Annotated in this window: 55 protein-coding genes (3 of these 55 only partly in view); 45 read left to right on the top strand and 10 right to left on the bottom strand. The window is 66.8% G+C overall.

Annotated elements, in window-relative coordinates; translation table 11 throughout:
- The 5 genes from mfd to yhbY form a co-directional block, all read right to left on the bottom strand.
- On the bottom strand, positions 1-1,495 hold the beginning of the coding sequence (gene mfd / locus LV476_RS06005) for a transcription-repair coupling factor (protein ID WP_250074403.1). Its footprint begins 1,970 nt before the window's first position; only the first 1,495 of its 3,465 coding nucleotides appear in the window; its start codon is at positions 1,493-1,495; its stop codon lies beyond the left edge, outside the window.
- A gap of 179 nt (positions 1,496-1,674) precedes the next feature.
- Positions 1,675-1,908, bottom strand: a complete 234-nt coding sequence (locus LV476_RS06000) for a hypothetical protein (RefSeq protein ID WP_250074400.1) — start codon at positions 1,906-1,908, stop codon at positions 1,675-1,677.
- A gap of 88 nt (positions 1,909-1,996) precedes the next feature.
- Positions 1,997-3,991: a cation:proton antiporter gene (locus LV476_RS05995; protein WP_250074399.1), complete on the bottom strand. Its 1,995-nt coding sequence runs from the start codon at positions 3,989-3,991 to the stop codon at positions 1,997-1,999.
- 42 nt (positions 3,992-4,033) lie between these two features.
- Positions 4,034-4,711 (bottom strand): leucyl/phenylalanyl-tRNA--protein transferase, encoded by a 678-nt coding sequence (gene aat, locus LV476_RS05990; protein WP_250074397.1) that lies wholly within the window; start codon positions 4,709-4,711, stop codon positions 4,034-4,036.
- Positions 4,708-5,025, bottom strand: coding sequence for a ribosome assembly RNA-binding protein YhbY (gene yhbY / locus LV476_RS05985; protein ID WP_250076269.1), 318 nt, complete (start codon positions 5,023-5,025; stop codon positions 4,708-4,710). Before yhbY ends, aat begins: the two co-directional genes overlap by 4 nt.
- 121 nt (positions 5,026-5,146) lie before the next feature.
- On the opposite strand from yhbY, the gene LV476_RS05980 reads away from it, so the two are divergent.
- The 21 genes from LV476_RS05980 (at position 5,147) to LV476_RS05880 (ending at position 26,794) form a co-directional block, all read left to right on the top strand.
- Positions 5,147-5,785 (top strand): SCO family protein, encoded by a 639-nt coding sequence (locus LV476_RS05980; RefSeq protein ID WP_250074395.1) that lies wholly within the window; start codon positions 5,147-5,149, stop codon positions 5,783-5,785.
- Positions 5,782-6,288: a copper chaperone PCu(A)C gene (locus LV476_RS05975; protein WP_250074393.1), complete on the top strand. Its 507-nt coding sequence runs from the start codon at positions 5,782-5,784 to the stop codon at positions 6,286-6,288. The genes LV476_RS05980 and LV476_RS05975 overlap by 4 nt, the downstream gene beginning before the upstream one ends.
- A 92-nt stretch (positions 6,289-6,380) precedes the next feature.
- On the top strand, positions 6,381-7,004 hold the full coding sequence (gene rlmE, locus LV476_RS05970; RefSeq protein WP_250074391.1) for a 23S rRNA (uridine(2552)-2'-O)-methyltransferase RlmE: 624 nt from the start codon (positions 6,381-6,383) through the stop codon (positions 7,002-7,004).
- Between the two features lie 93 nt (positions 7,005-7,097).
- Positions 7,098-9,095, top strand: a complete 1,998-nt coding sequence (gene ftsH / locus LV476_RS05965; RefSeq protein ID WP_284047416.1) for an ATP-dependent zinc metalloprotease FtsH — start codon at positions 7,098-7,100, stop codon at positions 9,093-9,095.
- Positions 9,092-9,919 carry a dihydropteroate synthase gene (gene folP / locus LV476_RS05960; RefSeq protein ID WP_250074389.1) on the top strand — a complete coding sequence of 276 codons (828 nt, stop codon included), beginning with the start codon at positions 9,092-9,094 and terminating at the stop codon, positions 9,917-9,919. The genes ftsH and folP overlap by 4 nt, the downstream gene beginning before the upstream one ends.
- 213 nt (positions 9,920-10,132) lie before the next feature.
- Entirely contained in the window at positions 10,133-10,852 is a 720-nt protein-coding gene (locus LV476_RS05955; protein WP_250074386.1) for a c-type cytochrome, read from the top strand.
- Positions 10,853-10,991: 139 nt separating this feature from the next.
- On the top strand, positions 10,992-12,326 hold the full coding sequence (gene glmM / locus LV476_RS05950) for a phosphoglucosamine mutase (protein ID WP_284047415.1): 1,335 nt from the start codon (positions 10,992-10,994) through the stop codon (positions 12,324-12,326).
- Between the two features lie 200 nt (positions 12,327-12,526).
- On the top strand, positions 12,527-13,267 hold the full coding sequence (gene rpsB, locus LV476_RS05945; RefSeq protein ID WP_250074385.1) for a 30S ribosomal protein S2: 741 nt from the start codon (positions 12,527-12,529) through the stop codon (positions 13,265-13,267).
- 105 nt (positions 13,268-13,372) lie between these two features.
- Positions 13,373-14,248, top strand: coding sequence for a translation elongation factor Ts (tsf, locus tag LV476_RS05940; RefSeq protein ID WP_250074383.1), 876 nt, complete (start codon positions 13,373-13,375; stop codon positions 14,246-14,248).
- Positions 14,249-14,426: 178 nt separating this feature from the next.
- Positions 14,427-15,167 carry a UMP kinase gene (pyrH, locus tag LV476_RS05935; RefSeq protein WP_250074381.1) on the top strand — a complete coding sequence of 247 codons (741 nt, stop codon included), beginning with the start codon at positions 14,427-14,429 and terminating at the stop codon, positions 15,165-15,167.
- The gene (gene frr, locus LV476_RS05930; RefSeq protein ID WP_250074379.1) at positions 15,164-15,721 is read left to right on the top strand and encodes a ribosome recycling factor; all 558 of its coding nucleotides are present in this window, start codon (positions 15,164-15,166) and stop codon (positions 15,719-15,721) included. The genes pyrH and frr overlap by 4 nt, the downstream gene beginning before the upstream one ends.
- Before the next feature lie 6 nt (positions 15,722-15,727).
- Entirely contained in the window at positions 15,728-16,501 is a 774-nt protein-coding gene (gene uppS / locus LV476_RS05925; RefSeq protein WP_250074377.1) for a polyprenyl diphosphate synthase, read from the top strand.
- Positions 16,498-17,325, top strand: coding sequence for a phosphatidate cytidylyltransferase (locus LV476_RS05920; protein ID WP_250074375.1), 828 nt, complete (start codon positions 16,498-16,500; stop codon positions 17,323-17,325). Before uppS ends, LV476_RS05920 begins: the two co-directional genes overlap by 4 nt.
- 2 nt (positions 17,326-17,327) lie before the next feature.
- A complete protein-coding gene (gene dxr, locus LV476_RS05915) occupies positions 17,328-18,566 on the top strand; it encodes a 1-deoxy-D-xylulose-5-phosphate reductoisomerase (protein ID WP_250074373.1) in 1,239 nt (412 codons plus the stop codon).
- A gap of 3 nt (positions 18,567-18,569) precedes the next feature.
- Complete coding sequence (gene rseP / locus LV476_RS05910) at positions 18,570-19,952, top strand: RIP metalloprotease RseP (RefSeq protein WP_250074371.1); 1,383 nt, start codon at positions 18,570-18,572, stop codon at positions 19,950-19,952.
- A gap of 113 nt (positions 19,953-20,065) precedes the next feature.
- The gene (gene bamA / locus LV476_RS05905) at positions 20,066-22,396 is read left to right on the top strand and encodes an outer membrane protein assembly factor BamA (RefSeq protein ID WP_250074369.1); all 2,331 of its coding nucleotides are present in this window, start codon (positions 20,066-20,068) and stop codon (positions 22,394-22,396) included.
- A 116-nt stretch (positions 22,397-22,512) separates the two neighbouring features.
- The gene (locus LV476_RS05900; protein WP_250074367.1) at positions 22,513-23,028 is read left to right on the top strand and encodes an OmpH family outer membrane protein; all 516 of its coding nucleotides are present in this window, start codon (positions 22,513-22,515) and stop codon (positions 23,026-23,028) included.
- Positions 23,029-23,051: 23 nt separating this feature from the next.
- A complete protein-coding gene (gene lpxD / locus LV476_RS05895; protein WP_250074364.1) occupies positions 23,052-24,116 on the top strand; it encodes a UDP-3-O-(3-hydroxymyristoyl)glucosamine N-acyltransferase in 1,065 nt (354 codons plus the stop codon).
- Between the two features lie 14 nt (positions 24,117-24,130).
- Complete coding sequence (gene fabZ, locus LV476_RS05890) at positions 24,131-24,571, top strand: 3-hydroxyacyl-ACP dehydratase FabZ (protein WP_250076265.1); 441 nt, start codon at positions 24,131-24,133, stop codon at positions 24,569-24,571.
- Positions 24,568-25,335 (top strand): acyl-ACP--UDP-N-acetylglucosamine O-acyltransferase, encoded by a 768-nt coding sequence (gene lpxA / locus LV476_RS05885; RefSeq protein WP_250074362.1) that lies wholly within the window; start codon positions 24,568-24,570, stop codon positions 25,333-25,335. The genes fabZ and lpxA overlap by 4 nt, the downstream gene beginning before the upstream one ends.
- Positions 25,336-25,399: 64 nt before the next feature.
- Positions 25,400-26,794 (top strand): class II fumarate hydratase, encoded by a 1,395-nt coding sequence (locus LV476_RS05880; RefSeq protein ID WP_250074359.1) that lies wholly within the window; start codon positions 25,400-25,402, stop codon positions 26,792-26,794.
- On the opposite strand, the gene lpxB is transcribed toward LV476_RS05880, so the two are convergent.
- Positions 26,791-27,960, bottom strand: a complete 1,170-nt coding sequence (lpxB, locus tag LV476_RS05875; protein ID WP_250074357.1) for a lipid-A-disaccharide synthase — start codon at positions 27,958-27,960, stop codon at positions 26,791-26,793. The two genes, LV476_RS05880 and lpxB, sit on opposite strands and share 4 nt — an antisense overlap.
- 45 nt (positions 27,961-28,005) lie before the next feature.
- On the opposite strand from lpxB, the gene rnhB reads away from it, so the two are divergent.
- Positions 28,006-28,614: a ribonuclease HII gene (gene rnhB / locus LV476_RS05870; protein WP_250074355.1), complete on the top strand. Its 609-nt coding sequence runs from the start codon at positions 28,006-28,008 to the stop codon at positions 28,612-28,614.
- A gap of 31 nt (positions 28,615-28,645) precedes the next feature.
- Here rnhB and LV476_RS05865 read toward each other — a convergent pair whose 3' ends face one another.
- Positions 28,646-29,932 (bottom strand): pyridoxal-dependent decarboxylase, exosortase A system-associated, encoded by a 1,287-nt coding sequence (locus tag LV476_RS05865; protein WP_250074353.1) that lies wholly within the window; start codon positions 29,930-29,932, stop codon positions 28,646-28,648.
- Between the two features lie 3 nt (positions 29,933-29,935).
- Positions 29,936-31,468: an AMP-binding protein gene (locus LV476_RS05860; protein ID WP_250074351.1), complete on the bottom strand. Its 1,533-nt coding sequence runs from the start codon at positions 31,466-31,468 to the stop codon at positions 29,936-29,938.
- 205 nt (positions 31,469-31,673) lie between these two features.
- Between LV476_RS05860 and aroC the strand changes: the two genes are divergently transcribed.
- The 6 genes from aroC to LV476_RS05830 all read left to right on the top strand — a co-directional run bounded on the left by aroC (position 31,674) and on the right by LV476_RS05830 (position 39,595).
- A complete protein-coding gene (gene aroC / locus LV476_RS05855) occupies positions 31,674-32,795 on the top strand; it encodes a chorismate synthase (protein WP_250074349.1) in 1,122 nt (373 codons plus the stop codon).
- The gene (locus LV476_RS05850) at positions 32,792-34,015 is read left to right on the top strand and encodes an MFS transporter (RefSeq protein ID WP_250074346.1); all 1,224 of its coding nucleotides are present in this window, start codon (positions 32,792-32,794) and stop codon (positions 34,013-34,015) included. Before aroC ends, LV476_RS05850 begins: the two co-directional genes overlap by 4 nt.
- A 22-nt stretch (positions 34,016-34,037) precedes the next feature.
- Positions 34,038-34,832: a class I SAM-dependent methyltransferase gene (locus tag LV476_RS05845; protein WP_250074343.1), complete on the top strand. Its 795-nt coding sequence runs from the start codon at positions 34,038-34,040 to the stop codon at positions 34,830-34,832.
- Positions 34,833-34,843: 11 nt separating this feature from the next.
- Positions 34,844-35,320 carry a ribonuclease HI gene (gene rnhA / locus LV476_RS05840; RefSeq protein ID WP_250074342.1) on the top strand — a complete coding sequence of 159 codons (477 nt, stop codon included), beginning with the start codon at positions 34,844-34,846 and terminating at the stop codon, positions 35,318-35,320.
- 76 nt (positions 35,321-35,396) lie between these two features.
- Positions 35,397-36,473: an efflux RND transporter periplasmic adaptor subunit gene (locus LV476_RS05835; RefSeq protein WP_250074340.1), complete on the top strand. Its 1,077-nt coding sequence runs from the start codon at positions 35,397-35,399 to the stop codon at positions 36,471-36,473.
- Complete coding sequence (locus LV476_RS05830; RefSeq protein ID WP_250074338.1) at positions 36,470-39,595, top strand: efflux RND transporter permease subunit; 3,126 nt, start codon at positions 36,470-36,472, stop codon at positions 39,593-39,595. The genes LV476_RS05835 and LV476_RS05830 overlap by 4 nt, the downstream gene beginning before the upstream one ends.
- Here LV476_RS05830 and LV476_RS05825 read toward each other — a convergent pair.
- Both LV476_RS05825 and LV476_RS05820 read right to left on the bottom strand, forming a co-directional pair.
- Complete coding sequence (locus LV476_RS05825; RefSeq protein ID WP_250074336.1) at positions 39,592-40,875, bottom strand: MgtC/SapB family protein; 1,284 nt, start codon at positions 40,873-40,875, stop codon at positions 39,592-39,594. The two genes, LV476_RS05830 and LV476_RS05825, sit on opposite strands and share 4 nt — an antisense overlap.
- A gap of 26 nt (positions 40,876-40,901) precedes the next feature.
- Positions 40,902-42,077, bottom strand: a complete 1,176-nt coding sequence (locus tag LV476_RS05820) for an NAD(P)/FAD-dependent oxidoreductase (RefSeq protein ID WP_250074335.1) — start codon at positions 42,075-42,077, stop codon at positions 40,902-40,904.
- A gap of 113 nt (positions 42,078-42,190) precedes the next feature.
- Between LV476_RS05820 and LV476_RS05815 the strand changes: the two genes are divergently transcribed.
- Entirely contained in the window at positions 42,191-42,664 is a 474-nt protein-coding gene (locus LV476_RS05815; RefSeq protein ID WP_250074333.1) for a YaiI/YqxD family protein, read from the top strand.
- A 2-nt stretch (positions 42,665-42,666) separates the two neighbouring features.
- Positions 42,667-43,374, top strand: coding sequence for a DNA polymerase III subunit epsilon (gene dnaQ / locus LV476_RS05810; RefSeq protein ID WP_434062832.1), 708 nt, complete (start codon positions 42,667-42,669; stop codon positions 43,372-43,374).
- Positions 43,375-43,543: 169 nt separating this feature from the next.
- Positions 43,544-44,125: an electron transport complex subunit RsxA gene (gene rsxA / locus LV476_RS05805; protein WP_250074330.1), complete on the top strand. Its 582-nt coding sequence runs from the start codon at positions 43,544-43,546 to the stop codon at positions 44,123-44,125.
- Complete coding sequence (gene rsxB / locus LV476_RS05800; RefSeq protein WP_250074328.1) at positions 44,125-44,715, top strand: electron transport complex subunit RsxB; 591 nt, start codon at positions 44,125-44,127, stop codon at positions 44,713-44,715. Before rsxA ends, rsxB begins: the two co-directional genes overlap by 1 nt.
- Positions 44,708-46,453 carry an electron transport complex subunit RsxC gene (gene rsxC, locus LV476_RS05795; protein WP_250074326.1) on the top strand — a complete coding sequence of 582 codons (1,746 nt, stop codon included), beginning with the start codon at positions 44,708-44,710 and terminating at the stop codon, positions 46,451-46,453. The genes rsxB and rsxC overlap by 8 nt, the downstream gene beginning before the upstream one ends.
- Positions 46,450-47,502, top strand: coding sequence for an RnfABCDGE type electron transport complex subunit D (locus tag LV476_RS05790; RefSeq protein ID WP_250074324.1), 1,053 nt, complete (start codon positions 46,450-46,452; stop codon positions 47,500-47,502). Before rsxC ends, LV476_RS05790 begins: the two co-directional genes overlap by 4 nt.
- Complete coding sequence (locus LV476_RS05785; RefSeq protein ID WP_250074322.1) at positions 47,499-48,236, top strand: RnfABCDGE type electron transport complex subunit G; 738 nt, start codon at positions 47,499-47,501, stop codon at positions 48,234-48,236. The genes LV476_RS05790 and LV476_RS05785 overlap by 4 nt, the downstream gene beginning before the upstream one ends.
- Entirely contained in the window at positions 48,229-48,930 is a 702-nt protein-coding gene (locus LV476_RS05780; RefSeq protein ID WP_250074320.1) for an electron transport complex subunit E, read from the top strand. Before LV476_RS05785 ends, LV476_RS05780 begins: the two co-directional genes overlap by 8 nt.
- A 102-nt stretch (positions 48,931-49,032) precedes the next feature.
- A complete protein-coding gene (locus LV476_RS05775; RefSeq protein WP_250074317.1) occupies positions 49,033-49,767 on the top strand; it encodes a dienelactone hydrolase family protein in 735 nt (244 codons plus the stop codon).
- Positions 49,768-50,123: 356 nt separating this feature from the next.
- Positions 50,124-51,116, top strand: coding sequence for a general glycosylation pathway protein (locus tag LV476_RS05770; RefSeq protein ID WP_250074315.1), 993 nt, complete (start codon positions 50,124-50,126; stop codon positions 51,114-51,116).
- A gap of 30 nt (positions 51,117-51,146) precedes the next feature.
- Positions 51,147-52,208 (top strand): beta-N-acetylhexosaminidase, encoded by a 1,062-nt coding sequence (gene nagZ / locus LV476_RS05765; protein ID WP_250074313.1) that lies wholly within the window; start codon positions 51,147-51,149, stop codon positions 52,206-52,208.
- Between the two features lie 37 nt (positions 52,209-52,245).
- Positions 52,246-52,821, top strand: coding sequence for a hypoxanthine-guanine phosphoribosyltransferase (locus tag LV476_RS05760; RefSeq protein ID WP_250074311.1), 576 nt, complete (start codon positions 52,246-52,248; stop codon positions 52,819-52,821).
- 32 nt (positions 52,822-52,853) lie between these two features.
- On the top strand, positions 52,854-53,624 hold the full coding sequence (locus tag LV476_RS05755) for an S-methyl-5'-thioinosine phosphorylase (RefSeq protein ID WP_250074309.1): 771 nt from the start codon (positions 52,854-52,856) through the stop codon (positions 53,622-53,624).
- Positions 53,625-53,758: 134 nt separating this feature from the next.
- Positions 53,759-54,925 (top strand): threonine synthase, encoded by a 1,167-nt coding sequence (gene thrC, locus LV476_RS05750; protein ID WP_250074307.1) that lies wholly within the window; start codon positions 53,759-53,761, stop codon positions 54,923-54,925.
- A gap of 142 nt (positions 54,926-55,067) precedes the next feature.
- Positions 55,068-56,501 (top strand): F0F1 ATP synthase subunit beta, encoded by a 1,434-nt coding sequence (gene atpD, locus LV476_RS05745; protein WP_250074304.1) that lies wholly within the window; start codon positions 55,068-55,070, stop codon positions 56,499-56,501.
- 19 nt (positions 56,502-56,520) lie between these two features.
- A protein-coding gene (locus LV476_RS05740) for a F0F1 ATP synthase subunit epsilon (protein WP_250074302.1) crosses the window boundary here: on the top strand, positions 56,521-56,904 show its 5' portion. The gene runs 6 nt beyond the window's last position; only the first 384 of its 390 coding nucleotides appear in the window; its start codon is at positions 56,521-56,523; the stop codon falls past the right edge of the window.
- A protein-coding gene (locus LV476_RS05735; protein WP_250074300.1) for an AtpZ/AtpI family protein crosses the window boundary here: on the top strand, positions 56,903-56,904 show a 2-nt sliver of it. The gene runs 343 nt beyond the window's last position; only 2 of the gene's 345 nt are visible here; only part of the start codon is in view: it crosses the right edge, with 2 bases visible at positions 56,903-56,904; its stop codon lies beyond the right edge, outside the window. The genes LV476_RS05740 and LV476_RS05735 overlap by 8 nt, the downstream gene beginning before the upstream one ends.

The following is a 56,904-nucleotide window of genomic DNA, read 5'->3' as shown; positions in this document are numbered from 1 at the left end:
CCAGCCCCTGGAAACGGCCCACGCCGTGGTCCTCGTGGACCACGGGCGCGCCGATGGCCAGGTCGTCGAGGTTCTGGATGATCGCGTCGGCATCGCGGCCGCGACGCGAGCGGGCGCGGCGCTGGGCGACCCGTTCGGCGAACAGGTTGGTCTCGCTGATGACCGCCACCGGTTGGCGGGCGCCGGGGAGGATCGCGCCGTGTTCCAGTTCGGCCACCGCTACGCCCAGCGGCGCCTTATCGGCGGTATCCCAGCCGTCGACCGCCTTGGGTTTGAGACCGGCGGCGGTGGTCTGTTCGATCAGCGCCTGGCGTCGGCCGCTGCTCTCGGCGACCAGCAGGGTGTGGCCCTCGAAGCCGTGCACGAACTCGGCCAGCCGTTCGATCACTGCCGTCTGGGCGGCGCTGCCCTGCGACAGTTCCGGCAGGGGGCGGTCGCCGATGTCGGCGGCCTGCGGGAAGCGCTCGTCGCCGCCGGCCACCAGCTGCCAGCGCGGCAGCGCTTTTACCCGCTCGCCGAACTCCTCGGGTGCCTGGTAGAGCGCATCGGGGGCGAGGATGGGGTGGTCGATGTCACCGGCGCGCTGTTCGAAGCGTTCGCCGGTTTCGGTGACGAAGCGATCGATCGCCTCGTCGACCCCGTCGAACAGCAGTAGCCGCGCCGTCTTCGGCAGGTAGTCGAACAGGGTGGCGGTCGAGTCGAAGAACAGCGGCAGGTAGCTCTCGATGCCGGCCGGCACCAGCCCCTCGGAGACCTGGCGGTAGATCGGCGCGCTGGTCGGGTCGCCGGAGAAGGTGTTGCGCCAGTTCTGACGGAAGGTGGCGATGCCCTTGTCGGTCAGCGGGTATTCGCGCGCCGGGAGCAGGGTGATTGCCTCGACCGTTTCGGTAGAGCGCTGTGATTCGGGGTCAAAGTGGCGCAGGGTCTCGATCTCGTCGTCGAACAGATCGATGCGCACCGGCTGTTCGGCCCCCATGGGGAAGACATCGATCAGCCCGCCGCGCAGGGCATACTCGCCGTGCTGCTCGACGGTCGAGACGCGGCTGTAGCCGGCCTCCTCAAGCTGATTGCGGTAGGCCTCGCGATCAAGCCGTTGCCCAACCTCGAGAACCATGCCCTGGCCGGCGACGAAGGCTGGCGGCGGCAGGCGCTGCAATAAGGTGGGGGCGGCGATCAGCGTCAGGCCGGCCGTCTCGCGTGGCAGGCGCCACAGCCGCGAGAGCCGGTCGGAGATCAGGTCCTGGTGCGGCGAGAAGCGGTCATAGGGCAGCACCTCCCAGTCGGGGAAGACGCTCGCCGAGACGCCGAGGAACGCCAGGGCGGCCCGGGCGTCGTTGACCGCGCGGCTGTCCGGCAGCACGGCCAGCAGCGGCTGCTCGGCCGATTCGGCGGCCAGGCGTGTGGCCAAGGTCCGTCCGAGGTCGGTATGCGTGCGCAGGTAGATGGGGTCGTGGCGGTCGGCCGGCTGGGCGATGGACTGCTTGGCGTCGCTCATCTTGAGATCGGTCGGTTGGCAAGGGGGCGAGATTGTCGCCTATTTGACTGTCGGCTGCACGGTACGCCGGCGCTGTGTCGCGGCAGGCGCGGAGGACTGGCGCGGCAAGAAAAATGCGGACACCGAGCCGAGCCCGGGTCCGCATCCGGCCGCCGTGGCGGCGAGGCGACGGGGCGTGATCAGACGCGCACGTCGATGTTTCCGCCCGGCCCACCGGCTTGCTGGTCTTCCCCGGCGCGGTTCTGTCCGGCCGCCACCGCCTCGCTGCCATTGACCCGGTTCTCCGGCGGATTTTCCACCGGCGTGTTACGCGTCTGGGCGCTGGGGTTCGTCGTCTGCTGGTTGGTGGGCTGTGACAGGAGCCCGTCGGCCGCGGCGACGTTGCTGTAGCCGCTCTCCACGTTGGCGATCATGTCGTCTGCCTCCCGCTGGCGCCATCGGCGCTGGTGTTGATCTGACCGCTATCGTAGTGAAGGCACCGTGGGAATGCCAGACCGTCGCTCAGTCGGGTCGCCCGGTCAGCAGCAGTTGCTCGGCGGAGTCGAGCGCTTCCGGCGAGCCGTACAGGGTCAGGACGTCCCCCTCCTGCAGCTCGACGTCGTCGCTGGGGCTCTCGCCACGAATGCCGTGGCGGTTGATCGCATCGACCACGACCGAGTCGTCGTCCGAGAGCATCCCGCCCAGTTCCTTGCCGATGGCCGCCGAGCCCGGCACCAGCGAGACGTTCTTGAGGGTGCGAGGGGCCAGCAGGGTGAAGTCACTCTCGTCGCGGGCCCGGTCGCCATGGAAGGTATGTCGCAGCGGCGCGTAGTCCTTCTGGCGGATTTCCTGGATCTGGCGCAGGATCTTGGCCAGCGGCACGTTGAGCGTGCGCAGGACGTGGCCGCCCAGTGCAAGGCTCATCTCGTAGACCGAGGCAACCACCTCGGTCGCCCCGGCACCGTGGATGCGGTCGAGGTGTTCGTCGGTGCGTGTGCGCACGATGATCGGGATGTCGCGGTTCACCCCGCGGATCACCTCGATCGTTTTGATGGTGGAGGCCTCCTCGAGGTGGCTGATCACTACCGCGCGCGCCCGTTCGAGTCCGGCGGACTGCAGGATGTCCAGATGGGTCGAGTTGCCGAAGTAGACCCGCAGGCCCGCCTCGTTGGCCTGCTGAACGATGTCCGGATCGACCTCGATCGCGGTGTAGTCGATGCCCTCGCTCTTCAAGAGCCGGGCGACGTTCTGACCGACCCGGCCGAAGCCGCAGATCAGCACATGCCCGGAGACGTCGCTGGCATCCTCGCGTACCTCGACGTTGTGTTCGCGGCGGCTCTTGGCGTAGCCCGGGACCAGGCGCTTGGCGATCTCGCCGTTGTATTTCACCAGGATCGGCGTGAGCACCATCGAGAAGATGACCGTCCCGAGAACGACCTGTTGCTGGGTGTCGGTCATCAGGTCGCCGGCGGTGATCGACAGCATGGCGAAGCCGAACTCGCCGCCTTGCGCCAGTACCAGGCCCGAGCGCAGGGCGACGCCCGGCGCCTCGCCCATCACCCGGCCGATCAGGAAGATGATCAGCGCCTTGCCCAGGATCAGCAGGGTCAGGAATAGCAGCACCCAGTGGCCGATATCGGCCAGCCCGTCGATGTTGAGCATCATGCCGATGGTGATGAAGAACAGACCGAGCAGCACGTCGCGGAACGGGCGGATATCCGCCTCGATCTGGTGCTTGTACTGGGTCTCAGACAGGGCGATGCCGGCCAGGAAGGCGCCCAGCTCCCAGGAGAGGCCCGCGGTATTGGTCAGCCAGCCGGCGCCGAGCACGGTCAGCAGGACGGCCAGGGTGAACAGCTCGGCCGAGCGGGACTTGGCGATTTCGCGGAACAGCGGGCGCAGTACCCAGCGCCCGCCGAAGAACAGCAGCACCGCGGCCAGCACGCCCGCCCCCAGTGTCAGCGCGATCTCGAGGCTTACGGTCTCGGCATCGGCGACCGCCTGAGAGCCCAGCACCGGGATGATGATCAGGAACGGGATGACCGCCAGGTCCTGGAACAGGAGGATGCCCACGGCGTTGTTGCCGTGACGCGAATTGACTTCGAGCTGCTCGCCGAGCTGGCGGATGACGATGGCCGTCGACGAGACGCTCATCACGCCGGCGATGACGAAGGCGGCCGCCGGTGTGAACCCCATCAGCAGCGCCACTCCGCCGGTGATCAGGGCGGTCAGGACCACCTGCGCGCCGCCCATGCCCACGACCGACCGACGCATCGCGATCAGCCGCGAGAGCGAGAACTCCAGCCCGAGCATGAACAGCAGGAACACCACGCCGAATTCGGCGATCAGGTGAATGTCATGGATGTCCTTGACCAGGCCCAGGGCGTGGGGGCCGGCCAGCATGCCGACGGCGAGGTAGCCCAGAATGGCCGGCAGATTGAGACGGCGCAGCGCCACCACGGCGACGACCGAGATCAGCAGCAGGGATAGCAGGGTGGCCGTGGTGTCGACGGGCATGGGTCGGGTCTCGTTCCTTCCTGGGGCGAATCCGCGGGTGGCTTACGTTTTACCACAGCCGGGCGACTCGGTCGCCGCCTCGGCCAGCCAGCGGACGAAGACCGAGCGGGGATATTCCTCGGCTCCCAGGCTGAGAAGGTGTTCGGTGCTGAACTGCGCATCGAGGAAAGCGATGTCGCCCCAGGCGCGGTCGACCAGGATCGCGGCAAGGGCGAACTTGGATGCGTTGGGCGCGTGGCTGAACATCGACTCGCCGAAGGCGGCGCGGCCGATGCGGCTGCCGAAGACGCCGCCGACCAGTTCATCGCCATCCCAGACCTCGACCGAGTGGGCGATGCCGGCGGCATGCAGATCGAGAAAGGCCCGGCGCATTGCCGGGACGATCCAGGTCCCCGGTTCACGGTCCCGCGGGGCGGCGCAACCGTCGACCACGTCCGCAAACGCGGTATCGACGGTGACTCGGTAGCGCCCCTGTCGTCGCCACTTGGCGAGACTGCGCGAAACGTGAAAGCGCTCGGGAGTAAACAGGATGCGTGGGTCGGGGCTCCACCACAGGATGGGGTCGCCCTCGGAATACCAGGGGAAGATGCCGTGGTGGTAGGCGGCCTCGAGACGCGCGACCGAGAGGTCCCCGCCGGCGGCCAGCAGTCCGTTCGGTTCGGACAGGGCGCTGGTGACGGGCGGGAAAGCCTTGGGGTCGGGCCCGAGCAGGGGGATCATTGCTGAGGCGATTTCCCCGGCTTGGGCAGGTTGAAGTCCGAATAGCTGGCGCGCGGGCGGAACAGCACCGCGACATGGCCGACCGTCTGCACCAGGGTCGCGTGGGTCTGCGATGTGATCGCGTCGATGATCTCGCGCTTCTCGTCGCGCTCGACGCCGGGGACGCGGACCTTGATCAGCTCGTGGGTCTCGAGCGCCTGCTCGATCTCGGCGAGCACTGCCTCGGTCAGGCCGTGCTGGCCGAGGAGCACCACGGGCTTGAGGTGGTGAGCCTCGGCGCGGAGGTACTGTCGCTGACGAGCGGTAAGGTTCATGTCGTGATGATCTCCGGAAAGTGGCTCGGCCTGTGTGAAATCACACATTGCGCCATCGTGGATGACCCGGCAGTTTAACGGCTCGAATCCCGACGACCAATCTACGGACCTGGTACGACCCATGCGAGCGAATCGAGTTCTGCTGCCGCTGATGCTGGTGATGCTCGGGCTGGCTGGTTGCCGGCCCGACGCGGGGGACAATCCGCTCGCCGGCTACCAGGCGCCGGACCCGCTGGTGCTGCGCACCCCCGAAGCGCCCATGCCGTTGCCCGACGTGCCGTTGGCCGGCGTTGACGGCGAGCTCCGCTCGGCGGACCTGTTCCACGATCGCTGGACACTGCTGTACGTCGGATACAGCTTCTGCCCCGATATCTGCCCGACGGAACTCGGCCAGCTGTCCCGGATCCTCCCGGTATTGCGGCAGCGGTTGCCGAACATCCCGTGGCAAGTCGTGTTTCTCTCGGTCGATCCGGAGCGCGACACGCCCGCACACCTGGAGAAGTACACGGCGTTCTTCTCCGAGGAATTCATCCCGGTGACCGGATCGCGCAAGTCGATCGACGCGATCACCGCGGCGGTCAAGGCCGGCTACCGCATCGAGCCGCACGAGGCCGGCCAGACCACGTACAGTGTCGATCACGACACCGGCTTCCGGCTGATCGATCCGGATGGCCGGATGCTGGCTCTGTTGCCGGGGCCGCACGATCCGCCGGCGATCGTCTCGGCCCTGGAGAACTTCATGTCCGAGGTAACGAAATGAACAAGACGACAACGGCCGTGCGCGGTCCGATCAACTTCCTGCTGCTTGCCGCGACCCTGCTGGCCGGCTCCGTTGCTCACGCGGCCGAGTTGGAGGTGATCGACCCCTGGGTGGCGCTCTCGCCGCCGGGAGCGCATGCCACGGCGGCGTTCATGGAGCTGCGCAACGCGGGCGAGCAGCCGGTTGATCTGGTGGCCGCGTCGGTAGACGGCTTTCAGGTCGTCGAACTGCACCGTTCGATCGAGGAGAACGGCATGCATCGCATGGTCCAGCAGGAGCGCATCACCGTCCCGGCCGGCGGCTCGGTTGAGCTGGCCCCGGGCGGCTATCACGTGATGCTGATCGGTGCCGAGAGCGAGCTGGAGGAGGGTGAGGTGCTCACCCTCGAGCTGACGCTGGGCGATGGCAGCCGTGTGTCGGTCGAGGCGCCCGTCAAGCGGCGGGAACAGGCAATGGGCGGTCATGGTCACAGCCACGACAACGGTGGCGGCCACGAGCACTGATCGGCTGGGCACCCGCCTATCGATCGATTTGGGCAACCGGGGGCAATCGGGGATAATCCCCGGCCCCCGGTTTTCCGTATCTGGAGTCCCACATGGCGCGTTCGGTCAGCAGCAAGCGATGGCTCGCCGAGCATTTCAGCGACGAGTTCGTGCAGAAAGCGCAGCGCGAGGGTTGGCGTTCGCGTGCCGTCTACAAGCTGATCGAGCTCAACGAGCGGGACCGGTTTCTGCGGCCCGGTATGCGGGTGGTCGACCTGGGCGCTGCGCCCGGCGGCTGGACGCAGTACGCCGCCCAAGTGGTCGGTTCCAAGGGGCATGTCTATGCCCTGGACCTGCTGCCGATGGACCATTTTGCCGACACGACGGTGCTGCAGGGCGATTTCACCGAGGACGAGGTGCTTGAGCAACTCGAGGCCGCGCTCGGCGATCAGGAAGTCGACCTTGTGCTTTCCGATATGGCCCCCAACATGAGTGGTCTGGATTCGGTCGACATTCCGCGTTCGATGTATCTCGCGGAGCTCGCGCTGGACTTCTGCGACCGCATGCTCAAGCCGAAGGGCGCCTTTGTCACCAAGCTGTTCCAGGGCGAGGGCTTCGACGAGTACGTCAAGGAGGTGCGCCTGCGCTTTGATCGCGTGGTGGTGCGCAAGCCCAAGGCATCCCGCCCGCGTTCGCGCGAGGTCTATCTGGTGGCAACCGGCAAGCGCGTGAGATAAGGTTGACCGAACAGTAATCGACTCATTGATTCGCCAGGGCAGGCGGGCATCGGCGATGTCCGCCTGCTTGCGGCTGCACGCAGAGGTGTTGCGTTGAACGACTTGACCAAGAATATCCTGATCTGGGTGGTGATCGCCGTCGTGCTGATGACGGTGTTCAACAGCTTCGATCAGCGCGCGACCACGACGAGCGCGAAGCCGTATTCCCAGTTCATCCAGGACGTGAAGAGCGGCCGGATCGACTCGGTCACCATCGAGGGCAAGAACATCAGCGGCATCACCGGGTCGGGTACCCGTTTCGACACGTACAGCCCCGAGACCGACAACCGCGCCCTGGTTGGTGATCTGCTGAACAACAACGTCAAGATCAACGCCAAGCCGCCGGAGAAGCCGTCGCTGTTGATGACGATCTTCATCCAGTGGTTCCCCTTCATCCTCCTGATCGCCATCTGGATCTTCTTCATGCGCCAGATGCAGGGCGGTGGTGGCCGCGGCGCCATGAGCTTCGGCAAGTCCAAGGCCAAGCTGATGAGCGAGGACCAGGTCAAGGTCACGTTCAACGATGTCGCCGGCGCCGACGAGGCCAAGGAAGAGGTGGTCGAACTGGTCGACTTCCTCAAGGATCCGGGCAAGTTCCAGCGCCTGGGCGGCAATATCCCGCGCGGCGTGCTGATGGTTGGCCCGCCGGGCACCGGTAAGACCCTGCTCGCCAAGGCCGTCGCCGGCGAGGCCAAGGTGCCGTTCTTCTCCATCTCCGGCTCGGACTTCGTCGAGATGTTCGTTGGCGTGGGCGCATCGCGGGTGCGCGACATGTTCGAGCAGGCCAAGAAGCATGCGCCCTGCATCATCTTCATCGACGAGATCGACGCGGTCGGTCGCCACCGCGGCTCGGGCATGGGCGGCGGTCACGATGAACGCGAGCAGACCCTCAACCAGCTGCTGGTCGAGATGGACGGCTTCGAGGGCAACGAGGGCGTGATCGTGGTCGCGGCCACCAACCGCGCCGACGTGCTCGACAAGGCGCTGCTGCGCCCGGGCCGCTTCGACCGCCAGGTCGTCGTCGGCCTGCCGGACGTGCGCGGCCGCGAGCAGATCCTCAACGTCCATCTGCGCAAGGTGCCGGCGGCCAAGGACGTCGAGGCATCGCTGATCGCCCGTGGCACGCCGGGTTTCTCCGGCGCGGACCTGGCCAACCTGGTCAACGAGGCGGCGCTGTTCGCTGCGCGGGCCAACAAGCCCGAGGTCACCATGGCCGACCTCGAGCGCGCCAAGGACAAGATCATCATGGGCGCCGAGCGCAAGTCCATGGTGATGAGCGAGGACGAGAAGAAGCTCACCGCCTATCACGAGGCGGGGCACGCGATCGTCGGCCGGCTGGTGCCGGAGCACGACCCAGTCTACAAGGTCTCGATCATCCCGCGTGGCCGCGCACTCGGCATCACCATGTTCCTGCCGGACCAGGATCGCTACAGCTATTCGCGCCGCAAGCTCGAATCCAACATCTCGAGCCTGTTCGGCGGCCGGCTTGCCGAGGAGTTGATCTTCGGCGACGAGGCGGTGACAACCGGGGCGTCGAACGACATCGAGCGGGCCACCGAACTGGCGCGCAACATGGTCACCAAGTGGGGCATGTCCGAGAAGCTCGGCACGCTTTACTACTCCGAGGACGACGGCGACCCGTTCATGGGCCGCCAGGCCTCCGGCGGTCACTTCTCCGACGAGACCAAGGAGATCATCGATGTCGAAATCAAGGACGTCATCGACCGCAACTACCAGCGCTGCCGCCAGATCCTGGTCGAGAACATGGACATCCTGCATGCCATGGCCGAGGCGCTGATGAAGTACGAGACCATCGATTCGGGGCAGATCGACGACCTGATGGAGCGCCGGCCGGTGCGTGAGCCGGAGGACTGGAACGAGCGCCAGTCCGGATCGGACAGCGAGCCGCCCAGCTCCGGCGCACACGTCGACACCACGGACGACGAGGCCGAGGGTGACGATCAGGCGCCTGAGGGGCGCGACGACGCTCCGCGGGGCGACGATGACCGGCACCCGGATCACGATCCGTTGGGCGGCCCGAGGGGCGGATGACGGCAGGCCGTTGCCCCGAATGGCGGCGAGCGGGGCGCCCGTGGGTCATGGGCATCCTGAACGCGACGCCGGACTCCTTCTCCGACGGCGGTCGATTCAACAGTGTCGAACGGGCGGTGGATGCCGCCGCGGCCATGCTCGACGCCGGGGCCGACCTGATCGATGTCGGTGGCGAGTCCACCCGCCCGGGGGCCACGCCCGTTTCGCAGCAGGAAGAGCTTGATCGGGTCGTTCCGGTCATCGAAGCGCTTGCCGAACGTTTCGATTGCCCGCTGTCGGTGGATACCAGTGCGCCTGCCGTCATGAGTCAGGCCGTCGACGCCGGCGCCTGCCTGATCAACGACGTTCGCGCCCTGACTCGGCCGGGTGCGGTCGAGGCAGCGGTCGCCAGTGGTGCATCGGTCTGCGTGATGCACATGCGTGGCGAACCCGGCGACATGGCTGAACGCACCGGGTATCAGGACGTCGTTGCCGAGGTGATCGACTTCCTTGCCGAGCGCCTGCGATCCCTGGAGGCTGCCGGCTTGCCCCTTGACCGGACACTGGTGGACCCGGGATTCGGCTTTGCCAAGACCTTCGAGCAGAATTTCGCGCTCCTGCGACGGCTGGAGGAGTTCTCGTGTCTCGACGCGCCGGTATTGGTGGGCATGTCGCGCAAGCGCATGATCGGCGAGGCGACCGGGCAGCCGGTCGACCGGCGGGCGACGGGTAGTGCCGCTGCCGCATTGCTGGCCGCGGAACGCGGTGCCGCGGTGCTGCGCGTTCACGACGTCGAGGCGACGCGCGATGCGCTCGCGGTCTGGTCGGCAACATGCCCAGCTTGAAGCGTGCAGTACGCACAAAAACCGCTTTTCGGCCATAAAAGCGTTTGCCTTGGCTCGAATTAGGGTTTTCTGATATTTTGCCGCCGGGGTTAATTTGGTTGACTTGAAAATTACCGTCCATTCGCTCGTCCACCGGTTCGGGTGCCTTGTTGCGCTCGGGTGACATCGTCAAGAATGCGGGTGTGGCGGGAAGCAACAGTTGAGAGAAAAATCATGAAACAGATGCGTCGTTCACTCATCGCCCTTGCTGCCAGCGGCATCCTTGCCGCTCCGCTGATGGCCCAGGCCGCCGGCGATCCGGCTGCGGGCAAGGAAAAGTACGCTAGCTGTGCCGCTTGCCACGGTGCCGACGGTATGGGGCAGGGCGGGGCCTTCCCGAAGCTGACCGGCCTGAGCGAGGACGAAGCGGCCAAGAAGCTGACCGCTTACCGCGACGGTGATCAGGAGTACCTGAAGAGCGTCGGTCTGGGCAGCCGCTACGGCACCATGGCCCCGAACGCCTCCGGCCTGTCCGACGAGGACATCGCCAATCTCGCCGCCTACATCGCCGACGAGTTCGGTGGTGCCGGCGGCGGTGATGCGGCTGCGGCAGATCAGGGTGGTGACAAGGGCGGCGAGAAGGCCGCTTCGGCTGGCATCGCCCAGGCGGACATCGCCCGTGGCTCCGCGCTGTACTCCTCCTGCGCCATCTGCCACGGCGAACAGGGTGAGGGTGGTCATCTGTTCAGCGCGCCGGCGCTGAAGGGCATGGCGGCATCGCAGGTCGCCTCGCTGCTGAAGGTCTACCGCAAGGGCACCGAAATGGGCCCGAAGTCCTACGCGATGATCCCGCAGGCGACCCATCTGTCTGACGCCGACATCAACAACCTGGCGGCCTATGTGGCCACCATCGGCACGGACGAGGAAGTGCCCCCGAACGTCGAGGGGAACTGATCCCTGACCACCCGCCGCCCGAATATTTCGGTCGGGTAGGGGTGAACGTATCTTGGACGCCGGCTATCATGCCGGCGTCTTTGCGTTTTGGGATGCGGGTTGGCGATGGTGTCGCCCGCTTGGTGATAAAGAGGGAAAGATGGTGACGAGGGTGTTTGGAACCGACGGCGTGCGAGGGGCGGTGGGGCAGTACCCCATGACCCCCGAGTTCGTGCTCAAGCTGGGCTGGGCGGCCGGCAAGGTGCTGGGCGATCACGGCCGCCGGCGGGTGCTGATCGGCAAGGATACGCGCGTGTCCGGCTACATGTTCGAGTCGGCGCTCGAGGCCGGGTTCGCGGCGGCGGGCGTGGACGTGCGCCTGCTCGGTCCCATGCCCACTCCGGCCATCGCCTACCTGACGCGTACGCTGAGCGCCTCGGCCGGGGTCGTGATCAGTGCCTCGCACAATCCCTTTGACGATAACGGCGTGAAGTTCTTCTCCGCGCATGGGGAAAAGCTCCCGGACGCGATCGAGGACGACATTCAGGGGTTGCTCGACCACGAACTGGCCGTGATCGATAACCGCCGTCTGGGCAAGGCTGACCGCATCGAGGATGCGCCCGGGCGCTACATCGAGTTCTGCAAGAGCACCGTCCCCAACGGGATGAGCCTTGCCGGCCTGCGCATCGTGGTCGATTGTGCCCACGGCGCCACTTACCACGTCGCCCCGCGGGTTTTCGCCGAGCTGGGCGCCGAGGTCGAGGTGATCGGCGCCGCGCCCGACGGCTTCAATATCAACGAGGGCGTCGGCTCGACCCACCCGGAGACGTTGCAGGCGGCCGTGCAGTCGTCGAAGGCCGATCTCGGTATCGCGTTCGATGGCGATGGCGATCGGGTGATCATGGTGGATGCGGATGGCGGAATTCGTGACGGCGACGAGTTGCTGTACGTCATTGCCGCCGGTCGTATCGAGCAGGGTTATCAGGGTGGCGTCGTCGGCACCCTGATGAGCAACCTCGGGCTGGAGCAGGCAATCGAGGCACTCGGTCGGCCGTTCCAGCGCGCCAAGGTTGGCGATCGCTACGTCCACGAGGCGCTCAAGCGCGAGCAGTGGTTGCTGGGCGGTGAGTCCTCCGGCCACCTGCTGTGCCTCGACCGACACACCACCGGAGACGGCATCATCGCCGCCCTGCAGGTGCTCGCCGAGATGGCGCGCCGTGACCGCTCGTTGACCGAGCTGCTCGAGCCGATGAGCATTCTGCCGCAGACACTGATCAACGTGCGGATCGAACAGCCCGTGTCGCTCGAGGACCCGGTGATCGTCGAGGCAGTCGCGGCTGCCGAACGCGAACTGGCCGAGCGTGGCCGGGTGTTGCTGCGCCCGTCCGGTACCGAGCCGCTGATCCGCGTGATGGTCGAGGGTGAGTCCGAAACGCAGGTGTGCAGCGTGGCGGAAACCCTCGCCGAGGTAGTTCGTGTGCACGCGGCAAGCTGATCCGGCTCGTCTCGCAATTTCCGGTTCCGTCCGGCGTCGTTCTCCCGTATAATTCGCGCGCCGGGTCGCCCCTCTCGCAGGCGGTGATCCGAAATCCCACACGCCCATCGAGTTGGCAGCGCGGGGTGCCCAGCGGTTCGGCCGGGGTTGCGTTGTCAGATGTGGCGGAGGCCCAACCCAATAAAATCAGGTAGTTACTAATGGCTAAAATCACGATGCGTCAGATGATCGAGGCCGGTGTCCACTTCGGTCACCAGACTCGATACTGGAACCCGGGCATGGCGCCCTACATCTTCGGTCAGCGCAACCGGATCCACATCGTCAACCTGGAAAAGACCCTGCCGATGTTCGAGGACGCCTTGAACTACGTCGGCAAGCTTGCAGGTAACGGCGGCAAGATCATGTTCGTCGGCACCAAGCGTTCCGCGCGCGACCTGGTCGAGCAGGAAGCCAAGCGCTGCGGCATGCCGTACGTCAACCACCGTTGGCTCGGCGGCATGATGACCAACTTCCGCACCGTTCGCTCCTCCATCCGCCGCCTGAAGGCGCTCAAGCAGATGGAAGAGGACGGCAGCCTGGCGAAGCTGGTCAAGAAGGAAGCGCTGGAAACCACCCGCGAGCGCGCCAAGCTCGAGCGTTCCATCGGCGGTATCCAGGACATGGAGCGCCTGCCGGACGCCCTGTTCGTCATCGACGTGGGCCACGAGGACATCGCCATCAAGGAAGCCAAGAAGCTTGGCATCCCGGTGGTTGCCGTAGTCGACACCAACAACAGCGCCGAAGGCGTTGACTACGTCATTCCGGGCAACGATGACGCCATCCGCGCCATCCAGCTCTACACCACCGCCGTGGCCGACGCGGTTCTGGACGCCAAGGGCGCTTCCAGCGTGAGCGAGTCGGACTTCGTCGAAGTGTCCGACGAGGAAGAAGCGGCCAAGTAAGGTCGTAGGTCGGACGGCTATGCGGTCGTCCGCCGCCAAATTTCCAAACAACGGGTCCGTTGGCCCGTTGTTTTCGTACAAGACAGATTCGGGAGACAACAGCTCATGGCAATTACCGCCTCTCTGGTCAAAGAGCTCCGCGAGCGCACCGGCTCGGGCATGATGGAGTGCAAGAAGGCACTGGTAGAGACCGACGGCGACATCGAGGCCGCGATCGAGCAGATGCGCAAGAGCGGCCTGGCAAAGGCCGACAAGAAGGCTGATCGCGTTGCCGCCGAAGGTCAGGTAGCCATCGCGCTCTCCGATGATCGCAAGAGCGCCGCCATGGTCGAGATCAACTCCGAGACCGACTTCGTGGCCAAGGGCGACGACTTCACCGGCTTCGCCCAGGGCGTTGCTGATCAGATCCTGGCCGGTGACCCGGCTGACCTAGACGCCGTCAACGCTCTTCAGGTGGACGGCGAGGCGGCCGATGATCGTCGCAAGGCGCTGGTCGCCAAGCTGGGTGAGAACATCCAGATCCGTCGCTTCGTTCGCATCGCCACCTCGGGCGTCGTCGGTGCCTACCGTCACGGCGAGCGGATCGGCGTGCTGGTCGAGCTTGAAGGCGGCAGCGAGGAGCTGGCGCGTGACCTGGCGATGCACGTCGCGGCCTCCCAACCGACCTGCGTCGACGAGTCCCAGGTCGACGAGGCGACCCTCGAGAAGGAGCGCGAGATCTTCCGTGCTCAGGCCGCTGAGTCGGGCAAGCCGCCGGAGATCGTCGAGAAGATGATCGAAGGCCGCCTGCGCAAGTTCCTGGCCGAGATCACCCTGGTCGGGCAGCCGTTCGTCAAGGACCCGGACCAGACCGTCGGCCAGCTCCTGAAGAAGGAGGGCGCCAAGGTCGCGCGCTTCGAGCGCATGGAGGTCGGCGAAGGCATCGAGAAAGAGGAAGCCGATTTCGCCGCCGAGGTGATGGCGCAGGTCAAGGGGAGCTGATCCCCTTGCCGAAAAGCCGGGCTTGCCCCGGCTTTTTTTTGAACTGCGGAATCTCCGCCTAAGCCCCGGCCCGCGACCCGGTGGCGCTCCGACGGGGCTTAGGCAGAGATATCCGACGACGCCGCGACCGCCCGCGGCGCCCCGTCCGTCGCATGACCACAGCCCACAGGTGAACGATATGCAAGCTGCCGGCTCCCCCCGCTACCGACGTGTCCTGCTCAAGCTCAGCGGTGAGGCGCTGATGGGTGAACAGGCGTTTGGCATCGACCCGGCGGTCATCAATCGGCTGGGTGACGACATCCAGGCCCTGCGCGACCAGGGTGTCGAGGTCGCGGTGGTCGTCGGAGGCGGCAACATCTTCCGCGGCGAGGGGCTGGCTGACGCCGGCATGGACCGGGTCACCGGCGACCAGATGGGCATGCTGGCGACCGTCATGAACGGCCTCGCCATGCAGGACGTGCTCGAACGCCGAGACCTGCAGGTGCGAGTGATGTCGGCGGTGTCCATCCATGCGGTCTGCGAGGATTACATCCGCCGCCGTGCCGTTCGCCACCTGGAGAAGGGGCGCGTAGTCGTACTGGTCGGCGGGACCGGCAATCCGTTCTTCACCACCGACTCGGGGGCAAGCCTGCGGGCGGTCGAACTCAAAGCCGATCTGATGATCAAGGCGACCAAGGTCGATGGGGTCTACAGTGCCGATCCAACCACCCATGCGGATGCGGAACGCTACGATCATTTGACGTACAATGCCGTGCTCGACCAGCGGCTGGGCGTCATGGACGCTACCGCGATCGTGATGTGTCGCGATCAGCATATGCCGCTGATGGTGGTTGACATCAATGAACCGGGGAACCTGGTGCGCGCCGTCGCCGGCGAGACCGTGGGAACCCTGGTGACAGCGGAGAACGTGAAGAAATGATTGACGACGTGGTCAAAGACGCCCGTTCGCGGATGAACAAGAGCATCGACGCACTCAAGGGCGAGCTTGCCAAGATCCGCACCGGCCGGGCGCATGTGAGCGTGCTCGACCATATCCACGTGGAGTACTACGGCAGCGATGTGCCGCTGTCCCAGGTCGCCAAGCTGTCGACCGAGGATGCGCGCACCCTGGCCGTCACCCCGTGGGAAAAGGACATGGTGGGCAAGATCGAGAAGGCGATCATGACCTCGGATCTGGGTCTCAACCCGGCCACCGCCGGCACCGTCATCCGCGTGCCGATGCCGCCGCTGACTGAAGAGCGCCGTCGCGAGCTGGGCAAGGTAGTCCGTCACGAGGGCGAGAACACCAAGATCGCCATCCGCAACATCCGTCGTGATGCCAACAACGACCTCAAGGCGTTCCTCAAGGAGAAGGAGATCTCCGAGGACGAGGAGCGCCGTGGCCAGGACACCATCCAGAAGCTGACCGACGAGCGGGTCGCCGAGGTGGACCAGATCGTGGCCGAGAAAGAAAAAGAGCTGATGGAAGTCTGATTCGACGTGCGGGCGCGTAGCAACGAGCACGAGCCGGCGCCCGAATTCGACCGGGCGCGATTGCCGCGCCACGTGGCGATCGTCATGGATGGCAACGGTCGCTGGGCGCGCGCCCGGCACCTGCCTCGCACGGTGGGGCATCAGCGCGGCCGCCGCGCCGTGCGCGCCACCATCCGCGCTGCCATGCGCCGCGGCGTCCCCCTCCTGACCCTGTTCGCCTTCTCCTCCGAGAACTGGAAGCGCCCGATCGAGGAAGTCGATGCGCTGATGAAGCTGTTCATCAACGCCCTCGAGAAGGAGCTCGACGAGCTCGACGAGAACGGCGTCCGCCTCAGTTTCATCGGCGAGCGTTCGCGCCTCGATGAGCAGGTGCGCGGGCTGATGGAAGCGGCCGAGTCCCGCACGGCCGGGAATGACCGCCTCCATCTGCAGATCGCCGTCAGTTACGGCGGTCAGTGGGACATCCTTCAGGCCGCCCGCCGACTCGCGGAGCGACAGGCCGAGACCCCGGTCGATCTCGACGACCCGGAGACCTTGCGCGCATCCTTCGTTGCCGGACTTTCCACCGGTGACCAGCAGCCCCCCGTCGATCTGTTCATTCGAACTGGCGGCGAGCACCGTCTCAGCAACTTCCTCCTCTGGCAGATGGCCTACGCCGAGCTCTACTTCACCGACGTGCTCTGGCCGTTGTTCGACGAGGCCGAGTTCGACCGGGCCCTGGCCTGGTTCGGCAATCGCGACCGCCGCTTCGGTCAGGTCGCTGAAGGTGGCAAGGCATGATCACCGGCACGCCGTTGCGACTGGTGACCGGCATCGCCGCCGGTCTGGTATCGCTGGCCGTTATCCTGCTGGCCCCGGAACGAGTTTTCGCCGGTATCACGCTGGTGGTGCTCGGCTGGGCGGCGGTGGAATGGTTTCGTCTCTGCGGGCTCGAGCCATGCCAGATCTGGCCTTGGGTGCTCGCTACCGTGGCGGTGGCGGTCGGCTGGCAGGTGGCCTGGCCCGAAGGGCAGCGTGCCTGGCTGCTGGGCGCGGTCGCCATGGTCTGGCTGGCCTTGTTCGTCGCCCAGTTGCGTCATCGCAGCGAGCGCCCGGCCAACCGGCCGTTCTGGCTGCGTCGACTGATCGGCCTGATCATCCTGCCGCTGTTCTGGCTGGCGCTGGTGTCAATCCATGCCGCTCCGCAGGGCGAATGGCTGCTGGTCTTCGGCATCCTCGTGGTCGTGGTGGCCGACTCGCTGGCCTATTTCGCCGGCCGGGCATTCGGTCGGCGCAAGCTCGCTCCGATGATCAGCCCGGGGAAATCGATCGAGGGCGTGATCGGCGGTCTGCTCGGGGTGGCCGTGCTGGCCGCCATCGGCGCGGTGTTGCCGTTGTTTGCCGCCACCCCCAGTTGGTTGCTGGCCGGCTGGTGTGTCGTGGTGGCATTGGCCTCGGTGGGCGGTGATCTCGAAGAGTCCCGTCTGAAGCGGGAGGCGGGCGTAAAGGACAGTGGCCGGGTGCTGCCGGGACACGGCGGTGTGCTCGACCGGCTTGACGGGCAGTTCGCGGCCATGCCCCTTTGGTGGCTCGGCCTGTGGCAGATGCAGTTGCTGGGGGCGTGACGATGGAGAGGCAGCGCGTCGGTCTTTTCGGGTCGACCGGCAGCATCGGCAGCAGCACGCTCGATGTGCTGGCGCGCCACCCCGAGCGTTTTTCCGTCGAGGTGCTCGCCGCCCACTCGCGGGTCGAGCCGCTGTTCGAGCAGATCAAGCGTTTCCGACCCGCTACTGTCGGGCTGGTCGATGGCGACCGGCGCGCCGCGCTGGAAGAGCGTCTGACGAGCCTGCCGTCGAGTCAACGACCGACCGTGGTGACCGGGCAGGCGGCCGTGGACGAACTGGCCGGCACCGCCAACCTGGACATCGTGGTGGCGGCGGTCGTGGGCACGGCCGGGTTGCGCTCGACCTGGAACGCCCTGGCCGCGGGCAAACGCGTGTTGCTGGCCAACAAGGAGTCTCTGGTCGCGGCGGGCGAGTTGATGCTGGACGTGGCTCGTCAGGGCGGGGCGACGCTGTTGCCGATCGACAGTGAGCACAACGCCATCTTCCAGTGCTTGCCGGCCGAGCAGGCCGCGCTGGTCGGTCGCGCCGGCGTGGTCGAGGAGAACCGCGACATCGAACGGCTGGTCCTGACGGCCTCCGGCGGCCCGTTCCGCGATCGCCCCTTGGACGACTTCGCCGCCATCAGCCCAGAGGAGGCCTGCGCCCATCCCAACTGGTCGATGGGGCGCAAGATTTCGGTCGACTCGGCCACGATGATGAACAAGGGTCTGGAAGTCATCGAAGCGGCGCGCCTGTTCGGCGTCTGCGCCGAACGTATCGAGGTCCTGGTCCACCCCGAATCCGTGATCCACTCGATGGTGCGCTTTGTCGATGGCTCGGTGATCGCCGAACTGGGCGAGCCGGACATGCGCACGCCGATTGCCCACGCATTGGCATGGCCCGATCGGATCGACTCGGGTGTCGCGCCGCTCGATTTCGGCGCCCTGGCCGGGCTGCATTTCGAGGCACCCGACCCTGAACGTTTTCCCGCACTGCGACTTGCCTTCGAGGCGTTGGCTGCCGGCGGCAGCATGCCGCTGGTGCTCAATGCCGCCAACGAGGTGGCCGTCGAAAGCTTCCTCGATGGGCGGATCGGTTTCATGGCGATCCCGGCGGCCATCGAGGCGGCCATGGCTCATTTCGCAGAGACAGGCGGGCCGCCACTACCCTCGAGCATCGATGCGGTTCTCGATGCGGATCGAGCCGTGCGTGACTGGACGGCAACGTGGTGTTCCTCGTCCCCGGATCGGGTTGCGGGGTAGGGCATGGACATTCTCGTCAGTCTGGTCGGCTTCCTGCTGACCATCGGCATCCTGGTCGCCTTCCACGAATACGGTCACTTCTGGGTTGCGCGGCGTCTGGGCGTACGGGTGCTGACCTACTCGCTCGGCTTCGGCCGCGCGATCTTCTCCACCCGCCGTGGTCCGGAGTCGATCGAGTATCGCGTCGGCATGCTGCCGCTGGGTGGCTACGTACGCATGCTCGATGAGCGCGAAGGCGAGGTTGATCCGGCCGAGCGCCACCGGGCCTTCAACCGTCAGCCGATCCGTGTGCGTGCTGCCGTCGTCGCGGCCGGGCCGGCCGCCAACGTGGTCCTCGCCCTGTTCTTCTGGTGGCTGATGTTCATGATCGGCACGCAGGGGCTGTTGCCGAAAGTCGGGGATCTCGAGGCGGAGTCTCGTCTTGCGAGCGCCGGTGTCGAGGCCGGTGACGTGATCCGTGCCGTCGATGGGAAGCCGGTGACGACGCTTTCCGATTTGCGTTTGCAGCTGCTCAATGGCGCGATCGAGCAGGAGCGCCTGTCGGTCGAGCTGCAGCGTGATGGCGGCACCCGCGAAGTGATGCTCGACCTGCGTGAGCTCGACCCGCTCGGCGGCGAGATCGGTCGTCAGCCCACCGACATCCTGGAGCGGGTCGGTTTCGCGCCCTGGCGGGCGCCGGCCGAGGCAGAGATCGCCGAAGTCCAGTCCGGCTCGCCCGCCGAGGCGGCCGGTTTGTCCGCCGGCGAACGGATCGTCGGGCTGGAGGGAGTCCGCTACGACGATCCCTGGGCGCTGATCGAGGCGATCAGCGGGCGCGCCGGGCAGGCCTCCGAACTGATTGTCGCGGGCGAGCACGGCGAGCGCCGGGTGAGCGTGACCCCGCGGCCGACCGAGGTGGATGGCGAGACCGTCGGACGTATTGGCGTGGCGCTGGCATCCCGTCCGCTCGATCCCGAAGCCGCCAAGGTGATGTTCCTGATCGAGCGGGCAGGGCCCATCGAGGCGATGGGGCTCGCCGTCGAGCGCAGCTGGGAGATGACCGCCCTGACCTTCGAGGTGTTCTATCGGCTGCTGCGCGGCGAGGCGAGCCTCGCCAACCTCTCCGGGCCGGTGGCAATCGCCGAGTACGCCGGCAAGAGCCTCGTGCTGGGTGTCTCGACCTTCCTCGGCTTTCTCGCGCTGGTCAGTCTTTCGCTGGCCATTCTCAATCTGCTGCCGATCCCGATGCTGGATGGCGGTCACCTGCTTCTGTACGCGATCGAGGCGCTCAAGGGCAGCCCGGTCGGACCGGCCTTCGAGGAAGTGTTTGCTCGCCTGGGGATCGCCGTTCTCGGCCTGTTGATGCTGGTGGTTTTCTACAACGATATTGCCCGGTTGATGCACTAGCCCTGCTTGGGCCACAATAGCCCGGATTCACGCTTGTGCCGGGTGCGTGCCCGCCGTGCCGCGGCCGGTTCTCCGTACCTGTTTCATCCGCCTGACCAGGAAAGCCTTTTGGCATGACCATCATCCAACGCTGCACCTCTCTGGCGCTCGCCGCGCTGCTCTTCCTGCCCACGCTGGCACAGGCATTCGAAATTACCGACATCCGGGTCGAGGGGCTTCGCACCATCTCGCCCGGCACCGTCTTTACCTACATCCCCTACGAGGTCGGTGACGACTTCGAGCCCGGTGACAGTACCCGTGTGGTGGAGGCCCTCTACGACACGGGTTTCTTCGAGAACGTCGAGGTGGGGCGCGGGCCGGATGATGCCCTGCTGATCCGCCTGGAGGAACGGCCGACCATCACCGCGATCGAGGTCGACGGTAACGAGAAGGTCGAGACCGAGAAGCTGCAGGAAGCGCTGAAGTCGATCGGCCTGGTTCAGGGCCGGGTGCTCGACCAGCGCGCGCTCGACAAGATGCAGACCGAGCTGCAGCGGGTCTACTACAGCCTCGGTCAGTACGGGGTGCAGATCGAGACCGAAGTCGAGGAGCTCGATGGCAACCGTGTCTTCGTCGACATCGAGATCTATGAGGGCAAGCCGGCCTCGATTCGCCGTGTGCGCATCATCGGCAACGAGGACTTCGACGAGGACGAGCTGCTCGACGAGGTCGAGCTCGGCCCGGTCTCCTGGTGGCGCTTCTGGTCGAACGCCGATCAGTACTCCAAGCAGAAGCTCCAGGCGGATCTCGAGCGCCTGCGCTCGTTCTATCTCGATCGCGGCTATCTCAAGTTCTCGATCGATTCCACCCAGGTGACGATCACGCCCGACAAGAAGGACATCGAGGTCGTCATCAACATTACCGAGGGCGACCGCTACAAGGTCGAGGACGTGACCTACAGCGGCAACATGCTGCTGAACGAAGAGACCCTCGAGGAATTGAACCAGGTCGAGGTCGGCGAGTACTTCAACCGTCGCCAGGTCGTCGATACCAGCGAGGCTATCGGCAGCCGCATGGGCGACTACGGCTACGCCTTCGCCCGGGTCGAGCCGCGGCCGCAGATCGACGAGGACAACAAGACGGTGGTCGTCGACTTTAACATGCAGCCGGGCCGCCGGGTTTCCGTCCGCCGGATCGAGTTCCAGGGCAACTACAACACCAACGAGGTCGTCTACCGGCGCGAGATGCGCCAGATGGAAGGCAGCTGGTACGCCGGCGACAAGCTCGACCGCTCCAAGGAGCGCCTCGAGCGCCTGCCGTCCGTCCAGAAGGTCGAGCAGCAGGTCTCGCCGGTGCCCGACGCGCCGGACCAGGTCGACGTTGAGTACGACATCACCGAGCAGCTCTCCGGCTCGCTGTCCGCCGGGGTGGGCTACTCGCAGGCCGAGGGCGTGCTGTTCAACGTCGGTCTCAACCAGTCGAACTTCCTCGGTACCGGCAAGGAAGTCGGCTTCAACGTCGAGCGCAGCTCGTACCGCGAGTACTATCAGTTCAACTACCTCGACCCGTACTTTACGGTCAACGGCGTGAGTCAGGGCTTCGGGCTGTTCTACCAGAAGCAGGACGGCACCGAGCTTTCGCTGTCGCGCTACCTGGTCGACTCCTACGGCGGCAACATCAACTTCGGCGTGCCGCTGTCCGAGCGCACGTATGCCAAGATCGCCTTCGGCATCGAGAGCCAGGAGATCAAGGCGACGACGTACTCGCCCAGCTGGGTGACAGGCGAAGACGGTGGTCCGGGCTTCGACGGCGAGCAGTACTACACCTACACGATTCGCCCGTCCTGGCGGTACGATTCGCGCAACCGGCACCTCTTCCCGACCTCGGGTCAGTATCACAAGCTCTCGGCCGCAGTGGCCGTGCCGGGCAGTGACCTGACCTACGTGAAAGGCGAGTACGACGGCGAGTTCTATTTCCCGCTCACCGACATGTTCACGCTTCAGGCTCACGGCAACGTCGGCCAGATCAAGGCCTACGGTGACACCCAGTCGGAATACAGTGGCGTGAGCCCGTACTACGACGGCCTGCCGCCGTTCCTCAACTATTTCACCGGCGGTATTCGGTCGGTGCGCGGCTACGAGGACTACTCGCTCGGCCCGCGCGACAACAACGGCGATCCGATGGGCGGGACCTTCAAGGTCAATGGCGGGCTGGCGGTCTACTCGCCGCTGCCGTTCCTGACCGAACAGCGCGACTCGGTGCGCATGTCGGTCTTCTGGGACGTGGGCAATGCCTATCGCGATGTCGAGAACTTCAAGGCCGACACGATGCGCCAGTCGGTCGGTATCGGCCTGAGCTGGATCTCGCCGGTCGGTCCGCTGATGTTCAGCTATGCCGAGGCGCTCAACGACGAGCCGGGCGACCGGACGCAGAGCTTCCAGTTCTCCATCGGCGCATCGTTCTGATGCCCACGGGCTGCATGTCCGCTGTGGCATAATGAGGCACCACCGATGAAGTGGGGCGTTGAATCGTCGACGCCCGTTCGGCCCATGAGGGCCCAGATGTTTCAGGAGATGATCGCGTGATTCGCTTCGTTCAACGATTGGCTTTTCTGACCGTCGCGCTCTGCGTGCCGTTGCTGGCCCAGGCCGCTGACGACGTCAAGATCGGTTTCGTCAACTCGTCAGTGCTGCTTGAGCAGGCGCCTCAAGCCGCGCAGGCGAAGCAGAAGCTCGAGCAGGAGTTCTCCGCCCGTGAAGAGGAACTGCGTCAGCTCCGTCAGGAGATCCAGGGTCTCGAGGGGCAACTGAACCGTGAGGGGGTCACCATGACCGACTCCGATCGCGGTGGCCTTGAGCGGGAGCTCAACCGCAAGTTGCGCGATCTGCAGCGTCAGCAGAGCAACTTCCGCGACGATCTCAACCTGCGCAAGAACGAGGAGCTGGGCAAGCTTCAGCGCCTGGTGCTGGAGGCCATTCGCGAGGTTGCCCGCGACAAGGGCTACGACCTGGTGCTCTCCGAGGGTGTCGTCTACTCCGCCGATCGGGTCGAGCTGACCGAGGAGGTGCTGGACCGCCTCGAGCAGAAAGGCCGCTGATCGCGGTCGGGGTTGGAGTCGCGGTGAGCATTCCCGCCAGCACGAGCGTGACCGTCGGCGAAATCGCCGCCTGGCTTGACGCCGCGGTCACCAACGAGGCCGCTACCCGGATTACGGGGGCGGCCTCGTTGGCTTCCGCCTCCGGCAGCGAGATGGCCTACTACGATGGCGATCGCAAGACGGCCGCCGTGGCATCGCAGACTTCCGCCGGACTCGTGATCACCACCGAGACCGGTAGGGCGAGCCTGCCGTCGGGCGTGCCGGCCATCGTGGTTGCGGAACCGCGCCTTGCGTTCGCTCGCGCACTCGAGCGGCTCTATGCGCGACCCACGCCGGATGCAGGCATTCATCCCTCCGCGGTGGTGGGCGAGGTGGTTATCGACCCGTCCGTCAGCGTCGGCGCGCAGACCGTCATCGGGGATGGTGCGCGGATCGAGGCGGGTGCGGAAATCGGGCCCGGTTGCGTGATCGGGCGTAATGTCGTGATCGGAGCCAACACCCGGCTTCTGGCACGGGTGACGGTGCTCGACGACAGCGTGATCGGTGCCCGCTGCGTGATCCAGCCCGGCGTGGTCATCGGCTCGGACGGCTTCGGTTTGGCACAGGACCGCGGTAGCTGGCGGCGGGTGCCACAAGTGGGGCGTGTGGTGATCGGTAACGATGTCGACATTGGCGCGAACACCACCATCGACCGGGGTGCGCTCGACGACACCGTGATCGATGACGGGGTCAAGCTGGACAACCTGATCCAGATCGCACACAACGTGCGCATCGGAGCGCACTCGGCGGTCGCGGGTTGCGCCGGGCTGGCGGGATCGAGCGAGGTCGGTCGGCACTGCACGCTTGGCGGCGGTGTGGGACTTGCCGGTCACCTGAAGCTGGCGGACAACGTCCACATCACAGGTATGTCGATGGTTACCCGTTCGATTCACCAGCCGGGCGTGTACTCGGCCGGAACCCCGCTGGACAGCAACGAGCGCTGGCATCGCAACGCCGCTCGCTTCAAACAACTGGACCGGCTGGCGCGCCGGGTAAAACAACTCGAAAAACAGCTCGGCGAGGTGCCGACGCGTGAGGAAGACTCGTGAACGAAGACAACATCATGAACGTGCAGGAGATCATGGAACTCCTGCCGCACCGTTACCCGTTCCTGCTGATCGATCGCGTGGTGGACTGGGCGCCTGACGAATACCTGGTGGCGATCAAGAACGTCACCTTCAACGAACCTTTCTTCCAGGGGCATTTTCCGGTGCGCCCGATCATGCCGGGGGTGCTCGTCACCGAGGCGATGGCCCAGGCCACCGGTGTGCTCGCTTTCCGCAGCAATGGCGGCAAGCCCAAGGATAATGCGCTCTATATGCTTGTCGGACTGGACGACGTGTCGTTCCGCCGCATGGTTGAGCCGGGTGACCAGCTCACCATCCGCGTCGAGATCAAGCGCATGGCGCGCGGCATGGGTATCTTCAACTGCGAAGCGCACGTGGGCGACGAGCTCGCGGCGCGGGCAACGGTCAAGTGTGTGGCCAAGGAAGTGACGGAGTGATCCACCCGACCGCGATCATCAGTGACGAGGCCCGACTGCACGAGAGCGTGTCGGTCGGCCCCTTTGCGATCATCGAGGGTGAGGTGGAAATCGGCGCCAATACCGTCGTCGAGTCTCATGCCGTGATCAAGGGGCCGTGCCGGATCGGCGCCGACAACCATATCTTCAGCCACGCCGTGGTCGGCGAGGTGCCACAGGACCTCAAGTACGCCGGTGAACGGACGTTCCTCGAAATCGGCGACCGCAACCGGATCCGCGAGTTCTCCACCATTCACCGTGGCACCAGCGGTGGGGGTGGCCTGACGCGGCTGGGCTCTGACATCCTGGTGATGGCCTACGCGCATGTCGCACATGACTGCCTCGTCGGCGATCACGTGATCCTTGCAAACGCGGCTTCACTGGCCGGGCACGTCGAGGTCGGCGAGTACGCGATCTTCGGCGGCTTCGCGGTGGCGCACCAGTTCTGCCATATCGGCCCGCATGCCTTCATCGGTGGCTTTTCCAAGGTCTCCAAGGACGTGGTGCCGTTCGTGATGGCCGATGGGGCCCGGGCGCGGGCAATCGGCCTGAACAAGGAAGGACTCAAGCGCCGCGGGTTCTCGCAAGAGACCATCACGCTGCTCAACCGCTGCTTTCGTCAACTGGTCAAGCGCCAGGGAGACGACCTGGCCTGGACCGAGTTCGAGCAGGCGGCCGAGACCGAACCGGCGCTGGCCGAGATGCTCGACTTCATCCGCGAGAGCGAGCGCGGGATCACCCGCTGATCCCGACAGACCGGCCCGGTGCCGTACTAGCCGCATTCACTCCTAACCCGCCCGTTCCAACGCCATGACAGCCACCAATCCCGCCGAACGCATCGAACACGACAGCCTGGGCGAGGTGCGGATGCCCGCGGACGCCCTCTACGGCCCGCAGACGCAGCGGGCGGTCGACAACTTCCCGGTCAGTGGTCGGCCCATGCCGGTCGCCTTCATCGACGCCCTGTGCCGCCTCAAGGGCGCCTGTGCGCGAGGCAATGAGCGGATTGGTACGCTCGATAGCGACCGTGCCGCGGCGATCGCGGGCGCGGCCGACCGCCTCGTCGACGGATTGGCGGCTGGGCAATTCCGCGAAGCCTTCCCGGTCGATGTCTACCAGACCGGATCGGGTACCTCCAGCAACATGAACGCCAACGAGGTGATCGCGCATCTCGCGGCGGACGCGGACGTTCATCCCAACGACCACGTCAACATGAGCCAGAGCTCGAACGATGTGGTGCCGAGCGCCATCCGGGTGATGTCGGTCCTGCAGATCGAGCAGCAGATGCTTCCGGCACTGGCGCACCTGGAGACGGTGCTGCTCGGTCGCGCGAAGGAGCTACAGGACGTGGTCAAGACCGGGCGAACGCACCTGATGGACGCTACGCCCATTCGCTTCGATCAGATGATCGAGGGCTATGTCGAGCAGTTGCGCGGCTGGCGTGGCGCGGTGGAGCAGGCTTGCGACCGGAATCTCGCCCTGCCGCTCGGCGGCACGGCCGTGGGGACCGGCCTGAACGCCCCGCAGGGCTTCGCCCAGGCGAGCGTCGAAGCGCTCAACCGCGATCTTGCCTGCGAACGCTCGTTCATCCTCCTGTCGCGGCCCGCTGCGGGCATGAGCGTTCAGGACGATTCGCTGGCGCTGAGCTCGGCCCTGCGTGGCGTGGCCGCATTCCTGCACAAGCTCGCCAACGACCTGCGCTGGATGAACAGCGGTCCGCTGGCCGGCCTGGGTGAAATCAGCCTGCCGGCGCTGCAGCCGGGCAGTTCGATCATGCCCGGCAAGGTCAACCCGGTGGTGCCGGAGTCGGCGGCGATGGTCGCGGTGCAGATCCAGGGCCTCGATCACGCCATCGCAATGGCGGCCCAGTCCGGCAACTTCGAGTTGAACGTGATGTTCCCGCTGGTGGCTGCCAACCTCGACGAGATGATCAACTTGGCCGCGAATGCCTCGCGGCTTCTGGCCGACAAGGCGATAGCCGGCTTCACGGTCAATCGTGAACGCATCGAGCGCGATCTGGCGGCAAATCCGATTCTGGTCACGGCACTGAATCCCGTCATCGGCTACGAGGCCGGTGCCGCGATCGCCAAGCGCGCCTACGCCGAGGGACGGGCGGTGATCGATGTGGCGCGCGAGATGACCGACCTCGACGAGGCAACGCTGACCGAGCTGCTCGATCCGCGTCGCCTCACCGGCGAGGGCTAGCGCGCCAGCATCCGGGCGGCCAGGTCGGCGAGCCGCTCGAGTGCGCCACCGGCGCCGAGCCGCTCGCGGACTTCCCCCAGTGCCGCTCGCTGCTCACGGGCACCCCGACGGCTGAGGATCGACTCGATGTCCGGCGCCAGGCGGTTTGGGGTGGCCTCGTGCTGGATCCGCTCGGGAATCGCGGTCCGTCCGAGGATGACGTTGGGCAGGCCGACGTGTTCGATGCGCACCAGATACCTGGCGAGCGCGTAAGTCAGCGCGTTGGTGCGATACGCGATCACCTGCGGTGTGCCGATCAGGGCGGCCTCGAGCGTGGCGGTGCCACTGGCGACCAGCAGCGCGTCGCTGGCGGCCATTACCTGCCGTGCTCCGCCTTCGGTGACGCTCAGTCGTGCCCGGAGGGCGTCGGTCAGGTCGGCCGCCTCGATCTGTGCGTCGAGCCAGTCGGGATCGATGGAGCCTGCTCGAGGCACGACGAAGCGGCGCTCCGGATCGGCGGCCAGCAGGCGGTCGGCGGCCTCGAGGAATACCGGTAGCAGCCGTTCGATCTCGCTCTTGCGACTGCCGGGCAGCAGGCCGATCACGGTCTCGTCGGCGGTCAGCGATAGGGCGTGCCGGGCGGTGGCCCTCTCCGGCGCCTCGCGGTCGACCAGGTCGAGCAGCGGATGGCCCACATGGGTGGTGGGCAGGCCGTGGCGGGCGAACAGCGGCACCTCGAAATCGAACAGCACCGCCAGCTGGTCGGCGTAACGGTCGAAGTGCTTCGCCCGTCCCGGTCGCCAGGCCCATACCTGCGGGGCGACGAAGAACAGTACCGGGATGCCCCGCGCCTTGGCCTCCTTGGCCAAGCGCTGGTTGAATTCCTGGAAGTCGATCACGATGACGAGATCCGGGCGGCGGCTGTCGAGCGCCTCGATCAGGGTGTTCATGGCCGCGCGTAGCTGGCCGTAGTGGCGCAGGACCTCGACCAGGCCCATCACCGAGACCTGGTCCATGTCGACAATGGTGTCGATGCCGGCGGCGCGTGACTGGGCGCCGCCCAGGCCGAAGGCAGAGACCCCCGGCAGGCGTTCGGCCAGTCGGGGCATCAGCTCGGCGGCGTACATGTCGCCGGAGGCCTCGCCGGCAGCGAACAGGATCTGCGGGTGGTGGGTCGATGAATTCAAGCTGGCCTCCCTGCAGCAAGATGAGTGATCACAATGGACGCGAGTATGCCGCAAGCCGACCTGTTTGACGATCTGGACGCCATGGGCTGTTACTGCGGTGTCGACGAGGCCGGGCGCGGCCCGCTGGCCGGGCCGGTGGTCGCCGCGGCAGTGATACTCGACCCGGCGCGGCCGATCCGGCTCCTCGACGATTCGAAGAAGCTGACCGAGGCTCGCCGCGAAGCCCTGTTCGAAGAGATCCGCGAGCATGCCGCCGGCTGGGCCATCGCCGAGGCAAGCGTCGCCGAGATCGACGAGATAAACATCCTGCACGCCTCGATGCTCGCCATGCGCCGGGCGGTTCTAGCGCTGCTCGACGACGGCCATGTGCTCGATCGGGCGCACATTGACGGCAACCGCTGCCCCGAGCTACCGGTGCTTGGCCGGGCGGTCGTCGGCGGCGATGCCTCTGACCCCGCCATTGCCGCGGCATCGATACTGGCCAAGGTGTCGCGTGATCGGCAGATCGTAGCGCTGGATGCCGCTCATCCGGGCTACGGTCTAGCTCGCCACAAGGGGTATCCCACTCCGGCCCATCTTGCGGCCCTGGCCGAACTCGGCCCCAGTCCCATCCACCGGCGTTCGTTTGCTCCGGTGCGCCGGCTGCTGCCCTGAGCTGAGGCCGATATGCCGGCCGACGTGTTCCTCAGACGAGGAACTCGTTGGCCGCGTCCCGGGAGAGGAAACCACCGGGCGAGGCCGAGGCGCCATAGGCGCCCGACTGCAGCACACCCACCCAGTCGCCCGGCGAGAGCGGTGGCAGGGATTGGTTCTTCCCGAGCACATCGAGCGGCGTGCATAGCGGACCGGCCAGGTCGACCGTCTCGATCGCCTCGTCGTCGAGACGATCGATCGCGATCAATGGCCAGTTGCGTCGCAATACCGCGCCGAGGTTGCCGGACAGCGCCAGGTGGTGGTGCATGCCGCCGTCGCAGACAAGGTAGGTGGTGCCGCGCGAGACCTTGCGGTCGATCACGCGGGTGAGATAGACCCCCGCGCCGGCGACCAGGAATCGACCCAGTTCCAGACGGGTGTCGATGGTCGTGTCGCCGCCGTCGCCCAAGGTGGCCAGCGCTTTGCCGAGGCGGGTGAATGCCGGTGCCAGCACATCGAAATCCAGGGGGCGGTCGCCGGGGTGATAGGCCACGCCCAGTCCGGGGCCGATGATCAGTTCATCCGGCGTGTAGCCGGTGGTGGTCTGCCACTCGCGCAGCAGTTCGATCCAGGCATCGAGGGTGCCGGCGATGGCTTCGGCATCCAGGCTTTGCGAACCCGCGAACAGGTGCAGCCCGACCAGATCGATGCCGCCCTCGGCCAGTGTCTCGCGCTGCTCGAGCAGGGCGGGGATCGCCTCGCTGTCGATGCCGAACGGGCGGGCGCCGCCACCCATGTGCATGCCCGAGCCCTTGAGCGCGAACGGCGGGTTGACCCGCAGGGCCACCCGAGCGCGACGGGACATGGCCCGCGACTCGATCATGATCCGCTCGAGCTCCCCGACCGACTCGGCGTTGATGGTGATGCCGTGCTCGATCGCATGACGGTGCTCGGCACGCGACTTGGCCGGTCCGGCTATCGAGATGTTGTGTTCGGCGTTCGCCACCTCGCCGGCCAGCTGCATCTCGGCCAGCGACGCGCAGTCGAAACCGTCGACCAGACCGGCCATGTGACGCACCAGCGGCGGGAACGGATTGGCCTTGATGGCGTAGTGGATGCCGATCGACTCGGGCAGCGCGGTGCGCAATGCCGCCGCGGCCGCATCCAGACAGCGACGGCTGTACAGGTAGGCCGGGGTCTGCGGCACGCGTGCCGAGAGCGGTTGGCCGTCTATCGAGAGATGGCCGTTCTCCCGACCCCAGCATTCGGCCAGTGGCCCGAGCGTCAGCTCGAGGACCTGCTGGCCGCTGCCGGGATCGATCGGGGTGCGCTTCGCCATGGGTCAGTGCTCCTCCATCGTGGTCAGGGCCTGGCGATCGAACTTGCCGTTGGCCGACCGGGGCAGGGCGGCATGCACGACGATCTCGGCCGGCTGCTGGTAGGGGGCGAGATGAATCCGCAGGTGGTGGCGCAGGGCATCGACGTCCGCCTCCGCCGGGGCGACGTGCAGCCGCAGCCGCTGGTTGCCGCTTTCCGGGTCGGGGATGCCCACGGCGATGCACTCCTCGATGCCGGGAGCGGCATGCGCCACCAACTCGATTTCCTCGGGGCTGATGCGGAAACCGGCGACCTTGATCTGCTCGTCGAGCCGCCCCTCGAAGAACAGTCGCCCCGAGGTGTCCATGCGCGCGCGGTCACCGCTGTATACCACGCGTTTGGCTTCCCGGTCCGGCCAGCCTGGCGGCGGGCGGCGAAAGCGTCTTGCGGTGGCCTCCACGTCGTTGATATAGCCGGCGCTCACCAGCGGTCCGCCCTGCACCAGTTCGCCGCTTTCGCCCGGCCCCAGCAGCCGGTCGCGGCCGTCGACCAGTCCGACGGTCGTCCCGGGCAGCGGGTAGCCAATGGCGTCCGGGAAGGCGTCGACTTCCTCGGGAGGCAGGTAGGTGGCGCGGAAGGCCTCTGTCAGACCGTACATCAGGAACAGTCGCGTTTCCGGACGCGCGCTTCGCAGACGACGGACGGCGGTCACCGGCAGGGCGCCGCCGGAGTTGGTCAGCACGCGCAGCGCCGGGGCGTCGACGAGCCATGATTGTCGGGAGAGCGGCACCAGCAGACCGGGCGTGCCGGCGAAGACGGTTGCCCGCTCGGTCAGCAACGGCCGCTTGAGGTCGGCGGGCAGCAAGTAGTCATCGAGGTAGACCGCCGCGCCGGACGCAAGCCCCGTGGTGACCTGAGAGAACCCGTAGTCGAAGGCCAGTGGCAGGATGGCGGCGACTACGTCGTCGGGCTGCAGCTCGAGGTAGTCGGCCACGACGGTCGTGCCGGCGTCGAGGTTGCCCTCGCTGACCATCACCCCCTTGGGCAGCCCGGTGCTGCCGGAGGTGAAGAACAGCATCGCCAGCCGGTCGGGACTCGCGCTTCGATTGCCCGCCGGCTCGCCCCCCGGTCCGGTCGACTCGGGCGACGCCAGCTCCCGTGGCCTCTCGCTGTCGGTGGGCCACCAGCCCCATCCGGCCTCGAAGTCACCCGGGCCGTATTGCCGCAGGCGGGGACGGTCGGCAAGCAGTCCTCGGGCTTCGCAGCGGGCGAGCTGGTGGTCGACCTGCTCGGGACGAAGCCCGGGATGCGCCGGGGCGGGCACGATGTCTTCGGCAAGCATGGCCAGTAGCCAGACGACGGTGTCGACCGACTTGCCCGCCCAGAGCACCACCCGGTCACCGTCTGTCAGATCGAGCGCCCGCAGCGACTGGCGAGCTGCCTGCAGGCGACCGGCCAGCGTCGCGTAGTCCAGCCACTGCTTCCTGTCCCCAAGGGCGCGCGCAGCTGGGCGGGTTCGGGCCTGCCGGTCGATGGTGGAGATGAGGTCGATGGGCATGGACGGCTGGTCTTGGGCAGTGTCCGGATCGGACAGGTATACTCTGCGGTCTTTGGCGGGGCGTGCCCCCGGCGCATTGGCGTGCCGGCCGGACGCGGACCGCGCAGTTTAGCATGTCCCGCGGGCCGCCCGTGCGGGGCGCAGCCGCTATCGCGGCCGCGGCGGCCGCCGGTTTTTGGAACGGCCAGTATTTGGAATAACACGCATGTCAGGCAACACCTTCGGCACCCTGTTTCGGGTCACGACATTCGGCGAATCCCACGGACCGGCGCTCGGCGCGATCGTCGACGGCTGCCCGCCCGGGCTGCCGCTGACCGAGGCGGACCTGCAGGCAGATCTCGACCGGCGCCGGCCGGGCACCTCGCGGCACACCACGCAGCGTCGTGAGCCCGACCAGGTGCGCATCCTCTCGGGGGTGTTCGAGGGCGAGACCACCGGCACGCCCATCGGCCTGCTGATCGAGAACGTCGACCAGCGCTCCAAGGACTACTCCAAGATCGCTGAGCAGTTCCGCCCCGGCCATGCCGACTACACCTACCGGCAGAAGTACGGTCGGCGCGACTACCGCGGTGGCGGGCGTTCCTCGGCCCGCGAGACCGCCATGCGCGTCGCTGCCGGTGCGATCGCCAAGAAGTGGCTGGCCGAGACATTCGGCGTGACCGTGCGCGGGCACCTCTCGCAGCTCGGCCCGATCCGCCTGGACGAGGGTTGCTTCGACTGGTCGGCCGTCGGCGAGAACCCCTTCTTCTGGCCCTGTGCGGCACAGGTGCCGGAGCTCGAGTCCTTCATGGACGACCTGCGTCGCTCGGGCGACTCGGTTGGGGCCAAGGTGACGGTGCGCGCCGAGGGCTGCCCGCCGGGCTGGGGCGAGCCGGTGTTCGATCGTCTCGACGCCGACATCGCCCACGCGCTGATGGGGATCAACGCGGTCAAGGGTGTCGAGGTCGGTGACGGCTTCGACTGCGTTGCCGCACGCGGTACGGAATTCCGCGACGAGATCACGCCGGAGGGTTTTTTGAGCAACCATGCCGGCGGCGTGCTCGGCGGCATCTCCAGCGGGCAGGACATCGTCGCCCACCTCGCGCTCAAGCCCACCTCAAGCATTCGCCTGCCCGGGCAGAGCGTCGACGTGCACGGCGAGTCGGCCGAGGTGGTCACCACCGGTCGCCACGACCCCTGCGTCGGCATCCGGGCCACGCCCATCGGCGAGGCGATGCTGGCACTGACCTTGATGGATCACGCGCTGCGCCATCGTGGCCAGTGTGGTGATGTCGACAGCGACACGCCGGTGGTGCCGGCCGGGGACGGTTCGACGCCCGGCCAATGAGCACGAACCCGGCAGGACAGGGCGAGGCGCGCAGTCTCAACCCGATCCGGCTCGGGTATTTCGCCTTCTTCCTCGGGCTCGGCGTCTATCTGCCGTATTTCAGTCCCTACCTGATCGAGCAGGGCTTCGGTCCCGACACGGTCGGGGCGATGCTGGCCATGGTGATGGCCGCCAAGCTGATCGCTCCACCCCTGCTGGGCTGGATGGTCGATCACAGCGGCCGGGTGATTGTCTGGCTGATCGCCGCGGCCGTGATCAGCGGTCTGCTCGCCGCGGGCCTCGGGCTGCTGGGTGGCCTTGACGCCGGCCTGCTCGGCTGGATGGCGTTGCTGGTGCTGTTCGGTTTTTTCTGGCAGCCATTGCTCTCGCAGCTGGATGTCGCCGCGCTGCGGCTGACCGGACCCGCGCCCGAACGGTATCCGGCCCTGCGCGCCTGGGGGTCGATCGGCTTCATCGTCGCCTCGGTCGGGCTGGGCGCGCTGATCGACCGGGTCGGTCTCGATGCGGTGCCCTGGTTGATGGCCGTGGCCCTGGCCGCGCTGGCGCTGGTGTTGTGGCGGGTGCCGGAGCCGGGCGTGCCGCGCGAGACGGGTACCCGTCCGGTATCGATCCGTGCCCGGCTCAAGGAGCCGGCCATGCTCGGATTCTTCGCCGGCTCCTTCCTGATCAACCTCGCCCATGGCGTCTACTACGCCTTCTTCTCGGTCCATCTTGCCGATCTCGGCTATTCGGCGACCGCCATCGGCCTGTTGTGGGCGCTGGGCGTGGTCGCCGAGATCGTGCTGTTCTTCCTCCTTCCGGGCCTACGCAACCGGTTCGCACCGCTTGGTCTGCTGTTGGTCGCGATTGCCCTGATGGCGCTGCGCTGGTTGCTGATCGGCTACCAGGCCGACGTGCTCGGCTGGCTGTTGTTCGCCCAGCTGCTGCATGCGGCCAGTTTCGGCATGACTCACGCGGTCGGCATCTGGGTGATCGACCACCAGTTCCCCGGTCGGGCGCATGCTCGTGGCCAGGCGATCCTGTCGGCAGCGAGCTACGGCGGTGGCGCGGCACTTGGCCTGTACCTTGCCGGGCTGCTCTGGGGTAGAGTGGAGCCCGGTACGGCCTTCGCCGCAATGACCCTTGCCAGCCTGCTCGCGCTCGGCCTGATGCTCGCCAGCCGGCGGGTGGTGCACTGGTCACCCGGCGAACGCGAGGCCGACCAACGGCCCCCTGCCTGAACCCGAGGACCACGTTGTCGCCGTGAGCCAGTCGCCCGTCAGCCCCAACGAGCTTCCCGCCAGTGTGGCCGCGGCCGACTGGTATCGTGCCCCGGTGGGGCAGCTGGTGGCTGCCGACCTGATCGAGCTGCTCGCCCGGCGGGCGGAGACGGCCTTCGGCTACCACGCGCTGGTGCTGGGCGAGGCCGGCTTGGAATTCGACCGGCGCTTCGACTGGAATCAGCAGTTGCGCATCGCCCATCAGGTGCTGGCCGGCCCGCCCGGCGGGTCGGCTTCCGGACGGCTGCCGGTCGACCTCGATGCGCTGCCGATCGAGAGCGAGGCGGCCGATCTGGTGATCGCCCTGCACGTGCTCGAGGACCGGCGCAACCCGCACGAGATCCTGCGCGAGATCGACCGTTCACTGCGTCCCGAGGGACGCCTGCTCGTGGTCGGCATCAATCCGGCCAGCCTGTTGCACCTGAGCGCCCGTTTCTGGCCGCGCTGTCATGCGCCGTTGGCGTTCGGTCATCATCATCCGGCCTGGCGGGTCGTCGACTGGCTGCGCGTGCTGGGCTATCGGATCGAAGCGATCGAGCCGGTCGGCGGCGTGGCACCGTGGTGCCGCGATTCCGCCTACCGTCGTTGCGAGCGCCTGCGCCGCCTCAGTGGCGACTGGGCCTGGTTCCTCAACGGCCTGTACGTGATCGACGCCACGCGTCGCGTCGCTCGGCCCACCCCGGCGAAATCGGGTTTCCGCCTGCCGTCGCTGGTCGGCCAGCCCGTTCGCGGCGAGGTGGCCGGGTTCCGTCGCCAGTCAAGCCACTCCAACCGATAAGTCTCAAGATCATGCAGCAACCCGATACTCCCTCCTCCGATCGGCGCAAGGTCGTTCATGCCTGGACCGACGGCGGCTGTCGCGGCAATCCCGGTCCGGGCGGCTGGGGGGCGGTGCTGCGTTTTGGCGAGCATGAGCGTGATCTGTGGGGGGCGGACACGGAAACCACCAACAACCGCATGGAGTTGACCGCCGCCATCGAGGCACTCGAGGCGCTCAAGGAGCCCTGCGAGGTGCATCTGACCACCGATTCGCAGTACGTGCGCCAGGGCATCACCGAATGGATCCACAACTGGCGCCGACGCAACTGGCGTACGGCCGCCGGCAAGCCGGTCAAGAACGCGGATCTCTGGCGTCGTCTCGAGCAGGCGGCCGAGCGACATCACGTCCAGTGGCACTGGACCCGCGGCCACGTCGGCCACCCGGAGAACGAGCGTGCCGACCAGTTGGCCAACCGGGCCATGGACGAGGCGGCCGCACCGGACTAAACAGTGGCGTAGCGGTGGCGCTCGGGCGCAGACGGGGCGTGAAATCGACGGATCGGCAACATGGAGGGTCGTGGTGATGACGCGGGAATGGCTGCGAGGCAATGCCGGCTGGCTGGTGGTGATTGCCGTGATCGGGCTGCTGGCACTCTGGATCGCCACGGGCGAGTCCCCTGTCCCCGAGTCGTCCGTGGCCGAACGCTCCGATTCGGTGCGGGTGGCGCTCAAGACCAGCCGGGCCGAATCGATCGAGCGGCTGGTGACTATCCAGGGCGAGATCGAGCCAGATCAGATCGTGACGGTGCGGGCGAAGACCGGCGGTGAAGTGATCGAGACACCGGTCGACGAGGGTGCCGTAGTCGATGCCGGCACCCTGATCGCCCAACTTGACCTCGACGACCGCGAGGCGCGCCTGCGCGAGGCCCGTGCCGAGCTGCAGCGTGCCCAGAGTGACTACGCGGCGGCCTCCCGCCTCGCCCAGGGCGGCTACCAGGCCCAACAGCAGGTCGAGCGTGCTCGCGCCGAACTCGAGGCCGCCCGGGCCAGTGTCGCCGAGATCGAACTCGACATCCGCCATACCCGTATCACCGCCCCGATCGCGGGCGTCCTCAATACCCAGATTGCTCGCAAGGGCGACTACCTTGCTGTCGGTGAGCCGGTGGCGGAGATCGTCGAGAACGATCCGTTGCGCGCAGTGGTCAGCATTCCGCAGCAGCGCATCGATGCGATCCACGAGGGGTTGCCCGCCCGGGTGATCTTTCTCGACGGCACGCAACGCGAAGGGCGCGTGAGCTACCTTTCCGTGACCGCCGACCCGGCCACGCGCACCTTCTCCGCGCGAGTGCGGGTCGACAACCCCGAGCGCAGCCTGCCGGCGGGTACCAGCGTGACCGTCGAGATTCCGGTCGAGCAGGTCGCGGCTCACGGCATTTCCCCGGCGCTGATCTCCCAGGACGAGGACGGCCGCCTCGGGGTCAAGGTCGCGATCGAGAGTGAGGGCGGTCTCAGAGCCCGTTTCGTGCCGGTCGAACCCGTGCGTGCCGATGCCCGGCGTATCTGGGTGACCGGATTGCCGGAGACCGTCCGGCTCATCGCGCTCGGTCAGGGGTTTGTGCGCGATGGTGACCGGATCGAGGTGGGCGAGGTCGGCTCGTGAGGGCGATGCTCGCCGCCCTGTTCTCCCGCTCGCGTAGCGTGCTGCTGCTTCTGCTGGCACTCCTGGCGGCGGGCGGGATCGCCTACGTGCAGATCGCCAAGGAGGCGGCACCCGATGTCGATGTGCCGATCTTCTTCGTCTCGGTTTCCTACCCCGGCATCTCGCCCGAAGACAGCGAACGGCTGCTGATCCGGCCTCTGGAGCGCGAATTGTCGACCATCGAGGGCCTCGACGAGATTCGGGCCAGTGCCGGCGAGGGTTTCGCTTTGCTGCGGCTGGACTTCCGCGCCGGCTACGACAACCGCCGTGCCCTGGCCGACGTGCGCGAGGAAGTCGATCTGGTGCGCCCCGAATTGCCGCCGGGGGCCGAGGAACCGGTGGTCAACGAGGTCGATCTCTCCATGTTCCCGGTGCTCACCGCGACCTTGTCCGGGTCGGTGCCCGAGGCGACCCTGATCCGCATCGCCCGTGATCTGCGCGACCGCATCGAGGCGGTGCCCGGCGTACTCGAGGTCGAGATCGGCGGTGAGCGCGAGGACCTGCTCGAGGTGATGGTCGACCCGCAGACGCTGGAGACCTACCGACTGCCCTACAACGAACTGATCGCGGCGCTCGAACGCAACAACCGGCTGGTCGCCGCCGGGGCCATCGACACCGGTGCGGGGCGCCTGACCCTCAAGGTGCCCGGCGTGATCGAGTCGGTCGAGGACGTGCTCGATCTGCCGGCACTTGCTCATGATGGCACCGTGGTCACCTTCGACGAGGTGGCCACGGCCCGGCGGACCTTCAAGGACCCGGAGGGATTCGCCCGGGTCAACGGCCAGCCGGCGATCTCGCTGGAGATCCGCAAGCGCGGCGGGGCGAACATTCTCGATACCGTCGCCGCCGCCCGCACGATCATCGCGGATGCCAGCCATGACTGGCCGGGTGGCGTCGAAGTGCGCTATCTGCAGGACCAGGCGCGGGACGTCCGTGATCTCCTTGGCGACCTGGAGAACAGCGTGCTCACCGCGATCGTGCTGGTCATGCTGGTGATCGTTGCCGCGCTCGGCGGGCGCTCGTCATGGCTGGTGGGGTTGTCGATCCCGGGTGCGTTCCTCGGCGGGGTGCTGGTGCTGTACCTGCTGGGCTACACCCTGAACATCGTGGTGCTGTTCTCGCTGATCCTGGTGGTTGGGATGCTGGTCGACGGGGCGATCGTGGTGATCGAGCAGGCCGATCGCTATCTTGCCGAAGGACGTGCCGAGACTGCCTACCGCGACGCGGCCCAGCGGATGGCCTGGCCGATCATTGCCTCGGTGGCCACCACGCTGGCGGTCTTCCTGCCAATGCTGTTCTGGCCCGGCATGGTGGGCGAGTTCATGTTCTACCTGCCGGCGACGGTGATCATCACGCTCTTGATGTCGCTGGCGATGGCGCTGGTGTTCATCCCGGTGCTGGCCGCCTCGCTGGGCGGCGAGCAACCCAGTCGTCCCGAGCAGGTCAAGCACATCCGCGCGGCCGAGGCGGGCCGCTTCGACGAGCTCGACGGCGGGACCGGTCGCTACGTGACCCTGCTGCGCTGGACCGTGACGCATCCGGTGCAGACGCTGGTGGCGGCCGTGGTCGTGACGGGCGGGCTGTTCGTTGCCTACGCCGAGCTGGGTCGCGGCGTCGATTTCTTCCCCGAGATCGAGCCGCGCTTCGCCCAGATCCAGGTGCAGGCCCGCGGCGATCTATCGGTCTGGGAGGCCGACGATCTGGTGCGCTCGGTCGAATCGCGTTTGCTCGACCGCCCTTCGCTCAAGACTGTCTATGCCCGCACTATCGGCTCGTCCCGGGACCGGCTCGCCCAGGACTATGCCGAGGACGTGATTGGTGTGATCCAGCTGGAATTCGTCGACTGGCAGCAGCGCCCGCCGGCAGCCGATATCCTCGATCGCCTTCGAGCGGACCTCGCGGGCATTCCGGGTGTGCGGCTGCAATTCCTGACCGAATCGGGCGGGCCACAAGAGGGCAAACCGGTGGTTCTCGAGGTGTCGGGTGAACGCAAGGGTGCCTCGGTAGGCGCACTCTCGGCGGGTGTCGAGCATCTGCGTGACGGCATGCAGACGGTCGGCGGCTTCGTCGACGTCGAGGATGACCGGCCGCTGCCAGGTGTCGAGATCCGGCTCGAGATAGACCACCGCGAGGCCGCCCGCTTCGGTGCCGATGTCAGCCTGCTCGGACGCGCGGTGCAGATGCTCACCCGGGGGCTGGAGTTGGGCGACTACCGGCCGGCGGACGCCGACGAGGAGGTCGAGATACGGGTGCGCTTCCCCTTCGACGAGCGCAACCTTGTGCAACTGGTCAACCTGCGGGTGCCGACCCAGGCCGGGTTGGTGCCTATACGCAATTTCGTCGATTTCGTGCCGGCGCCCAAGACCGGGATCATCAACCGGGTCGACGGCCGGCGCACCTTCACCGTCGAGGCCGACGTCGGGCCGGGGCGGCTGGTGGATGAGCGGCTCGGTGTGTTGACCGACTGGCTTGAGGCCCATCCCCTGCCTGACGGCCTGCGACAGGCCGTGCGTGGCCAGCAGGAGGACCAGGCCGAGGCCGGCCAGTTCCTCTCCTGGGCCTTCGTGATCGCGATCGGCCTGATGCTGCTGATCCTGATCACTCAATTCAACAGCGTCTACCAGGCCTTCCTCGTGCTGAGCGCGATCGTGATCTCCACCGGTGGAGTGTTGCTGGCGCTGATCCTGCGTGGCGAGCCGTTCTCGGTGGTGATGAGCGGCATTGGCGTAATCGCGCTGGCCGGGGTGGTGGTGAACGACAACATTGTCCTAATCGATACCTTCAATCAGCTGCGCCGCGAGGGCGTTCCGGCCGAGGAAGCGGCCCTGCGCACCGGCGCCCAGCGCCTGCGGCCGGTGGTGCTGACCAGCGTGACGACGGTGCTGGGGCTTACGCCGATGGTCTTCGGCCTGACCATCGACTTCATCGGTCGCGAGTTCAGCATCGGTGCGCCCTCGACCCAGTACTGGGTGCAACTGGCCACCGCGATCGCCGGCGGCCTGATCGCCGCCACGGCGCTGACCCTGCTGTTCACGCCGGCGATGCTCGCCTGGGCCGAACGTCGGGGTGAGCAATCGGCCTAGACGAACAGCCAGGCGGTCAGTAGGCCACCGGCGAGCGACAGCACCATTGGGCCGGCGACGTGCAGCCCCAGCCGCTGGGTGCCGATGCTGCCGGCGATGCCGGTCTTGACGATGTTGTTCACCGCCGAGGCGATGATGATGCCCATCACGGCGGTGTGGATATCGATGGTGTCGCGCGCCATGCGGGTCAGCGACAGGTTGATCGCATCGACGTCGGCGACGCCCGAGGAGGCGGCCAGCAGGTAGATGCCGGCGCTGCCGAGCCACTCGCGCAGCCACTCTCCGGCGAGCATGATCACGGTCAGCAGGGCGCCGAACAGCAGCGCAGAGGTGAGATCGAGCGGGTTCTGTGTCAGTTGCGGTTGCTGGACCGTGCTTCGGCGTCGGGCCCGGTGCCACATTAGGCCGGCCGGGACGTAAAGCAGAACCGTCATCACCACCACCGGCCAGAGCAGGGGCGCAAAGATGGGCGGGTGGACCGCGGTGGCGACCAGCAAGACTCGGGGGAACATCGTGCCGCAGGCGATCAGGATGCCCACCGCAAGCATCGGGCCGAGATCCGGTGTGCGTCGCGATTGCCGCGCGAAGTGAAGCGTGAGTGCGGTCGAGGAGCTCAGGCCCGCGAACAGGCTGGTGAACAGGATGCCCTTTTCGGCGCCGCCGACGCGGATGGCGAAGTAGCCGACGAACGAGATCGAGGCAATCAGCACCACCATCCACCAGATCTGGTAAGGATTCAATGCTCCGCCGGGGCCGAGCGGCTCGTTGGGCAGCAGTGGCAGCATCACGACGCTGATCAGCAGCAGCTTGAGGGCCGCATCCAGCTCGCGTGCCTCGAGCTTTTGCAGCAGGCCGTGGATCTCGTCCTTGTTGTCGAGGATCATCGCGGTGATGACCGCCGCCGCGGTGGCGATCACCACGTCGACCGCCACAGCCACCGCCCCGATGCAGAACGTGATCAACAGCCCGATGCTGTCGGTGATGCTGAAGTTGCGCACCGATTCGGCCCGCGTGCGCCAGGCCACCAGCGACACCGCGGTGACCGCGAGCAGCAGGGTGGGGAAGGCCCAACCGGTCAGCGTCGTGGAGAGCAGGGCGGCCAGCCCGCCCAACAGGCCCACCAGTGCGTGGGTGCGGATGCCGGCGATCCGTTCACCGGCTTCCTTCTGCCGGCTCGACCAGCCGCGTTCCAGGCCGATCAGCGCCCCCAGCAGCAGGGCTACCGTCAGCAGCACCAGTGATTGGTTCTCCTGCAAGAACTGACCGGTCAGACTATCCATGCCGACTCCCTGTCCAATATATCCCGTCACGCAACCTGGCCAGCCGCGACTCCCGAGGCCCAGGCCCACTGGAAGTTGTGGCCGCCGAGGTGGCCGGTGACGTCGACCACTTCGCCAATGAAGAATAGACCCGGCTGGCTGCGTGCTTCCATGCTCTGCGAGGAAAGCTCGTGGGTATCGACCCCGCCGAGGGTGACTTCTGCGGTTCGGTAGCCTTCGGTGCCGGCGGGATGCACCGCCCAGCGCTGCAGGTGATCGGCGGCCGCCGCGATGTCTTCGCGCGAGTATTCCTGCAGCGGCTGTGACCAGCCGTGCCAGTCGCACAGGACCCGCACCAGCCGGCGTGGCAGGTGCTCGTCGAGGTACTGCAGCATCGTGCCCTGAGGGTGCCGGCGGCGCCGCTCGGTCAGTTCGGCGATGACATCGCGCCCGGGCAGCAGGTCGATCATCAGCGGCTCGCCCGGTTGCCAAAAGCTCGAGATCTGCAGCATGGCCGGACCGGAAAGGCCGCGGTGGGTGAACAGCAGTGGCTCCTCGAAACGCATCCCGCCTGCGCTTGCCGCGACGGGGGTGCTGATGCCGGCAAGCGGGGCGAGACGCTCCTTGAGCGCGGGATGCAGCGTGAAGGGCACCAGCCCGGCGCGTGTCGGCAGCACCTTGAGGCCGAACTGGCGGGCGACCTCGTAGCCGAACGGGGTGGCGCCCATGGTGGGAATCGACAAACCGCCGGTGGCGATCACCAGCGACTCGGTGGTGATCGTCCCGTTCGGGGTGCGCAGGCGGTAGCCGCCGTCGATTACCTCGATCGCTTCGACCCCGGTCTTCATGCGCACCTCGGCGCCGGCCCAGTCGCACTCGGTCAGCAGCAGGTCGACGATCTCGCGCGCCTTGCCGGCGCAGAACAGCTGTCCCGGGGCCTTTTCGACGTAGTCGATGCCGTGGCGGTCGACCAGCTCGAGGAAGGCGCTCGGCGGGTAGCGCTTGAGTGCCGAGATGCAGAAATGCGGGTTGGCCGACAGGAACTGGTTCGGCGTGCTGTTGAGGTTGGTGAAGTTGCAGCGCCCGCCGCCGGACATCAGGATCTTCTGGCCGGCCTTGCGGGCGTGATCGAGCACCAGCACGCGACGGCCGCGGTAGCCGGCGGTGGCGGCGCACATCAGGCCCGCCGCGCCCGCGCCGATGATCACCACGTCGAAGTCCATGTTCCGTCCTGCCCTGGGCTGAATGACGGGGCATGATAGCAACCGCCCGTCTGGCGTATGATCGACGCCCATCAGTCACGCCCGATTCCAGGGCGATTCGCAGGAGTGCCGTCTTGTCCATCTGGGTCGATGCCGATGCCTGTCCGGGGCCGATCAAGACCATGCTGTTCCGAGCCGCCGACCGGGTGGGTGTGGATATCGTGCTGGTGGCCAATCACCCGCTGCCGACGCCACGTTCCCGGCGGGTCAGCTTTCTTCAGGTGGCACCGGGCTTTGATGTCGCCGACAATGCCATCGTCGAGCGCGTTTCCGCCGGCGAGCTGGTGATCACCGCCGATATCGAGCTGGCGGCTGAAGTGCTGGCCAAGGGCGCGGCGGCGATCGGCCCGCGTGGCGAGCGTTTCGATGCCGAATCCATCCGCGGCCGGCAGGCGCAGCGCGAATTCATGCAGACCCTGCGCGAGAGCGGGGTTTCCACCGGCGGCCCGCCGCCGCTGGGGCCTAAGGACAAGCAGGCCTTCGCCAGCGCCCTGGAGCGATGGCTGAATCAATATCAACGCCAATGCGGAGGCGAAAACCGTCGATGACACTGCGACAGATCGTTCTGGACACCGAAACCACCGGCATGCCGGTCGAGGAGGGTCACCGCCTGATCGAGATCGGCGCGGTCGAGCTGGTCGAGCGGCGCCCGACGCACCGCAACTATCATCAGTACCTCAACCCCGAGCGGGCGGTGGATGCCGGCGCCTTCGCCGTGCACGGCTTGTCCAATGACTTCCTGGAAAACAAGCCGCGCTTTGCCGAGGTGGTCGAGGAATTCCTCGACTACGTCCGTGGTGCCGAGCTGATCATCCACAATGCCGCGTTCGATGTCGGCTTCCTTGATGCCGAGCTCAAGCGCGCCGGCTTCCCGCCGCTGTCCGAGCACGTCGATCTGGTCACCGACTCGCTCGCCATCGCCCGCGACAAGCACCCCGGGCAGCGCAACAGCCTCGACGCCCTCTGCCGTCGCTACCAGATCGACAACTCCGACCGGACCCTGCACGGCGCGCTGCTCGACTCGGAGATCCTCGCCGACGTCTACCTCGCCCTGACCGGCGGCCAGTGGGACCTGTCCTTTGACAATCCCGCCGAGACAGCCACCGCCGGCCAGGCGGCACTGGGCACCATCCGCGGCGACCGGCCGCGCTTGCGCGTGATCGCGCCCGAGGCCGATGCGGCCGCCGCGCATGCCGAGTGGGTTGAGCGGCTCAAGAAGGCCGACGAGGCCTTCGAGTGGCCGCAATTCTCCTCCTGAGGGCGCCCGCGTCGGCCTGAGCGAGCGTCGCCCGTCCGCGGCAACTTGAAACCTGCGAACGGTATGCATGAACATACCGGTTCGCGGGCCGCGGCCCTTCCTTGATACCATGGCGGGAATACAGTGCCGGCCCCGTCGGCGCGGTTTCCGGGACGCACGGTAGGTGGCCTTGACTGAATACATCCTCATCCTGATCAGTACCATCCTGGTCAACAACTTCGTGCTGGTGAAGTTCCTCGGCCTGTGCCCGTTCCTGGGGGTATCGAACAAGGTCGAGACGGCCATCGGCATGTCGCTGGCGACCACCTTCGTGCTCACGCTCTCGGCGATCGCCAGCTACGTCACGCACGCTTGGCTGCTCGAACCGTTGGGGCTGGGCTACCTGCGTACGATCATGTTTATCGTGGTGATCGCGGTGGTGGTCAATTTCACCGAGATGATGGTGAGAAAGACCAGCCCGCTGTTGCACAACGTGCTCGGCATCTACCTGCCGCTGATCACCACCAACTGCGCCGTGCTGGGTGTGGCGCTGCTCAACGTCCAGCAGGCGAACACCTTCATCGAGTCGGCGCTGTACGGCTTCGGTGCCTCGGTGGGCTTCTCGATGGTGCTTATCCTGTTCTCCGCTCTACGTGAGCGACTGGCCGCGGCCGACGTGCCGGCGGCCTTCGAAGGCGTGCCGATCGCCCTGGTCACGGCCGGGTTGATGGCACTGGGTTTCATGGGCTTTGCCGGGATGGTGACTGTCTGATGTGGCTGGCGATCTTTCTTGCCGTCGGGCTGGCGATCCTGTTCGGTGTGCTGCTGGGGCTGGCGGCGCAGTTCTTCCGTGTGGAGGGCAACCCGCTCGCCGAACGGATCGACGAGCTGTTGCCGCAGACGCAGTGCGGCCAGTGCGGCTACCCCGGCTGCAAGCCGTACGCCGAGGCGATGGCCAAGGGCGATGCGGACATCAACCGTTGCCCGCCGGGCGGCGAGTCGACCATCCGCAATCTCGCCGACCTGCTGGACGTGGAGTTCAAGCCGCTGGATGACGAGCTTGAGGTCCAGGAGGTCAAGACCCTCGCCATCATCGACGAGGACGTCTGTATCGGCTGCACCAAGTGCATTCAGGCCTGCCCGGTGGACGCGATCCTCGGTGCGGCCAAGCAGATGCACACGGTGATCGAGGACGAGTGCACCGGCTGCGAGTTGTGCGTCGAGCCCTGCCCGGTGGACTGCATCGACATGGTGCCGGTCGAGGAGGGTGTCGAAGCCTACCGCTTCCCGATGCCCGAATCCGCCCACCCGGTACCCACGCGCGGCCCGGCCGCCCAACGGGAGGCGCCGGCCCATGCCTGAGGCGCGCGCGACGGTCTCGCCGGGGCTGCATGGCTTTCACGGGGGGCTCGATGTCGAGTCTCACAAGGCGCCTGCCTGTGACCGTTCCATCGGCGAGATGCCGCTGGTCGACGAGTACGTCCTGCCGCTGCACATGCATATCGGCGCGCCGGCGATCCCGGTGGTGTCGGTGGGCGATCATGTCGGTCGCGGTCAGCTCCTGGCCCGCCCGGACGACTTCATCTCCGCGGCTATCCATGCCCCGACTTCCGGGGTGATCAAGGCGATCGAGCCGCGTGGGCTGCCGCATCCGGGTGGTCTGTCGGCGCAGAGCATCGTGCTGGCCGCCGACGGCGAGGACCGTGCGGCCGACCCCTTCCCGCCCTGGCCCGACTACCGGGACAAGAGTCCGGTCGAGATCCGCTCGCGGTTGCGCGAGGCCGGCATCGTCGGGCTGGGCGGGGCCGTCTTCCCAACGGCCGTGAAGCTCGCCACTGCCAATCCCGGCGGGGTGGAGACGCTGGTGCTCAACGGCGCCGAATGCGAGCCCTATATCTCCTGCGATGACCGCCTGATGCAGGAGGCGCCCGAGAGCATCATCCGCGGGGCACAGATGATGCTGCATGCGGTGGCCGCGGCCCGCTGCCTGATCGGCATCGAGGACAACAAGCCGCAGGCGATCGCGGCGCTGCAGGCGGTGATCGACCGGTTGGCGGCCGAGGAGGGCGAGGATCGCTTCAGCATCAAGGTGGTGCCGAGCATCTACCCGGCCGGTGGCGAGAAGCAGTTGATCCGCACGCTCACGGGCATCGAGGTGCCGCGTAACCGTCATGTGACCGACTACCAGCTGCTGTGCCTGAACGTGGGCACGGTGGCCAACAGCTGGCACGCCGTGGTCGAAGGTCGGGCGCTGACCGAGCGGGTCGTGACCGTTACCGGCGGCGGAGTGGCCGAGCCACGCAATCTCCGCGTGCGTATCGGCACGCCGATGGCCAAGGTGATCGAGGCGGCAGGTGGCTATACCGAGGGCGTCGACCGGTTGTTGATGGGCGGGCCGATGATGGGCTTCGCTCTGCACGATGATGAGGTGCCGGTGGTCAAGGCGACCAATTGCCTGCTGGCGATGCGCCCGGTCGACCGTGACCCGGCACCGCCGCCGCAGCCCTGCATTCGTTGCTCGCGCTGCTCGGAGGCCTGCCCGGCCGACTTGCTGCCGCAACAGCTCTACTGGTATGCGCGCGCCCAGCAGTTCGACCGCAGCCACGACTATCATCTGTTCGACTGCATCGAGTGCGGCGTCTGCTCGGCGGTGTGTCCGTCGCATATCCCGCTGGTGCAGTACTTCCGCCACGCCAAGACCGAGATCTGGTCGGCCGAGCGTGAGAAGGCCAAGGCCGAGCATGCGCGGCGCCGGTTCGAATTCCACAACGAGCGTATCGAGCGGCAGAAGGCCGAGCGCGAGGCGGCCCTGGCGAAAAAGCGTGCCGCGATCAAGGCCGCCCAGGAGAAGGCCGCGGCCAAGGAGGCGGCCGGCGACGAGGACTCTGGCCCGGCCGAGGCGAGCGGAGATCAGAAGCCGAAGGCCGATCAGCCGGCCGGCGAGGACAAATCCGCCGCTGCGCTGAGCATCGAGGCGGCCCGAGCGCGGGCCAAGGCCCGCAAGGCGCGCGCACAACAGGCGCAGCCGGCGGCAGATGCGGATAAGAGCGCTGCCCCCAAATCGGGCGAATCACCTGAACGGCCGGGAGGGTCGTCATGAAGTTTCCGGTCCAGACCTCGCCGCACGTCGAGGCCCGCTCGAGCGTCGCCGACGTGATGACCACCGTGCTCTGGGCGCTGGTGCCGGGCACGGTCGCCGCCGTCTGGCTGCTTGGCTGGGGGGTGCTGGTCAACGTCCTGCTGGCAGTCGGCGCGGCCTGGCTGGCCGAGGCGCTGATGCTGTGGCTGCGCGCGCGACCGTTCCGTCCGGCGCTCACCGATCGCTCGGTGCTGATCACCGGCTGGATCTTGGCGCTGTGCCTGCCCAATCTCGCGCCCTGGTGGCTGCCGGTGGTCGGGGCGGTATTCGCCGTGGCGGTCGCCAAGCAGCTTTACGGCGGTATCGGCTACAACCTGTTCAACCCCGCCATGGTCGGCTACGTGGTGCTGCTGGTGTCCTTCCCCGAGGCCATGACACGCTGGGGCGCGCCCATCGAGGGTGGGGCGGCCAGCCTGTCGTTCTTCGAGGCGCTGCAGTGGAGTCTGTTCGGCGTGTTGCCGGCCGGCACGGGCTTCGATGCCCTGAGTCAGGCAACCCCGCTCGATCAGTGGCGCATGGTAATGACCCAAGGCGGCGAGATGGCCGGTGCGGGTGCCTCGATCTGGCAGGGTGGCGGCTGGTCGCTGTGGCTGAACGTCGCCTTCCTCGCCGGCGGGGCGTGGATGCTCTGGCGCGGTGCGATCCGCTGGCACATCCCGGTCGCGATGATCACGGGCGTGCTGGCCACGGCAACCCTGCTGTGGGGCATTGATTCCGAGCGCTTCGCCGACCCGCTGTTCCATCTGATCAGCGGCGGGGTGATCTTCGGCGCCCTGTTCGTCGCCACCGACCCGGTCACGGCCTCGACTACGCCGCGCGGACGGCTGGTGTTCGGTTTCGGCATCGGCATGCTCGCCGTACTGATCCGCAGCTTCGGCAACTACCCTGACGGAGTGGCCTTCGCGATACTGCTGATGAACCTTGCCGTGCCGCTGATCGACTATTACACGCAGCCGGCGGTGTTCGGCCGCAAGGGCCGGGTTGATGCTGGCGGGGAGAAGGGCTCGTGAAGGACCTGGAGCTGCGTCGTGTCGTCATCACCGCGGTGATCCTGGCCGTGTTCTTCGGTCTGGGCGTGGGCTTCGTCGCCTATACCCAGCAGAAGACGGCCGACCAGATCGAGCTCAATCGCCAGGCGGTGTTGCTGGGTCAGATCATGGCGGTACTCTCGGGCGAGGCGCACGACAATAACCCGGCCGAGGACGCCTTCGTCCTGCCCGACCCGCAAGCGTTGAACCTGGGCGAACCGGTGATCGAGCCACCGGCAGACGGTGTGTTGCCGGCCTCGCTGACGGTCGAGGAGCGCGAGCGAGCGATGGCTGCCGGCCAGCTCGGCTTTCGGGGGCGTGAGGGTGGCCAAATCACGGCGGTGGCGATCCCGGTGGTCACCCACCGTGGCTACAGCGGCGACATCCGGCTGCTGGTTGGGGTGCGGGCCGATGGCGTGATCTCCGGCGTGCGGGTGCTCGAGCAGAACGAGACGCCGGGGCTGGGCGACAAGATCAAGGCCGACAAGACCGACTGGATAAAGGACTTTGCCGGACGTCGGCTCGGCGATCCGCCGCTCGAGGGCTGGGCGGTGAAGAAGGATGGTGGCGCCTTCGACCAGTTCACCGGGGCTACCGTGTCGCCACGGGCGGTGGTCGAGGCGATTGAGGACGTCCTGCTGTACGTGCGCGAGCATCGCCGCCAGTTGTTCGAGCAGGCCGCGCGTGACGACGAGGAGGAGCATGACGATGAGTGAACCACGTCTGTCCGAACTGGCCCTCGACGGGCTGTGGAAGAACAACCCGGCGCTGGTCCAGGTGCTGGGCTTGTGCCCGCTGCTGGCGATATCCAACACCATGGTCAACGCGATCGGCCTGGCGGTTGCCACGCTGGTGACACTGGTGGTGTCCAACGGCGTGGTGTCGCTGATCCGTGACTGGGTTCGCCCGGAAGTCCGTCTGCCCGTCTACGTCATGGTGATCGCCTCGGTGGTGACCATCATCGAGCTGATCATGAACGCGCACTTCCACTCGCTCTACAACACGTTAGGCATCTTCATTCCGCTGATCGTCACCAACTGCATCATCATCGCCCGCGCCGAGGGCTTCGCCTCGCGTCACGCCTTCGGCTTCTCGGTGTTCGACGGCTTCGTCATGGGGGCCGGATTCGGGCTGGTGCTGATCACGCTCGGCGGCATGCGTGAACTGATCGGTTTCGGCACGCTCCTGGCGGGCGCCGAGCAGCTGTTCGGCCCGATGGCCGTCGACTGGGGCGTGCGCCTCCTGCCCGAGCAGATGACCTTCCTGCTGGCCCTAATGCCGCCGGGCGCCTTCATCGGCCTGGGTCTGCTGGTCGCCTTCAAGCAGGCGGTCGACCAGCGCACCGCGCGGCGCGCCCGTGCCGCTCAGGCTGCCCGCAGCGGCGAGCCGACTGCCGACCCGGTTGGCTGAAAACACGGCCGCGAGCTGCTAAGACTTTTCCTTTCGTAGCGACGCTCCGCCCCGAGCCGGGGGGAGCGTCGTTCCCACGGTGCTGAATCTAAGGAGAACGGCATGGCCGCTGAGATCAAGACCCAGGAGCTCGAGTACCACGGTGACGATCTGCGCATGCAGGGCATGGTCGCCTTCGATGCCAATGCCGCCGGACCGCGACCGGCCGTGCTGGTGGTGCCCGAGTTCTGGGGGCGGACCGCCTACATGGAAAAGCGTGCCCGCGACATGGCCGAGGCCGGTTATGTGGGCTTCGCCATCGACCTCTACGGCGACGGCAAGCTGACCGAGGATGCCAACGAGGCCACCGAACTGATGAACCGGGCCCTGTCGGATTTCGAGGCGCTGAAGCGTCGCTACCGGCTCGCGATCGAGGCGATCAAGCGCCATGACCGAGTCGATGCCGAGCGTCTCGGCGCGATCGGGTACTGCTTCGGCGGCTCGGTGGGCCTGAGCATGGCACGCCAAGGCGTCCATCATGATGCACTGGCGACCTTCCATGCCGGCATCGGCGGTCTGGCGCCGGTTGCCGGCCGGGTCGACACGCCGACTTGGATCTTTACCGGCGAGGAAGACCCCATGGCCGACCCGGACGAGGTCGAGCGGGTCGCCGAGGAGATGCGAGAGGCGGGCGCCGAGGTGCAGGTCATTCGCTATCCGGGTGTCAGTCACGCCTTCACCAACCCCGGCGCTGACGATAAGGCGGCGCGGTTCGGCCTGCCGCTGGCCTATGACCACGCCGCCGATCGCGACTCCCTGCAGAAGACCCTCGAATTCTTCGCTCGCCGGCTGGGCTAGGGCGACCCACCGTTGGGCGGCGCTCATCGCGCTGCCCCATCTTGGAGCAACGGTGCAGGCGCAGCCGTTCGGCTTCCCCGCGTGGCACGGCTCGAGGCGCGATACGGGAAACCCCGCCAGTTCGCGGTTTCCCGGTTGCCATCAGCCTGTCACGTGGACTTGGCATGCTTCTCGCTGCTGGTGGGTTGCCAACACGACACGTTCTTCCATCTCCAATGTAGACGTGACCCGTTTGGTGCTCTTTGACTCCTCCTTGCTGGGCGCCCAATCGGGCGCCTCTTTTTTTGCGCGAGGCCCCGGCCCGGCTCGGGTTACACTGCCCACCGGAGCGTTCACCTACCTCAATCAGGGAAGCCATGCACTCGGCCAACTACATCAGCACCATTGACCGCTATCACGAGCAGTCCCGCTCGATCCGAGAATTGATCGAATCGATCATCACCGGCATCGGCGAGCCGCGACTGCTTACCGACCAGTCTGCGCTGCATTCGGTCACCGAGAAGCTGATCGAACTGTATCCGTTCGTCGATCTGGTCTACCTGCTCGACGAGGAGGGTGTGCAAATTGCCGAGTTCGGCGCCGACGAGACCGGCCACGTCAACCGGGCCATGGGACGCGGCAAGGGCATGGATCGCAGCGAGCGGCCGTACTTCAAGTTCTACAAGTCCGACGAGGAGCACGTTCACCTGACCGAGCCTTACCTGTCCTCGGCTTCGCGGGATCTGTGCATCTCGGCGACCCTGCGCATCGAGCACCAGGGACGGGTGGGCTATCTGGTCATCGACGTGGATCTCGAGGCGATGATCAGCTTCCTGCTCGGCGATACGCTGCGTCGTCGCATCGAACCGTTCTTCCGCGTCCTCTATGGGCTGTTCGCGGCGGCCATGCTGCTGGTTGCCGGGGTGCTGTTCTACAGCAGCATGAGCGAACTGGTCGGTGCCCTGATGCAGCCCGGCTGGGCGGCGGAGCTCAGGCTCAAGCCATTCGAGGTGATCGTCGTGCTCACCCTGGCGATGGCGATCTTCGATCTCGCCAAGACGGTGTTCGAGGAGGAGGTCCTGATGGAGAAGGACGTCCACCGGCACAGCACGGTGCGACGGACCATGACCCGCTTCGTTGCCGCCATCCTGGTCGCCATCCTGATCGAGGGCCTGCTGACGATGTTCAAGGTCTCGATGGGTTACTCCGATCAGGGCGCGGTGGCCACCCTGATGGTATTCGCGGCAGCCGCGTTGCTGGTCGCCTTGGGGCTCTACGTTTACCTTGGAGCGCTTGCGGAAAAGGCGCTCCTGAGCAACAACGGCCGGTCTCGTCGGCAACGCCACGCCCGAGAAGACCACCCGGGCTGATTCTCAACCGAACCTGCTAAGGACATAGCCATGACGGCACTTGGTCCCCTCATGATCGATCTGGTCGGCCCGGAGGTCACTGCCGCCGATCGTCGACGTTTGCAACACCCTTCGGTGGGGGGCGTGATCCTGTTCGCCCGCCACTTCGAAAGCCGAGCACAGCTCAAGGCACTGATCGAGGAGATCCGTTCCTTGCGTCGGCCGCACCTGCTGGTCGCCGTCGATCAGGAGGGAGGGCGCGTTCAGCGCTTCAAGGAAGACGGATTCCTGCCGCTGCCGGCGATGGGCCGCATTGGCGACCTGTTCGACAAGGACCGCCAGGCGGGGCTGGAGGCAGCCCGTTCGCTGGGCTGGTTGATGGCGACCCAACTGCGTGAAGTCGGCGTGGACCTCAGTTTCGCGCCGGTGCTCGATCTCGACCGAGGCATCAGCGGCGTGATCGGTGATCGCGCCTTCGACGAGCGTCCCGAGGCCGTGATCGCCCTGGCGATTGCCTGGACCGGCGGCATGCGTGAGGCGGGCATGGCGGCGGTCGGCAAGCACTACCCCGGCCACGGGGCGGTGGCGGCCGACTCGCATATCGCTCATCCCGTCGACACGCGCTCGCTTGCCACCATGGAGAAGACCGACCTGCGGCCGTTCCGGGCCATGGCCGAGCGTCTGATCCCGGGACTGATGGTCTCCCACGTGATCTACCCCGAGGTCGACGAGCGCCCGGCCGGCTTCTCCCCGGTGTGGGTGCGCGAGATCCTGCGCGAGCAGTGGGGCTACGAGGGAGCGGTGTTCAGCGACGACCTGACCATGGCGGCCGCCTCCGCAGTCGGCGAGATCGAGCAGCGGGTCGAGCAGTGCCTCGCCGCCGGTGTCGACATGGCGCTGATCTGCAACCATCCCGAGCTGGTCGATCGCGTGCAGAAGCGGCTCGAATTCGTCGCCAGCCCGCAGCGCGAAGCGCGTCTGGCACGCATGTTCGGCCATGGTCCGGTGCCGTCGGAAGAGCGGCTAGCCCGCTCGCCCCGCCTTGCCGAGGCTCGGCAGTGGATCGAGCGGCTCGGCGTGGATCAGCCCGATCTGTTTCCCGATCGGGCCTGAACCGTATCCTTCGACCCACACCTTGGTTTCCTTATCCATGCAAGATCCGGTTTCCTGGCGGCAGCGTTCCGAGGACCTCGAGGGGCTGCTCGCCCGCTGCGACTGTCTGATCACCCCCGATGAGATGCAGGCGGCGTACGCCCGGCTGGCGGATGCCATCAACGCTCGCCTTGCCGGGCGCCTGCCCGTGGTGCTGTCCCTGATGAACGGCGGGCTGGTCAGTGCCGGCCAGATCCTGCCGATGCTGGACTTTCCGCTGGAGCTCTCCTACCTGCATGCCACCCGCTATCGGGGTGCGACCAGCGGCGGGGCGCTCAAGTGGCTGGCACAGCCGGACATCGAGCTGGCCGGTCGCGAGGTGCTCCTGGTCGACGACATCCTCGACGAGGGCCACACGTTGGCCGCGGTGCGTGAGTGGTGCCTGGATGCGGGTGCCGATCGGGTCTGGATCGCCGTGGCGACCGACAAGCAGCATGACCGCAAGGTGGCGGGCCTGAAGGCGGATTTCATCGGTGTGCCGGTGCCGGACCGTTACATCTTCGGCGAGGGCATGGATTACCATGGTTACTTTCGGAATCTGCCCGGTATTCACGCGCTGCCCGATGGCGCGTGAGCCCGGCGTAACCCCTTTCGGGAGGAGCTGACGTGCATCTGGCAATCATCGGCGGGACTGGACTGTCCCAGATCGAAGGCATCGAAGACGTGCGCCACCAGATGGTTTCGACGCCGTTCGGCGAGCCCTCCGGGCCCGTGACCATCGGCCGGCTGCAGGGGTGCGATGTGGTGTTTCTGCCTCGTCACGGCTACAACCACCGCATCCCTCCGCACCAGATCAACTACCGCGCCAATATCTGGGCGCTCCGCGAGCTCAACGTCAGCCGCATCCTCGCCGTGGCAGCCGTCGGTGGTATTCACCCCGACATGGGGCCGGGATCGCTGGTCGTGCCCGACCAGCTGATCGACTACACCTGGGGGCGGCCGTCGACCTACTACGAGGGCGATCTCGAATCGGTGACCCACGTGGACTTCACCTACCCCTACGACGAGTCGCTGCGCCAGGCGTTTCTTGCCGCCGGGAAGGCGCTCCACATCCCGATGGCCGATGGTGGCACCTACGGGGCCACGCAGGGACCACGGCTCGAGACCGCCGCTGAGATTCGCCGTCTGGAACGCGACGGTTGCGACGTGGTGGGCATGACGGGCATGCCCGAGGCGGTGCTGGCCCGCGAGGCCGAGATCGAATACGCCAGCCTCAACGTGGTGGCCAACTGGGCCGCCGGCGTTCACGATGGCGATATCGTCTCGATGGCGGAAATCGAGAAGACCCTGTCGAACTCGATGCGCGGGGTACGCAAGGTGCTCAAGCAGATCCTCAGCGGCGAGGACTGCATGCTCTGCCGCGTCGCGGCCGGCTGAGTCTGCCACCCGAGGAATCCGCCCCCTGACAGTCGCCCGCTGGCAGGGTAAAATGCCCGCAAATCATCCAGCTCGCCGCCTGGTGCGCCGTTCACACGGCCGCGCTGGCGGCGCGTCATCCAAGCGAGATCTCCATGACGCATCAAAGCCGCTACACCGGTCTGCTCGACCGGTATCGTGACCGTCTGCCGCTGTCCGACGACACCCGCCTGATCAGCCTGGGCGAGGGTGCCACGCCGCTCATCCGGCTGCACAACCTGCCCAAGGTGCTGGGCCGCTCGGTGGACATCTACGTCAAGTTCGAGGGCCTCAACCCGACCGGTTCGTTCAAGGATCGCGGCATGACCATGGCGGTGACCAAGGCCGTCGAGGAGGGCTCCAAGGCGATCATCTGCGCCTCGACCGGCAACACCTCGGCGGCGGCCGCGGCCTACGCTGCGCGTGCCGGCATCACCGCCTTTGTCATCATCCCGGACGGCAAGATCGCCATGGGTAAGCTGGCCCAGGCGATGATGTACGGCGCGACCATCCTGCAGATCCGGGGCAACTTCGACGACGGCATGCGTCTGGTCAAGGAAGTCGCCGAAGAGGCGCCGGTGACCATCGTCAACTCGGTCAACCCGTACCGCCTGCAGGGGCAGAAGACCGCCGCCTTCGAGATCATCGAGGAACTGGGTCGCGCGCCGGACTACCACTGCCTGCCGGTCGGCAATGCCGGCAACATCACCGCGCACTGGATCGGCTACTGCGAGTTCTCGGCCGCCTCGGGCGACGAGGTCACCGAGTCCTGCGCCTACTGCAACGGCAAGTGCCCGTTCGCCGGCGGCGGTTCGGGCGGCAACCGACCCAAGATGGTCGGCTACCAGGCCAGCGGTTCGGCGCCGTTCATGCGCGGCGAGATGGTCGACGATCCGGACACCGTCGCCACCGCTATCCGCATCGGTCATCCGCAGAGCTGGGACCGCGCCTGGAAGGTGATGGACGAGTCCGGTGGCTGGTTCGCCGAGGTCTCGGACGCCGAGATCCTGGCCGCCCAGCGCATGCTGACCCAGCACGAGGGCATCTTCTGCGAGCCGGCCTCCGCCGCCTCGCTGGCCGGCCTGATCAACGACCTCGAGGCCGGCAAGATCCAGGACGGCTCGAGCATCGTCCTGACTCTGACCGGCAACGGCCTGAAGGACCCGGATACCGCCATCGGCCAGTGCACCGGCGACATGCCGGGCGTCGACAAGGCCACCATGGTCACCATCGACGCCGATCTCGACTCGGTGCGCAACGCGATCCTCGGTTTCATGGGCTGATCGCCACGAAGCACGGTCGATGCCATGACAACCCCGCCACCCGGCGGGGTTTTCTTTTGTTCGCGGCAGGCTGCGATTCGCCCGGCCATCACCTACTCTCCATGAACAGGCGTTGAATCTGGTTCCGGAGAGCGATCGAGCAATGGACGAGCCGAATCGTGGCGTGGTGGTGTCCGTGCGCGGCAGTGTTGTCGAGGTGCGCTTCGAGGGCCGCCTGCCGCCGGTGTACAGCTTGCTGCGCGCCGGAGACGAGGGCGAGATCGTGATCGAGGTCCTGATGCAGAGCGGCGATGCCCGCGTGCGCGGTGTGGCCCTCACGCCCATACAGGGGCTGGCGCGCGGATCGACGGTCACCGATACCGGTGGGCCGCTGAAGGCGCCGGTGGGACGGCCGGTACTGTCGCGCATGCTGGATGTCTTCGGCAACGTCATCGACCGCGGTCCGCCACTGACAGGCGTGGACTGGCGTTCGGTGCACCGTGCGCCACCGCCTCTGGAGCGGCGTTCCACGCGGGCCGAAATCTTCGAGACTGGCATCAAGGTCATCGACGTGCTGATGCCGATGGAGCGCGGCGGCAAGGCCGGCCTGTTCGGCGGGGCGGGCGTGGGCAAGACGGTGCTCCTGACCGAGATGATCCACAACATGATCGGCCACCAGGAAGGCGTGAGCATCTTCTGCGGTGTTGGCGAGCGCTGCCGCGAGGGCGAGGAGCTCTATCGTGAGATGAAGGAGGCCGGCGTGCTCGACGACATGGTGATGATCTTCGGCCAGATGAATGAATCGCCCGGTAGCCGTTTCCGCGTTGGCCACGCGGCCCTGACCCTGGCGGAGTACTTCCGCGACGACGAGCGCCGCGACGTGCTGCTGTTGATGGACAACATCTTCCGCTTCATCCAGGCCGGCTCGGAGGTCTCCGCATTGATGGGGCAGATGCCGTCTCGGCTCGGTTACCAGCCGACCATGGGCTCGGAACTGGCCGGCCTGGAAGAGCGCATTGCCAACACCGACGCCGGCGCGATCACTTCGATCCAAGCGGTGTACGTCCCGGCGGACGACTTCACCGACCCGGCCGCCGTACACACCTTCTCGCATCTGTCGGCCTCAATCGTGCTGTCGAGAAAGCGTGCCGGCGAGGGGCTCTACCCGGCGATCGATCCGCAGCAGTCCCGCTCGAAGATGGCCACGCCCAGCGTGATCGGCGAGCGCCATTACCGGCTTGCCCGCGAGGTGCGCCAGACCTTGGCGCAGTACGAGCAACTCAAGGACATCATCGCGATGCTCGGGCTCGAACAACTTTCGGCCAGCGATCGCGGCGTGGTGGACCGGGCAAGGCGTCTGGAGCGATTTCTTACTCAGCCGTTCTTCACCACCGAGGCCTTCACCGGCCTGCCGGGCAAGCTGGTATCGCTTGAGCAGGCTCTGGACGGCTGCGAGCGCATCCTCGCCGACGAATTCAAGGACCTGCCGGAAAGCGCCCTGTACATGATCGGCCCGGTCGACGAGGCCTACGACAAGGCCGAGAACGAGTCGGACGAGTCCGCCCGCCCCGCCGGCTCGCCGGCCGCTGTGGGGTGAGGCCATGGCGAGGCGAGCGATGACATTGCGGGTCCTGCTGCCTTTCGCTGTCTTCCTCGACCGATCGGATGTGGTCCGGATCGTGGCGGAGGGGCGCTCGGGCGCGTTCGGCATCCTGCCTCGTCGCCGGGACGGGGTGGCCGCCCTGCCTCCCGGCATACTGGTCGTCGAAACCCTCGAGCAGGGCGAGAACTATGTGGCGGTGGATGAAGGTGTGCTGGTCAAGACAGGCCGCGAAGTGCGGGTGTCGGTGCGTGATGCGCTCGCCGGTGCCGACCTTGGCGAGCTGCGCGAGGCCGTCGAGGCGCGCTTTATGAGCCTTGACGAACATGAGCGGAGCGTCCGGTCGGTGATGGAGAAACTCGAGAGCGGCCTGATCCGACGATTGGCGGAGTTCCAGCAT

Source organism: Guyparkeria hydrothermalis (assembly GCF_023555385.1).
Classification (GTDB): Bacteria; Pseudomonadota; Gammaproteobacteria; order Halothiobacillales; family Halothiobacillaceae; genus Guyparkeria; species Guyparkeria hydrothermalis_A.
This window is presented reverse-complemented; position numbering and strand designations above follow the sequence as displayed.

What these genes read in the sequence shown, in the direction of transcription:
- thrC (WP_250074307.1), top strand. Translation starts at nt 53,759, where the DNA reads ATGACGCATCAAAGCCGCTACACCGGTCTGCTCGACCGGTATCGTGAC.
- LV476_RS05760 (WP_250074311.1), top strand. Translation starts at nt 52,246, where the DNA reads ATGCAAGATCCGGTTTCCTGGCGGCAGCGTTCCGAGGACCTCGAGGGG.
- tsf (WP_250074383.1), top strand. Translation starts at nt 13,373, where the DNA reads ATGGCAATTACCGCCTCTCTGGTCAAAGAGCTCCGCGAGCGCACCGGC.
- LV476_RS06000 (WP_250074400.1), bottom strand. Translation starts at nt 1,908, where the DNA reads ATGATCGCCAACGTGGAGAGCGGCTACAGCAACGTCGCCGCGGCCGAC.
- LV476_RS05850 (WP_250074346.1), top strand. Translation starts at nt 32,792, where the DNA reads ATGAGCACGAACCCGGCAGGACAGGGCGAGGCGCGCAGTCTCAACCCG.
- pyrH (WP_250074381.1), top strand. Translation starts at nt 14,427, where the DNA reads ATGCAAGCTGCCGGCTCCCCCCGCTACCGACGTGTCCTGCTCAAGCTC.
- aroC (WP_250074349.1), top strand. Translation starts at nt 31,674, where the DNA reads ATGTCAGGCAACACCTTCGGCACCCTGTTTCGGGTCACGACATTCGGC.
- LV476_RS05995 (WP_250074399.1), bottom strand. Translation starts at nt 3,991, where the DNA reads ATGCCCGTCGACACCACGGCCACCCTGCTATCCCTGCTGCTGATCTCG.
- rpsB (WP_250074385.1), top strand. Translation starts at nt 12,527, where the DNA reads ATGGCTAAAATCACGATGCGTCAGATGATCGAGGCCGGTGTCCACTTC.
- nagZ (WP_250074313.1), top strand. Translation starts at nt 51,147, where the DNA reads ATGACGGCACTTGGTCCCCTCATGATCGATCTGGTCGGCCCGGAGGTC.
- LV476_RS05835 (WP_250074340.1), top strand. Translation starts at nt 35,397, where the DNA reads ATGACGCGGGAATGGCTGCGAGGCAATGCCGGCTGGCTGGTGGTGATT.
- LV476_RS05775 (WP_250074317.1), top strand. Translation starts at nt 49,033, where the DNA reads ATGGCCGCTGAGATCAAGACCCAGGAGCTCGAGTACCACGGTGACGAT.
- bamA (WP_250074369.1), top strand. Translation starts at nt 20,066, where the DNA reads ATGACCATCATCCAACGCTGCACCTCTCTGGCGCTCGCCGCGCTGCTC.
- LV476_RS05865 (WP_250074353.1), bottom strand. Translation starts at nt 29,932, where the DNA reads ATGGCGAAGCGCACCCCGATCGATCCCGGCAGCGGCCAGCAGGTCCTC.
- frr (WP_250074379.1), top strand. Translation starts at nt 15,164, where the DNA reads ATGATTGACGACGTGGTCAAAGACGCCCGTTCGCGGATGAACAAGAGC.
- LV476_RS05980 (WP_250074395.1), top strand. Translation starts at nt 5,147, where the DNA reads ATGCGAGCGAATCGAGTTCTGCTGCCGCTGATGCTGGTGATGCTCGGG.
- LV476_RS05820 (WP_250074335.1), bottom strand. Translation starts at nt 42,077, where the DNA reads ATGGACTTCGACGTGGTGATCATCGGCGCGGGCGCGGCGGGCCTGATG.
- folP (WP_250074389.1), top strand. Translation starts at nt 9,092, where the DNA reads ATGACGGCAGGCCGTTGCCCCGAATGGCGGCGAGCGGGGCGCCCGTGG.
- aat (WP_250074397.1), bottom strand. Translation starts at nt 4,711, where the DNA reads ATGATCCCCCTGCTCGGGCCCGACCCCAAGGCTTTCCCGCCCGTCACC.
- rseP (WP_250074371.1), top strand. Translation starts at nt 18,570, where the DNA reads ATGGACATTCTCGTCAGTCTGGTCGGCTTCCTGCTGACCATCGGCATC.
- LV476_RS05975 (WP_250074393.1), top strand. Translation starts at nt 5,782, where the DNA reads ATGAACAAGACGACAACGGCCGTGCGCGGTCCGATCAACTTCCTGCTG.
- LV476_RS05770 (WP_250074315.1), top strand. Translation starts at nt 50,124, where the DNA reads ATGCACTCGGCCAACTACATCAGCACCATTGACCGCTATCACGAGCAG.
- rnhA (WP_250074342.1), top strand. Translation starts at nt 34,844, where the DNA reads ATGCAGCAACCCGATACTCCCTCCTCCGATCGGCGCAAGGTCGTTCAT.
- LV476_RS05780 (WP_250074320.1), top strand. Translation starts at nt 48,229, where the DNA reads ATGAGTGAACCACGTCTGTCCGAACTGGCCCTCGACGGGCTGTGGAAG.
- LV476_RS05825 (WP_250074336.1), bottom strand. Translation starts at nt 40,875, where the DNA reads ATGGATAGTCTGACCGGTCAGTTCTTGCAGGAGAACCAATCACTGGTG.
- rlmE (WP_250074391.1), top strand. Translation starts at nt 6,381, where the DNA reads ATGGCGCGTTCGGTCAGCAGCAAGCGATGGCTCGCCGAGCATTTCAGC.
- LV476_RS05920 (WP_250074375.1), top strand. Translation starts at nt 16,498, where the DNA reads ATGATCACCGGCACGCCGTTGCGACTGGTGACCGGCATCGCCGCCGGT.
- LV476_RS05955 (WP_250074386.1), top strand. Translation starts at nt 10,133, where the DNA reads ATGAAACAGATGCGTCGTTCACTCATCGCCCTTGCTGCCAGCGGCATC.
- rnhB (WP_250074355.1), top strand. Translation starts at nt 28,006, where the DNA reads ATGCCGCAAGCCGACCTGTTTGACGATCTGGACGCCATGGGCTGTTAC.
- LV476_RS05880 (WP_250074359.1), top strand. Translation starts at nt 25,400, where the DNA reads ATGACAGCCACCAATCCCGCCGAACGCATCGAACACGACAGCCTGGGC.
- rsxB (WP_250074328.1), top strand. Translation starts at nt 44,125, where the DNA reads ATGTGGCTGGCGATCTTTCTTGCCGTCGGGCTGGCGATCCTGTTCGGT.
- LV476_RS05860 (WP_250074351.1), bottom strand. Translation starts at nt 31,468, where the DNA reads ATGCCCATCGACCTCATCTCCACCATCGACCGGCAGGCCCGAACCCGC.
- yhbY (WP_250076269.1), bottom strand. Translation starts at nt 5,025, where the DNA reads ATGAACCTTACCGCTCGTCAGCGACAGTACCTCCGCGCCGAGGCTCAC.
- glmM (WP_284047415.1), top strand. Translation starts at nt 10,992, where the DNA reads ATGGTGACGAGGGTGTTTGGAACCGACGGCGTGCGAGGGGCGGTGGGG.
- LV476_RS05790 (WP_250074324.1), top strand. Translation starts at nt 46,450, where the DNA reads ATGAAGTTTCCGGTCCAGACCTCGCCGCACGTCGAGGCCCGCTCGAGC.
- fabZ (WP_250076265.1), top strand. Translation starts at nt 24,131, where the DNA reads ATGAACGTGCAGGAGATCATGGAACTCCTGCCGCACCGTTACCCGTTC.
- rsxC (WP_250074326.1), top strand. Translation starts at nt 44,708, where the DNA reads ATGCCTGAGGCGCGCGCGACGGTCTCGCCGGGGCTGCATGGCTTTCAC.
- dxr (WP_250074373.1), top strand. Translation starts at nt 17,328, where the DNA reads ATGGAGAGGCAGCGCGTCGGTCTTTTCGGGTCGACCGGCAGCATCGGC.
- atpD (WP_250074304.1), top strand. Translation starts at nt 55,068, where the DNA reads ATGGACGAGCCGAATCGTGGCGTGGTGGTGTCCGTGCGCGGCAGTGTT.